This is a genomic window from Klebsiella sp. JN_Kp122 (assembly GCF_040062085.1).
Taxonomy (GTDB): Bacteria; Pseudomonadota; Gammaproteobacteria; order Enterobacterales; family Enterobacteriaceae; genus Klebsiella; species Klebsiella aerogenes.
The window spans coordinates 1-57312 of the sequence record NZ_JBEAHW010000042.1 but is presented as its reverse complement, the minus strand read 5'-3'; the positions used below and the strand labels follow the sequence as shown (position 1 = coordinate 57312).

Genomic DNA, 57312 nt, shown 5'->3' with positions numbered 1-57312 from the left:
TGCAGCGACAGCTGGCAAAATTTAGTGCTCACTGGCCTGATATGACGCCGGAGTGGTTTGAGTCCCGAGCCTGGATCTGGCTGCATTATGCAGTGGTTAAGTTGGGAAGGGGCGAACTCTTTGAAGCGATTGGTATGCTGTCATTCTTCCGTGAGCAGGTGCTGGGGCCAATGCTGTACCGCCGTGCCAATATTCCGCAACGTGGGGTTCGCCGCATTGAATTCCACGGCATTGACCCTGATGGCCTGCTGACTTCCACGCTGGCAACGCACGATCATGACTCCGTCAGCATGGCCATCAGAATGGCTGTTGACGCTTATATCAATCTGCGAGCTGATGCTCTGCCTGAGAATATCGCAGATGATGCGGCTCGTCGGGCGGTTCTTGCGATGCTTAAAGCGTATTCTGACAGGGTTTAAATCTGTACTCCGGTCGCTTACACGGCCGGAGTAAAAGTACCAGCGATCTAAATCCCAGAATTGGCTGTCGTAGTTTAGTTACTACAATCCCATGCTAAAGCCAGGTTCAGGTGTCAAGAGTAAGGTCCGCTATCTAAAAAACGTGATCTGCCTGTATGCGATATTTACACCATCACCACCATCATAGAGAACGTAGCCCGCTTCTTTGGATTTGGCAGATTCGATTTCTTTAACTGAGAGAGGTTTGGTTTGTCTTGGCATTGCCGGGTTTCCATAGTTTTAGACACCTCAAAAACAATAAAGCTTTATGAGGTGCCTAAAAGGTTCGATTTAATTAGTTGGCATCAGACTTCGCGGGACAAATTGCAGGCACAAAAAAGCCCGTAGGGCTTGCGCCATGCGGGCTCTTAGGACTTCATCGGATGACTCTGGTAATCACCGATGGAGAATTTTGGGCTGGCGTCCTTGTAATTGGTGGACGAGGTGGTTGAGTTTGTTAGGGATTTTGATTTTTTGCGTGAAGGGGAAGGCGCAAAAAGAGCGGCGATGATGTTGATATGGAAGGGTTTTTGTATCTTCTTGATTTTTAAGTTGATTGTTGGGAGCGGGATTTTCCGTGCTAGTTTAGGCTCTGGTGGACGCTATAGGCTTGTCGTTCGTTTCCGAAAGTGAGCGTTTCTGTCGGATAATTCACTCTCTTGAATTTTCCAGACTGTAGACCATGCTCACCTAATACACACTAACAACCGAAGGCGATACAGGTAGTTTGCCTTTGATATATCTAATGATGCCCCTTTAACAATAAGAGAGCACCATGCTTGAACTCCGTCCTAATTGCGAATGCTGTGATAAAGATCTGCCACCTGAATCAAAAGAGGCATTCATCTGTTCATTTGAATGCACATTCTGCGTCGATTGCGTGACTCAACGACTTAATGGCCGGTGTCCGAACTGCGGAGGGGAGCTGGTGCGACGTCCAATACGCCCCGAAGCATCCCTCCTGCGACACCCTGCATCCAGTCAGCGTCGCTATAAACAGTAGAGATGAAAACTATGTTCGCTCCTTGCTTATAACGCTCTTCATGATCTTGCTAGCCGTCCGTTGAATGCCACACGCGAACGTTGCTAACTTTGGCCCTTATTTATCAATGGGGGCAGATCAGTCAATCTATATGCTATTTGTTTTGCTCTTAAGTTCTGAACTATAGTGCCGATAGGGAAATTAAGTACTTTTGTCCTAAGGAAGCAAGGTTGTGAAAGATTTTTCAAAATACTCGAAAGCGTTAGGGATGGCTAAGTTCTATGTTTATGCATTTTATGACACTGAAGATGTATCAAAAAAACCGTTTTATATAGGCAAAGGCAAGTCAGAACGCTGTCTTGATCATATAAAGTGTAATGATGGCTCTCCGAAATCAGAACGAATTAATCATCTGTTAAAAACAGGAAATCTGGGAATCGACATACTACGCCATGGCATGGATGAGGCAACCGCGAAGCTTGTTGAAGCAACATGTATTGATCTCTTAGGTGTTGGAGAACTGACCAACAAAGTACGAGGAAGCAGCTCACTTATGGGGCGAATCACGCTGGATGAGCTCAACCATCTCCTTCTTAAGCAAGAGACGGAAATTGCACCTGAACATGCAGGGCTCGCTTTTTTGCTAAACAGCACCTACAAGTCTGGCATGAGTGCACTTGCATTATATGAAGCTACGCGTGGCGTCTGGGCAAAAGTACCAAAAGATGAAAACCTGCAATTTGCATACGCAACCTACGGCGGTTTGGTGATGGAAGTCTACGAGATACAGTGCTGGCTAAAGGCAGGCTCTCAACAGTACTTTACTCGGGAACTGATTATCCCCCCCGAAACCAACCGTTCAGAGTTTGTTGGGCGAATTGCATCACCAGAAGTCAGAGAATTATACGTAGGCAAGCTAATCAAAAAATCGCGCAGTCACGGTAGCCCTTTCGTAAAAGTTGGGCTGGCACAATAAACCGACTTGCTTTCCATCCATTGGTTAATACACCTTAATGCTTCTCATGTTGTTGAGGCTGCCAATGTCCGCTTCGTGCCAAAAGCGGAAGTTGGAGTGTCAGTAACTCTTTTAGAGTAAATGACTAGGTTATGTTAGATACTTACACTTGGATCGCAGTGAATCATTGTGTGCTCGAAGAGAACGTCTTAGAAATCTATGGAATGAAGGCTTGGCCACTTAACAAATTGATTAAAGCCTTAAAAAAAGATGGTTAGCACATTTTTCGATTTCCATATTTGTTAAATTAGTTAATGTTTTTATTAAATTTAAGGATGTTTTTGCTATGTCAGAAAACGAAAAGAAAAGAAAACGCCAGACTAGTGCTCAAAAAAAAGAACGTGCTGATTTTGCTGAGAAAGAAGCGAGGACAAAAGAATGGATATCAAACCAAGCCTCGCGTGCAAATAAATTACGCTCACAGGATAAGGAGTTTCATGGTCTGGAACGTGAGTTCATGTATTTACAAAATAAAATGCTTAAAGATTTTGAAATATCTAAAGATATTAAACATCCTAGAGATGTTGGTACGGTTAGAGAAGAATTGCTAAGAGCTTTCTTTATAGATAATAAGCTTTTGCCGCTTAGTTATGCAATCTCAAAATCGAGCGTCCGTGTTGCATCAACAACCGGACACATTAGTAATGAAATTGATATTCTTTTTTATGATGCATTAAATGCATTTACGCTTATGCAGCGACAAGATATCTACGAGGTTTTACCTGTTGAGTACTGCTATGGTGCTATTCAGGTAAAATCAAAACTTACAAAAAAAGAGTTAGGAAGTGCATTCAAAAATATTGCCTCATTCAAAAAATTAAAGAGAATGGTTAGTAATCAGGGTATTATTGTTCATTCAGACACTAAAATTCAGAAGGATGGATTCGGTGTTATTTTTTCTTATGATACTGACATGGAGTGGAGCGATATCGTTTCAGAGTTAGAAAAGCATGCGCAAAGTTATGATAAAAGTTTACTCCCTAATGCGGTCTTCATACTTTCGAAAGGCTTTTTCATATATGGCGATGAACGCTTTGGAAGTGTCTATAATTCTGACATGAAGAACTTTGGAGACATTATTGTATATGGTAATCCTGATTATCAAGGGTGTTGCCTTTATCAACTTTATGATATTATTTTTAATTTACTTAATAACACAAAAACTAAAAATGCATTTCCAAACCAGTATTTTAGACTCCCATTAACTGCGGGGGATTACTCTTACGAATATAAATTAGGCTACTTTGCAGAATATGGTCATTGTGAAACACATGGAGACTTTGCAAGAACATATACTCCAGAGAAACTTGAACGCCTAATTAGTTGGTGCCAGACAGCAGAACTAATTAATTGGGTGAAAGCCACGGATATAGCTTATGGTAATGCAGGTGACAACTATGAGGCTTATGAAAGGCAGCCAGGCGATGTAATAATTTACAATCCAGAACATTTACCTCTTAGTGATATTTTAGTCAGCGATAGAAAAATAATTGTTAAAGGCAAGGAAATGCTAACCAAAGTACTTGCTTATGATGCGATAAAATGTGGCGGAATGAATATTTTAATTCCTTATTATTATCAAATCACCGAGGACTTAGTTCAAAGTTGTCCCAAGTGTAAAAAAAACGCTCTTAATAAAAATTCAGCTGATAAGAGCTAATACTACCATTTATAGAATGACAGACAGTTTTTTGAGGTCTAAATTATATTTAATATCACAGATTAATGCTCAGAGACCGTTTCAGAACAGTCTCTGACTGCATCATTAATTAACAAAGTAAATTTCCTTTTAACGATAGAAGGTAATAATGAAATTATCATCTTCTATTTACGTTCATCAAACTAAAGTAAGTCCGTTTTTCGCTCATAGCGGACATGTCCTACTGTTATTCTCTACGTACCAAGAGAATAAGCCCTGTATATTAAATGCATTAAATGATCATGTAAGTATGAGCCTAAATCATAGATTGAGGTTATTGAGAGTGCCGAGCCTCAAGGTGCACCGGTCTCGCATTTTCACCTCACTGCGTGTTGATGCCGAGTAGGTTAATTAACTGCTCGACAATCTTGTCCTCATCGAGAACCAGATTCACACTAGCCACCTGTAATTGTTCCTTGCCTGCTAGAATCCTATAGCCTGCATTCAGAGGTTGCGTTCCCAGACCTGCATGATGTGGATAGAGAAGCATAACTTGTGGGCATTGATAAATCCGTGCATAGGCCATCATTTGGTAGACATCAGCCTGCGATATGCCATGCCTGGCATCTTCGGGATGACGCCCAATACGCTTCCATTTAGTGTCTATGATCATAACAATCTGATGGTCCCGCTCGATAAGCAGATCCGGTCGGGTCTGGAAGCGTGGTTTGCCTTCTTTTACGTCCTCGATCAGACAGTATAATCTGCCTGCCTGTGCACGAACCGTCCATTCCGTACCGCGTACAGCACGCTTCGCCAGCGCCGCTATATATGCCTCGAACAGGTCGTTCATTGGGAAAAGCAGTGTAATCCCGTTCTGCGCTCGTTTATCGTGGTGTGTAGCTTGCCAGTCGCGTCGCAGGAGAAGACGTGCCAGATTGTAGAGGGCTTCCCAGCGATGATTGGTTCGGTCGATCCGTACCTGTGACCACGGCAGATGACTGAAAGGGACGTCGCTAACACCCGCTAACAGGATGCGCAATTCATTCAGACGACGGAGAGTATCAGCAGCGCGGGCATAATGGTGAAGCAGAACTACACACGCCTTCATAATTCGAAGCAGGGCGGTATCAGCCGACAGTTCGTCGTAACGACAGGCGAGACGGTCGGGGCGGACGGCAAGCGTAGTGAATTGTCGTTTGATATTGAGCCTTCCGCGCAATGAGGGCAAATCGTCTTCCTGTGCCAAATAGGTGCGCGGTAATCCCCGATGTACTTCAGATAAGAGTCGCTCGGCGAACAAGCGGATGAGTATCTCAAGTAAGCTTTCAGCTTGTCTCGCCATTGTTGCAGCCTGTCCATTGCCGAGTTTAAGGCCGAGGGCGACATCAAGCATACGTATCAGGCGACTGCGTATTGTGGCGTCCGGTTCTATCGTCTCGTCGTCGAATTTGGGCAGGATCTCAAGGCTACATCCCGGAGCGGCAATGACCCCAACCATTTGCCCGGCAATAATTTTGTTATGGCGATCGATTAAGATATTAGTACCGTGCTGATTTGCCAGCGGATGCTCGCGCGCCGCCGTAAGCAGCGCGTTAGCCTGAGGGCGGGTAAAAGCATGAGGAGCGTTTATGCTGCTTTCAGTGTTCACACAAACACCACCCCATTCGCGAACCGTGAGGTGCGTCATTCTTTCGATTCACCAGCCACCTCAAGATCGGTGACATTTAACGTTCTGGTTTTGCCTATCAGTCGATCAAAGGCGTCATTTCTGAACGGTGCACGTACCGACCAGCTTGATAATGGTTCCCCCTCTATTCCGGGTGGCGGTAAAATCAGCGCTTCCTGCATAAAACCATCGCCCAGCACTGCCGCGATTCGGCTCCAGTCCTCGAAGAAATACTCTTGTAACAGCGGTATGACCTTATTGCGCACTGCATCTTCAACTTGTGCCCTGGATTCACAATTGATAAAGAAGGCGTGTCCAATGCGATATTCCCGACCTATAAGATATTCAATACGCTGGTTGATGGTGGTAAGAACGGCTTTGAGATCGATCCCCTCTACTTCACTTAGCAGGGTTGCGTCGGGAGCCATTTCCCGGAAGTTGAATCGCCGCCTTAATGCTGTGTCGAGCAATGCGATGGATCGATCGGCGGTATTCATGGTGCCTATGATATGAAGGTTGGCGGGGATGCCAAAATCTTTCTTTTTCGAATAAGGCAGAGTTACGGTGAGTGCATCAGGCATTCCAAGACGTTTATCCGGCTCAATTAACGTAATCAGTTCACCGAACACTTTCGAGATATTTGCCCGGTTGATCTCATCAATAATGAGGACGAATTGTTCTGGTTGTCCTTTAACATCGGAACTATTATCCAGGTTCTCTGTACTCGAGAGCAGTCTGCCTAGCGCCGGGATATTCACACGACTGGTGGCAATGGAATAGAGCGTCCGCATGGTGAAGTTACCATCGATAATTGTATCGAGTGGCAGTGGTTCATCAAGGGTCAGTAGCCAGCGAACTGGGCGGCGGTGGGCATAGTAACCTTCGGCTTCAGGAACGAAATAGTAATCACCAGTTATTTCAGCGATAGCGCGAAACGCAGTGTTCCCGTAAGGGACAATCACGATATCACCAGGCTTCATTTCGCAACGGAAGGGATAGGTTTGCGTCCAGTTACTAGGCGTCAGATTCCCTGGATTTTGCTTGATCCATTCATCATGAATCGCGTTGAACGATGAGAATCTATCCGCGCTCCAGTCTATGGTCCCACCCCACCCCAGAGCGATATACCCATTGTCGCGGGCATCTTCATACACATCGTCTTCGGTGCCAATTGTCCCTTGCCCCATTTTCCAGAAGCGTTTCTGGGATAGTTGCAGTGCCGAGGCATCTGTCTGTGCACGGGGTTGTGTTCTGGCCTGATCGGCAAGGGCACAAATTTCTCTGAAGAGCCCCGGCGTAGGCATGAGTCTGAATCCAGCAGACGAAGACTCATCTTCACCGATTTCTGGACGAAGACCCTCAACGAAGGTTTCGTAGTCATAGCTCTGGTGGAATGTGACGAAAGAGATTCTCTTTTCTGCCATCAGTTCGTTATAGCGCGCCATCAGGGCCGCACGCCCATCTTTTGAGTTCGGATAGGCATCTTTGCCATCGCAGAGCGCTACGGCTTCCCTCGCCGTGTGATAGGTCTTTCCAGTACCTGGAGGACCGTAAAAAATAAGGTTAGTCGGAGTTGGTTTAGTCTGGGCCACCAGTTCGCTTCCTTCCGTAAGGATGAACGTATATTTCCGGGTTGTGCTCTTTTTAGGCCCTTCCGTCACCGGAGGGGGAACATCCGCTAGTTCCTGAAATTTTTGACCATCAAGAGCCTGACAGATGTTCGGCCATCCCTTGTCGAGACCCATTTCAGTATTCAGAGGACCAACTACCAGGGTGACACTTGTGTCACCTCGCTCTCTGGCTGGGGTGATGTAGTTTTCAAGGACATAATCCCGAATTTCGTCGGCCTGAGAGTCATCACCGCTCAGAAAACGTCCATATTGTCCGAGCCAGCTATTCCAGTTAGACAATCGGTTAAGCGGTTGCTCTGATTCAGGCATTAGTAACCGATAGTCATTGCCGTTGTCTTTGGCATCACGGCGAATCTCTTTGATCCGCTGCCGCAATTGTGCAAATCCATCCGCCTTGTAGGCTGCATCCAGATCTGCATGAGGAGAACCAAGTGCTGCGAGATTTTTTTCTATAGTTTTGACAGCATAAATACGGGAATTGAGGCCTGCTTGCGTTTTGGCGCCTTTGCTCTTCAACCATTCCTGAAATTCAACTTCGAGCATTTCCGATGCCCTCTCATTTTCGTTAACTTACTGATAGCTATCATTGTGGATGATGGAAGGGGCAGTACAGCAACTCTTCGCTACAGATTGCCAATACTATTAATCTTCCGTGCTGATTGTCTCGCTTGCGGGGCGAAGAGTTTGACCAACCTGACATAGCAGACAGGCATCATCCTCGAATGTCATGGTCCCTCAGGAGTGCAGCCCAAGCGCTGTGTCGCTTACCGTAAACATAGCACTATGGATGCCTCGGTCAAGGTATGTTTTTCCATAATTTATTGATAAGAAACAATAATAGTTATTATGTAATGAGTTGAACCTTTATGAGCCTTTTAATAAATCGCCATGCCCAAAGCTATGTAGCAGCTGAAGGTACAGGCATTGAGCATGGGCATTTTAGCTTCGTCTACCGGACGTTCTGAATGTAGGTATCGGTAGACCGTAAAGGGTGCTGCTGATGGATTTGATGGAATTGCCCATACAGATGACCAAATGTTCCTCCACCCCAAATCTCACAATTCTCTCCCTTACCCTTAAAGGCCTTTAAAGGCCCTTTAGCGAGCTTTTGCGGGCGTAGCATTATTCGAGCCAAAGTTGGCTAAAATCCGGCCATCCCAGCGTATTTAAATCCCGCCAGGTAAATGACTTCTCGGTCGCAAATTCCATCCAGTGATGCAGCAAAGGAATGACATATCGCTGGTGGGTAATCTCATGGAAAAAGTCGGCAATGCTGGCGAATGCCTGTTCATCGTCGCTGTTCAGAATGGTCGGCAGCAGGGCGTTCAGGTTTCGTCGCTGGGCTTCAGGCAAGCGCGTAAACAGCGCGGTGGAAGCCAGCCATTCCAGAAACGCCGGAACCGAAAGGGTATCGAGCATAAAGTTGCTAAGCCAGATATCCGCGGGAGGGCGCGGCTGGCTGTTAAAGCTGTCAAATGCGTCGATCCGTATCTCGGCGCGAATATGCCAGCGCTCAAGCAGGATGCGAATCGCCCCGGCAAGCTCCACCAGTTCCGGCTGCTGAAAGGTGCTGATGATCACCGGCTGACGCAGGTTAAACGGCGCGGTGACCCCGCCAAAATCCACCGGGCGGTGGTTCCACTGCGGCAGCATGCCCTGAGCCACGGAGAGGATGCGCGCGTATTCGTCGGGAAGCTGCGTCTGGCTGAGGAGTTCGACAGGCTGCAGCAGGTAATTGATAAACTGTCTTCCGGCCTCATCCGCAAAGGCACCGTCACCGTCGAGCAGTACAAAGCAGCATCCCTGCTCCAGACTACGCTCGTTGAGCGGGCGGTCATCCTGCGCCTCCTCGCCCCGTAGCAGGGGGATAAAGCTCATGCTGATATGCTCCGGAGCCCAGGTGAAAATGGTGATCTCATCCAGTCCGGGGCGCGCCTGATGCCAGTGTTGATTGCGCCGCAGAACCATAAAGTTGTCGCTGTGCTCCTGCAGGTGGAAAGCGCCGGTACAGCGGATGTGTCCATGCTGGTAATCAAACAGCATCGTTGGCTGGGTGGCGAGCAGGCAGTCGAGCCGTCTGACCGGATGGTGCGTTTCAATCACCAGATGCCAGGGGGCGTCAGCGGTGATGGTTTTGATTGGGCTGAAAAGTGGGGTGAACTGCGGGCTCTGGCTGGCGGCGAGCAGGCAGCGCTGAACGGCGCTGGCATCCAGTTCGCTGCCATCGGCAAAGCGGGCGGTGGATTTCAGCCAGAACTCCCAGCGGGTAAAGTCGTCGTTGTGGGTCCAGTAGTGTGCGATATCGGGGACGATCCTGCCCTGAACGGCATCATAGCGCGTCAGCCCGCTCAGGCACTGGCGCAGGAGGTGGCGTTCGGTCCGCCGCAGGGGAACGAGCGGGTTAAGCGGATCCAGATTGCGATAGTAGGGGATGCGCACCCGCGTTTCGCTGCTTTTATCCTGTACCCCAAAGCGCCACAGGCTCAGGCGATCCAGCAGATACTTGTCGTTGCCGATAAACCGCAGCACGTTGCCGTAATCCTGTTTCTCCAGCAGCTTAGTGACATTCTGGCTGAACAGCTTTTCCGGCGAGGTTAACAGGTGGAGCCGTGAGCGCTTACCGCGCCCGCACTGCGGCTGCCAGTCGAGCCATTTTTCCTGATGCATCTTTTTCAGCGCAATCCGGCAGTTACGCACCGAACAGCCGAAGATGGCGGCGATCTCCTGCATCTGTAATTCGTGTGTCTGACATGCGCCGTAGCGGGCGTGCAGCCTGCGAAAATGCGCCTCGAAGATACTCATATGATGACCTCCTGCCGAACGTGATTTCCTCTTTTATCCCTTTCTGACGGTTTCCGGCGTGATTACCCTCATAAATTTTCCGGTTTTAAGCGAAAACCGGAAATAACTTTCGTCTTTGATTGCTGTTTTTTTAATCACCTCCGGTTCGGATACTGAAGGTGTTCGGAGCAGAACCTGCTGTTGTGCGAATCCCTGTCATAAAGACGCGCTCAGGAGATCGAGATGAAAAGATTCAACCTTCTGCAAATGTTACAAAGCATCGGGCGATCGCTCATGATCCCCATTGCCATGCTGCCTGCCGCCGGTATTTTGCTGGCCTTCGGCGTCAGCTTTCAGGATCCCAATATTGTCGCCAGCCTGCCGTTTCTTGGCGCTGACTGGCTGGTTCACGTGCTGAAGCTGATGGCGGAAGCGGGCAGCGCGATTTTCGCTAACCTGCCGCTGCTGTTTGCGGTCGGCGTGGCGGTGGGACTCAGTGACGACCAGGGGATTGCCGGGTTGTCGGCGATCGCCGGGTTTCTGATTATGAACGTCACCATCGGCCAGTTTCTTGGGATCACGCCCGAATCAGTGGCGCAGGTGCGTGACTACACGATGGTGCTGGGCATCCCTTCGCTCCAGACCGGTGTGTTTGGCGGCATCATTATCGGGATTATCGCCGCCTGGCTGTATAAACGCTATTACCGCATCCAGCTTCCGTCCTGGCTGGAGTTCTTCTCCGGCAAGCGCTTTGTGCCGATAGTGACCTCCTTCGCCGCGCTGTTTGTCGGGCTGGTGATGGCGGTGGTCTGGCCGCCGATTCAGCATCTGATTAATGGCCTGTCGAATACCATGACGGTGCAGGGGCCGGGCGTGTCCGCCTTCCTGTTCGGTTTTGTCGAGCGGCTGCTGATCCCGTTTGGTCTTAACCATGTCTGGTGGCCGACGTTCTGGCTGCAGTTTGGCGAGTACGTGAACAACGCCGGGCAGGTGGTGCATGGCGACCAGCTTATCTTCTTTGCCCAGCTGAAAGATCAGGTGCCGATTACCGCCGGAACCTTTATGGCCGGGCTGACGCCGATCAAGATGTTCTGCATTCCGGCGATTGCGCTGGTGATCTACCGCTGCGCCAGCCCGGAAAACAGAGCGCGGGTGAAGGGCATTATGCTCTCTGGCGCGATCACCTCCATCGTCTGCGGCATTACCGAGCCGATTGAGTTCTCCTTCCTGTTTGTTGCGCCCGTGCTGTATGGCATTCACGCCGTCCTGGCGGGGCTGGTGTTCCTGCTGATGGAGTGGTTCAGCGTGCACATCGGGCTCTCTTTCTCTGGCGGGCTTATCGACTATCTCTTCTTTGGCGTCCTGCCGCGCGCGCCTCACTGGTACATGGTGTTCCCGGTCGGGCTGGTGATGGGGGCGCTGTACTACGTCCTGTTTACCTTTGCCATTCGCCGCTGGAATTTGCTGACGCCGGGGCGTGAAGTCGAAGAAAGCGCAGTGACTCAGGAAAGCGAACAGAACGACCTGGTGAGCGGCATCATTCTGGCCTATGGCGGGCTGGGAAATATGACCAGCATCGAAGCCTGCATGTCGCGTCTGCGCATTGACGTGACGGATAAGACGCTGGTGGACAAGGCGCTGCTGAAACAGCTTGGCGCGGCGGGCGTCGTCGAGGTCGGGAACAACATTCAGAGCGTCTTTGGCATGAAATCCGATCGGCTGAAAGAGGCGATCCGCGCAGCTAACGCGTATACACAGGAGGCAAAATGAAACAGCTACACCACAGCGGTCTGCCGCTGTATCTCGATGACGATGGCGTAATGGCGCTGAAACCCCCGCTGAACTATCTCGGCTTTGGCCGCAAAAGCGCCGGGCAGATGGCGGTGGTTTTACCGGAGTTCACCGAAGCGCAGCGTGATGAACCGGCTTACGATGTTTATCGCGGGCTCAGCTTTGCGGAGGATCAGGAACGGCTTGCTGCCGACCAATACCAATATGACATCACCATCATCATGCCGGGAACGATTGGCAAAGAGCGCAAGAAAACCAGCGGTCATTACCACGGTTATAACGACACGCGGCGCAACACCCACCCGGAAGTGTATGAAGTGATTAAGGGCTCGGCGGCATATATCCTGCAAAAGTCGCCGGATTTTGCCGTCGTGCCAAAAGATCTGCTGGTGGACGATCTTATCGTGGCGGTGGTGAAGGAGGGGCAGAGCATTATCGTACCGCCGAATTACGGCCACTGCTCCATTAATATCGGCGACGGGCCACTGGTATTCAGCAACCTGGCGTATAAACCCTGCGCGGTTCACTACGACACGGTGCAGTTTTACCACGGTATGGCCTGCTACATCGTGGAGGAGAACGGGCAACTCTGCGTGCGCAAGAATCACTACTACCCGCATATTCCGCGCATCAAATTCGCCACCGTCAAAGAGAATCCGCATCTTGGAATCACCTTCGATACGCCGCTTTACCAGCGCTATCGCGCCGCGCCGGAACGTTTTCACTTTCTGGGGCATGTCGATAACTATGTCCGGGAAATCATGGGGATGCTCCAGTATGAGGATGATTTATTCCCGCTCAGTCAGGAGGACGCATGATGGAAACGCAATCTGTTGCAGGTGTCGCCTGTAGCGACCTGCATCAGGCGATGTCGCGGATTGACGGTGCTGCGCTGGCGCGTCTGGAGCAGGCCATCGCTGAAGCAAACGCGATATTTGTTTTTGGTGCAGGGCGTTCGCTGTTAATGCTGAAAGCTTTTGCGATGCGCCTGATGCATATCGGCCTGAAGGTGCATGTTGTCGGCGATGTGGTCACGCCTGCGCTGCAAAAAGGCGACCTGCTGCTGCTGGCCAGCGCATCGGGCGAAACGGCTTCGCTGGTGAATGTGGCTACGAAAGCGAAACAACTGGGCGGCACAGTGGCCCTGCTGACCATTTTCCCCGAGTCCACGCTGGGGAAACTGGCGGATGTGGTGGTCAGGATCCCTGCCTATACCGACAAACTGCCGGATGGACCCTATAACGTGAAAGGCATTCTGCCCGGCGGTAGCCTGTTTGAAGAGGCTGTCATGGTGTTGGGCGACGCCATGATTGTGAATCTGGCCCAGTCGACGGGATATCGCTTAACCAAAGGTTTTGCGCTGCACGCCAACCTCGAATAGTCATTCGATACAAGGAAACCAACATGAAATTACAGCTTGCCCTGGACGAGTTAACCCTGCCTGAAGCGCTGGTATTTATTGAGAAGGTGGTTGATGAAGTTGATATTATTGAAGTGGGAACACCCTTTCTTATTCGGGAAGGCGTGAACGCGATTAAAGCCATTAAAGAAAAATACCCGCATAAGGAAGTGCTGGCGGATGCGAAAATTATGGATGGCGGCCATTTTGAGTCGCAGCTGCTATTCGATGCTGGGGCAGACTATGTCACGGTATTAGGCGTGACTGATGTGCTGACGATCCAGTCATGCATCCGCGCGGCGAAAGAGGCCGGAAAGCAGGTGGTGGTGGATATGATCTGCGTCGACGATCTGCCCGCGCGGGTCCGCCTGCTGGAAGAGGCGGGCGCGGATATGCTGGCGGTTCACACCGGCACCGACCAGCAGGCGGCGGGGCGCAAGCCGATAGATGATTTGATAACGATGCTTAAGGCGTGCCGGAAAGCCCGGATTGCCGTGGCAGGCGGCATCAGCAGCCAGACGGTGAAGGACTATGCGCTGTTAGGCCCGGATGTGGTGATTGTGGGGTCGGCGATCACACATTCGGTAGATCCGGCAGGTGAAGCGAGGAAGATTTCGCAGGTGTTGTTGCAGCATCACTGAGGTTAGACGAACAGAGTGGCATCTGGCGCGATTGTGTGCCAGATGCCGGATTAACCATAAGATTATGCCTTCAGTCTGATTCATAGATTCACTTCCTTCGCGCAAGTGGCTCGATTATTCATGCGGATTTGATAAATACTCCGATATGGATTTTATCATTGTCGTAAACCCTATCTACTATGACGAAATCATTGCGCAGCGTAGGGGGCTTGGCGGAACCCCAGGCCATCTGCTGCATGTTTTTAGCAGGGAACATGTCAGAGAGACGGTCGCTTACATGGTCGGAGTAAAAGTATCACGAGAGATACTGTCATTATCCAAAACTCGCGATGGACATCTCAATTTAGTTACTGCAATTCATGCTGGTGGCTAGGTTCAGATGTCCGGGAAAGGGAAGAGTTCAAATGTCTGATTAGTGCCAGGAGCGGACATTAAGTGACCAGATTCAGTAAAACACTACAATAGGACGTAAAGTAGTTGATGGTAGCGATAAGTTAAAAATGTAGTGTTTGTTTCAGTGATCCTACACGCAATGCTTTCCTCGTAACATCTGCCAGCTTTATGAGGTGGTATTAATGCATAGCATGCTGCTACGACGACGTCATCTAAAGCAGAGCATTTTTCTCCCCCCTCCCATCCACAATTTATATTAAACGACAACGTAAATTTAATCGTGATCATTGCATCAAAGTAATAACGATAAGGTCCACCATAAAATGGCTAAAAATCATAATCTCTTGCTTCTATTTGTCTTATGGCTTCATTTCTAAGAGTTGGAAACTGATTTGCTATCTTTCTGTTTATAAGACAAAACATAGCATCATGAATATCTGACCCCTCAACATATAACCAACTGATAACATAATTTACAGCGTTATGTCTTATGGTATTAACTGTTAGCCTATCCTTAGTTTTTTTATCAAGTTTGGTTAGATTGCCGAGTTTTTCATTATTATTATTAATCCACCATTGAGTAACCGACTTCCAGAAGGTTAGGTCAGATGAAACAAAATGTATTTCAGCCATGTTTTTCTTCGCGTGTTCTTCAGGTGTTAAATTGTTCTCTGAATCATATTGGAGGTTGTTCTCCATAACATTTAAATTTATCCAATGATCAACACGAACACCTTTCTTTGAAAAAAGCACCCCTAACATAAACCACTTTGTCGCAGAAATCTTTTCGGCTTTCAATAAAAAAAGTTCGCTCACCTTCACCCCTTGAACAGTAAGAAAATGAAGGTTCTTCATGAATGCACTAGCATCCGATTCAGTGTAGTTATAATGAGAAATTAGGTTTTTTTTGTTAATTTTCACGAAATCATCATTGATGATGACACATCGCGAAACTTTTTTATGGTTTTCCTGAGAGCTTCCAGTTATGGTTTCTTTCATTCTTTCGAAGATTACAGGTAGTTTATTTTTTTTACTTATTCCTTTTGATATCAATTTAATAATATTATATAAATTAACATCACCGGGCTCTCCTTTTTTTTCCATTCCCATATCAATAACCTCTCTAAAAGATAGACTGGTGGGAAATGAATACTCTAAGTTAACAGTAGTATTGCTATCTACTATACATTGGCAATGCAAAATTGGTCTTAAAAGCAAATCTAGTACAGGTTCTGACAATGACATACCACGTTCCAACATGAGATTAGCAATATCACCAGTAGAATCTCCATCATTTGATTCTTTATCGCTATCCTTTCTAATTAAACTAATTACTTTGGGGTGTGATAAGTTACTCTGGTTCATTTTTTGTCCTTGTTTTTATTTGGTTTTTTCTTGAAGGATTTTTTATATTTGTATTTTAGTCACTGACTGTTAATTTTAGTATAGCGTAAAAGTTTACGATTCCCACTCTACTCCCCGTATTGCGTGATACTATTTGAAGGTGAAGAATAGATGATTTCCTAATTTTACTCAAGCAGTTTGACTTGTTTTTTAAATGTCCAAGCATAATATCACCGCACCTTTAAATAGTATTTAAAGATCATGGGAGAAACTATTCATAAAATTTTCAAGCATTTTAGATGTATGTCTTGGATTAGGTTGATATTGTAATCCAATTGTTTTAAATATATAGGAATCTATCCAAGAAAAGCTTTCTGAAATCAAGTCGGTAATATTACTTTTAGATGGGTATGTGGAATTATCAAACTTGCCCTCATGTATTAATTTATTTCTTAGTTTCACAGCGTCAAAGGTTAGTTTTTGGATTCCTACTCGATCTGCAGCTCCAGCTAAATAATCATAAAAACCAACCTGGGATCCTCTTTGCATTGCGTGTAATTGGGCAAATTGTCTTCCAGATGTTTTTTCAGTATCCCCAATGATTTGTAGTATAGTTGTGAGAAGGGTATATTGGTTTTCTAAAGACCATGCAGCAATTGAATCAAGATAATAATGCATTATAAGTAACATCTTTTCCGTGCTAAAAACGTTATTGTTGTTACAGAAGGACTCAACAAAATCTATATAATAACTTAAAGTGTTCAAGCAAGACTCAGGAGAGTGTATTGAATGATCTCTTGGGAATTTATCTCCTGGTTGAATTAAACCAACTTTGGAGAAAGGCGTTGAACAGGTTGGTCGAACAGATGTTCCAGTAATAAAAGAAAATGCAAGGCATGCCTTCAAAAGATTATCCATGATTTTATCGAAATAGCTATCTTCAATTAATCCAGACACCCTCAATTGGTTACTTGGTATATTTGTTGATATAGAATATGTATTGGCGCACGCACCATTTTTAATCTCATTAATAACATTATTGAAATCAGGGTGTTGTATTTTTTCTAAATTCCAAAGGATGCCATTAGTGGTAATTGAGAATTTATTTGGCATATCAGGTGGAAGTAAATTAGTTAAGTAAAAACCTTGCATTTTATAATCCTTTTTTAAGAGCTATATAAATTAAGATTTTTTTATAAACGCTACCATTTGTCAACAAAATTGTGAGGGTTAATTTTCTGTCCACATTCGCCACTTGTAGCATGACCTCGAAAGCATTTCACTTTAGTAGTGTTACATAAACCTAACCTCTATACAGAACGCTTGATATTAAAGCCATTAGCCCCCGAAGATGCCTTACAAATTCAGATGCTTTATCCACGTTGGGAGATAGTTCGCTACATGGTCTCTTCAGTACCATGGCCCTATCCTGATAATAATGCCGGGAATTACGTTAATAACGTTGCCCTGCCTGATATGGCAAATGGAATAGCTTGGTTCTGGACTATCAGACATCGTGAAACGCCTGACAAACTGATGGGCTTAATCTGTCTGTATGACATTGAAGATAAAACCGTGTGTTTTGGTTAGTTCCGGAGTATTAGGGCCAGGGCTTTATACGTTAGGCCAGTATTGCAGCTACGGATTATTGGTTTAATTCGTTAAATAAAGCCGTGTTGCGAGCACCTAAAGCGACTTTCAATAGTCGTTCAAAACGTATTTCAGACAGCAGTGGTATGCGGCTCATAAGGACTGAAGAGAAAGAGTATGTCAGCGGTCTACTGGATTCCGAACTCTGGGAAATCACCCGTGACGAATGGAATGCTCGTCAGGTTGGTTGATTAAGTTATGGAATGTCTGTTCTTCGTTCAAAGCTGACCATGCTTTCTAATAATGCCTGCGCTTTGTCTGGCTTGCTGGGTCAAGTGCCTTACCAATCAAAGTTACAGCCCTTAAAGTTATGGCATTATGGGCGTTCAGGTTTGCCGCTCTCCAGGCTGCGATGTACCGCCTCGCAGATCCGGCTCACTGCCAGTCCGTCCTCTGCCGTCACCGGATACAACGATTTCGTTCTGACCGCGCGCACAAAGTCATTGATGGGGTCGATACCGAAACCGCTGGCAACGCCGTTGCGGTGGTTGATGAAATAGCTGTTGGGCGTGAGCGTCATGACCGGAGTGGTGATTTCCAGCCCGCGATGCTGTGAAGTGCTGCGGATATACGTTGCCTCGCAGAGAATATCGATGCGCCCGTCGTTGTCCTTCGGGAAGCCCTCCGGCAGCACCCACGAGTTTTCCACCACCCACGAACTGCCATCGGCCATGGTCAGCAGGCTCTGCACACTGTCAAAGGTGTCGAGGCCACATTCGACCATCAGCCGCTTCTGCCCGACGGCGTACACTGACACCACCTCCTGACCAGAAAGGTGGCGCACCAGGTCAAAACAGTGGGAGCCGAGAAACCACACCGGGGAGCTTGCGCCCGCCCAGTTCAGCCACTCCGTCGGCACGCTGATGACATCGTCCATGCTGATATGGCCGCGCAGGATGCGCCCGGCTTCCGGCTTCTCCAGTTCAGCCTTAATGCGCATGACCGCCGGGTCCCAGCGTTTGTGGAAATCGACGCCGACCAGCAGGTCCCGCTGCTGCGCCATCTCCACGATAAGCTCGCACTCGCGTACCGAGGTGGCGAGCGGTTTCTCTGCCAGTACATGTTTGCCGTGGCGCAGGGCGGTGAGGATGGATTCGGTGTGGTACGGGTCCGGTGTCGCCACCGAAACCACATCGACGGCTTCCTCCTGCAGCAGGACATCCAGCCGGGTATAGCCCATGATGCCGTATGCCATGGCAAGGTCGTCGCAGCGTTCTGTATCGGTGTCGCAGATGGCGACCAGTACCGTGTCCGGGTTATGGCGGTACGCGTTCATATGGTGTTTGCCGTAGATACCTGCACCTACCACGGCGGCTCTGATTTTGTTCATCGTTATGTCCTCAGAATAAGCCCAGGGAAAACAGCCAGCCGATGATGACGGCCAGCGGTCCGGTCAGTTGTCTCGACAGCAGAAAAGCGGGGACGCCCTTTGCAATGGTCTCCGGCTTTGCCTCCTGCATGGATAGGCCCACCGGCACGAAGTCGCAGCCGACCTGCACGTTGATGGCAAACAGCGCGGGCAGGGCGAAGGCCGGAGATATCGCCCCTGCGCCAATCTGTGTGCCTATCATCACGCCAATCACCTGCGAGATGGCGGCACCCGGTCCGAGCACCGGGGAGAGGAACGGAATGCCACAGATGAGCGACAGCAGCACCAGCCCCCCCAGAGAGTTCGCCAGCGGCGTCAGGGCATGGGCAATCAGGCTGCCGAGTGCGGTCTCCTGCACCAGGGCAATCAGCAGCGAGACAAAGGCCATAAACGGAATAACGTTGCGCAGGGACACATCCACCGCCTCGCGGCTGGCGGCGAACAGCAGGGCGATAACGTGGCCGACGGTGGTACCGGTCTGCTCGACCATGCGCACCAGTTTCTCCGCGCCATGGGGAGGTGGAGGTGCGGTGATAACCCATGGCGCAGGCTCCTGAGTCGTTTCAGGCTCGCCGTCCGGCGCTTCGGCAGTATCCACCAGAACCAGCTGTTCCATCGTGACACCGGAAACGTAGTTATCCTCGGTAATAAAGTGCGCCAGCGGTCCTGCCCGCCAGGTGGGGAGTACGTTGATGGTCGGGATGCCCTTCTGCGGATACAGGCCGCAGCGCAGGGACCCGGCACAGTTAATCACCACGCACAGGATGTCGTTATCCGGCGGAATGTCTGAGAAGCCGTTGACGATTTCCGATTCGGTGAGTGCGCCGATTTCTATCGCCACCGGATGAATTTCGCGCCCGGTCAGCGACAGCACCTTTTTGCCGCTGCCAACAGGCAGCCACAGCCCTTTACCGTAGCCGCCGGGGCCGGGCGGAATGAGCACCGTGTTCATGGGCGTCCCTCCTCAATCACCAGATTGCCGTGCAGGTCATGGAGTTTCGGCACCGGGCCGGAGAGATGAACCGCGCCGACGTGGCAGGGGTTCAGGTCGCCATTAAACACCAGCGTCAGATGGCCGAGTTCAAATAGCGACTGCTGTGCTTCTCTGCCCACAGCCGTTATGAGGTAGCTGTATCCGGCCAGTAACAGGGTATCGCCTGGCAGAATGAACAGATTTGCTTCCCGCATGGTCGGTTCCAGTGACAGGGAGTAGTCCAGACAGTCTTTCGGCCCGTTGCTGTCGAAGGTGATGAGCATTTTGTCGGTGAGGCCGTCGGCGACAAACAGCCCGATGGCAGTAATACGTGCGCAGTAAATCATCATGATGCATTCCCCCGCTTGCTGAGCCGCAGGAACAGGTACTCGGTGATAATCCCGCGGATTAAACCAATCAGCATGGCGGCAGCGATATAGCGCAGCGCCAGCGAGGTGACGGGCAGGCCGAGTGCCTTAACCCCGGCGGCGACGCCAAGCCAGACAAACAACTCCGACGGCACCACGTGGGGAAACAGGCTGGTGAGGGGGTGGGCAGTGGTGCCGAGTGCATCTTCATAGCCGGGTTTACTCTTCTCAGGTAAGAGCTTGCCGAGTGTCAGCGCGCCGGGGCTGCTCATAAAGAACCAGCCGAGTACCGGCAGCACGCCGTAGGTGAGAATGCGCGAGCGGCCGAGCAGGGCGGCGACTTTCTCCATTCTGACAGTGCCGACCAGCTTCATCAGGAAGTTGATGGCCAGCAGCAGGCAGATGAGCATCGGGATAAGTCCCGTCATCATGTCGAGGAAGATTTTGCCTGCGGTCTGGAATACATGAATAAACGCCTCAGCGAGGCTGACTGTCCACATAAGGAGGACTCCGGGTAAAAGGCCCGGAGCGCACAGACTTATCGGACAGAGGTTAAGGCATGACAGGCGTAAGCGTCTGGGGCTCCGGTAATGGCGATAAACAGCTATGGCTCATACTGCTTTCTTTGTTATCCCCGCTTGTGGCGTGTTTTTGTGAACTGAGCGGTTTTCAGGACGAGCGGATGCGTGGCAATTCAGCCCTGAGTATGCGATGCTCAGCAGTTGGGTTTGCAGAGGGTGATAGTCTGCAATTTGTACAGATAAGTTATCACATGATTTTGTGAATTTAAAGATCTGTTTTTCACAGCATACTGTGAATTTATTTTTATTGAATTCAACAAAATCAATTGATTACTGATTAGTGGCGTCTAATGTCTAAAAAAGATAATCAATTTTTTGATCAAGATAACAATTTTCAGTTTGGCACTCGCCTTGCCGAAGCGATGTCGTTATCTGAAGACACAGTCAGTTCTCTGGTAGATAAAACCGGTATTCCCAATTCAACCATTCGAAGCTATCTGAAGGGAGAATCCGTCCCCGGAATCATGCAACTTCGGAAGATAGCTGCTGGTATGGGCATCAAAGCGGGATGGTTTTTAGGTGATGATGAAGAGTTTGCCTGTCCAAAGGACGGGATATCAGAAATTGAAAAGGATCTTGAGCTACTCAATAACCTGTTCAAATACATGGCCCCTGTACAGCGAGGGCGGGTACTGAAACGCGTTCTGGCAAGTGTGGCGCGTCAGATCGACCATAATGTTGACGGTGACAATAATACTGAGCAATAGAACTAACGATCACTATCAGTCTGTATCTCTCATGGCTTTTGCCCTTTAAGGGCAGGCCCGTTCCCCTTATTCTCCCTTCCTTTCAGCCTTTGCTTTTGCCGTCCCTTTCCGCCATTTTCAGTTCTTCTGTTTTTGAGGTGGTACAGGTGGGACAAGTGGTACAACCGCGCCAGCCGTGGCTTTGCGATGTACCACCTGAAAAATGCCAGTCTGAAAAGTGGGACAGATTCAGCAGCGGCTGTCCCACCCTGTACCACTTATTTTAAACCAAATTCTCTAAGGTGGGACGCTGTAACCAGCGCCAGCCCTGCGTGTACCACTTGTCCCACTCTGTACCACCTTGTTTTAAGACACGCGAGACTGCACTCAGATACTGAGAATGCGGGAGGTGAGCCGGTAGACCCTGGCTTTGCCGATCTCCGGCAGGCGAACCTGCGACTGGTATTTCCCGTCGCTGCCGGACAGCAGGCATTCTGCTTCCAGACATAATTTGGCCGCTCTGGCGGGACTGAAGCCCCGGCACATTTCCCGCCAGCCCTCAGGCAGGATGAAGAACAGTGTGTGTTCCTCACCTGTCAGCGGATCTTTTTCCACCCGGCGAAAGCCTGCCATATTCAGCGGGCGGTCCGGGCCATCCCACGAGGCAAAGCGGCAGTACTGGTGCGCGGTGATGAACCGTTTGATCTGCGCCAGCACGCCTTCATCCTCCTGGTTGGCAATATGGCCGCGCTCGTTCAGCCAGGCGTGCAGGCAGATCTGCACCGCCTCATACGCCGTGCCTTCCTGCCAGCCCGTGATGCCGTGCAGCGTCGCCATCTCTCCGGCCACCGCCAGCAGGGCAAAACGGGCCACGATGCGCTGCACCTGGTTTCCGGCATGCTCCGGCATCAGGGCGGTCTGGTAGCGGCGAAGTAATTCTCTTGCCAGCGTGGTGCTGGCGTCCAGGTCGCTGGTGAGGAAGGCCAGCCAGGCACGAAAGGCGGTGCCGTGGAAACGGGCCACCCGGTCGCAGAGGGTATCGGCGAACTGCTGGCCGCTGGCAAAGCCGTGTAGCTGCTCAAACGCGCCATGCTGCCCGGTATCGCTGGGGATTTGTACCATGCGCACGTCCATTCCGGCGTAGAGGCGCTCCCCGGCGCGTTCGGTGTGTTCCGCCAGCGACAGTTCCCCGGTGGAGAACAGCAGCAGCGTCCAGTGCCTGCGGTTACGTACCTCGCCGTCGGTACGGGCGCGCCCCTTGCCCTGGCCGTTCGCCAGCATATAGGCAATCATCCCGGCTTCACGCGGGTCCACTTCGCGCAGTTCATCGAGCGGCAGCAGGGCATCGTTGTGGCGGCTGGCAATTCCTTCCAGCGCATTCCCGGTGGTCCGCCAGGAGTGCCAGTAATCCGTGCCGCCACAGACGGAAGCGGCCACCTTCATTACCGTGGTTTTGCCGTCGGTGGACTCACCGCGCAGATGAAAGCCTCCGCCGCCCGTTCCGGTCAGGCGCAGCAACGGGGCGGCCAGTGCACAGCAGACGGCAAAGATCAGCCGTGAATTACCCGCACAGAGTGCGGCGACCTGCTCCTGCCATTCCGCCAGCGTACCGGATTGTGCAAAGCCGCCAGTCAGGTAGTGGCTGCCCTGAAGAATGACATTGCTGCCACCGGGACCGATAACTTCATCCGGCAGCACATACACGCCGTTGTGCCAGCCGGTTTTCTCCACGCAGGTGACCCTGCGTCCGGGGAGTGACCGCGAGATGTATTCGCATAACAGGCTGCGCAGGGCGGGGCGGGTGGAGATGTAGGTCAGGCCGTTTTCCAGTAGAATGCGCCGCAGCTCCTCGCCGTTGCCGCTGAGCATTGCCATCGGCATGGCCCAGCGCCGCAACTGCCCGGTGGTGGTATGCCATTCCAGCAGTCGGCCATAGCTGCCGTCATGGCTGTCGCAGGTGATGGCGGTGACGTGCAGCGGGGAACAGATGCGCTGGGGCTGGACGTCGCTTTCCCCGTCGCGGCGTTCGGTGAGCTTGTCAAACCACAGCGCTTCTTCATCGAGGCGGAAGTGATCCGGCAGGATATCGGAAGGCCTTTCCTGTCGCAGGCGTTCAAGCTGCCCGGTCCAGTTCTCCAGTAACTCACCGTCAGGGCTCATCAGCCGGGCCATCTGCACACCCGCGTGCGCCAGTTTTACGGCGATTTTCAGCAACTCCTCTTCGCGGATATCGCCGGTGCGAAGTACCCGGACGTAAAGCGTGTCGGGCCTGATTATGGTCAGGTTGTCCAGATCGGCCAGTTCATCCGGGCCGAGTACCACCGGAGGAATATCATCTTCCCGGTCAGGATCTTTTCGCCAGTCGCGTGAGGTCTCCCATGCCAGGCTTCCGGCAAGGATCACCACTTCGAGCGTGCGGTCCGGAGACTGCTTACAGAGAAAAGGGGCGCGTTTCATGATGGGGTATCAGTCGGCTCATCCCTGAGCGTGGATTAACGGATGGCGGTGCGGCGCTGTTGCCACTGGCGGATTTCAGCGGCATCGAAGACCACCAGTCGGGAAGAGAGGTGGACGGGGCGGGGAAAGTCGGTGTCTTTAATCAGGCGGTAAACCGAAGATTCGCTCATCGCCAGAAACTGGACCACCTGCCGCATACGCACGTTACCGCTTTCGGGAAAAGCATCGTTACTGTCAACACGGGTTTTCATGATTGCACCTCACGGGAACAGAGTGTCGGAGCGGTTATAGCGCGGAACGGGAAGGGGAGGTATAGGTCCGGGTGAAAAAGTTAAGTCCGGATAGAAAATAGAGAGTCCGAGAAGAAAAATCTCTGCTATCAGAACTAGTAGAGATTTAATTAATCTCTTGAAATTAAATGGATTTATTATATATGTTTTTTGTCGGGAGTATGTATGTTCAGGTTAACGGATGGCAACGCACGACTACAAATACTTATAGTTGTTCACACTATTCTGTCCCCTGGGCAGCAAATGGCGAGCACCTGATACTTTATATTTGACTCTCCCTTGTTGCTTTTCTGAAGAGGAACGATATTTTCGCTCCAGATGACGTAAGGTATGTGCCTCGAGGCAGGGGCTAATGCTAAGGCTTCACGCTAAGACACCCATAGCATAGAGATAGCTATGTGAATTCGGCTAACAATGACAGTTTAGAGAAGTGCTAGAATATTGTTTTGGCAAGAATACTTAGAAAATGTTATAAAATTTAGCATAAAAAATTTATAACAAAAATGTGATCTAAGTCAAAAATATTGTGCTGCTTTATTAAGAAAGATGTAACGGACTCACACATATCTAAAAGCTGTGGAGATAGTAAATGGGCGTAGAAGTTCCAGATTCAATAGTCTCTATGTTACGAGATTGTCAAAATGATAGTATTAAGACTATATCAAATTATTTAGACGAATCATCAAAAGGCGCTTGCCTTATTAGTTTACCTACTGGTTCAGGTAAGAGTGGTGTTATATGCTGTGTGGCTCATTATAGTAAAATTGATAAAATCCTAGTCGTAAGTCATAGACGTGCTGTATGTAATCAATTATACAGACAACTAAAGGGAGGTTTTTTTGAGAAAATCTTGCAAGATGAATATGAACCATCATTAGTAAAAAAGAATGTTATTAATGGTATCTCGTTAGATGTTCTTGATGGTGTTTATTGTACTACATTCCAAAAGCTTACAAGTTTATCGGAAGAGGATGTAAATCAACTTAAAAATTCTTTTCAATTAATACTTATAGATGAAGGTCATGCTGAACCATCACCGCAATGGGGTTCTGTTATTAGAAAGTTTGAATCAAAGAAAATAATCATAACAGCAACTCCTTATAGAAACGATCTTTTCAGTTTTGACATAGATGTGAAACATACCTTTATATATACATATAAGAAGGCTATAAATGATAAGGTTATAGTTAAACCAACATTTGAGGAGATTACTTCTGAGCAATTGATACATAAAATATTAGACTTTAGGGCAAAATATCCAGATATTGTTTGTATTGTAAAGTGCCGAAACTTCGATGATATTTGTAAATATTATTCCCTTCTTAAGGACACATTTAAAACACTTGCAATCCACGACCGTTTTAAAGATGAACCTCTAGATGATAACTTGAACTATGTCCCAGCTAAAATTGACGAACTTGAGTATGAAGTTTACATCCATCAACGTAAACTTGACGAGGGAATAGATCTCCCGCAGGCGAAGATACTAATTCTTACTTATTCTGTCGGTAGTGGTAAGGAGCTAGTTCAAACAATTGGTCGGGTCGTGAGAGTATTTCGTGATTATAATCCAATTGTATTTGAGTTAGGAAATAGTAAAAATATAAGACTCTGGGATAACTATATTGAGTTTGATGACTATATATCAGATAAATCTTCAGCTGAAAAATTCTTAAATACACTAAATACAGCTTCTTTGCTAGAAAGTTATTTGGATGCTTTCCCTGAACATAGTTATTTTGAATCTTCGTATAAAAAGAAATTCAATTTCTCGGAGTTCGAACCTGCAAGATCCCTAGTTATACCTTTAGCATCGGTGTGCTTTATAAATAAACTTCCAAATTTTGATTTGGCAGACTTTATAGATAAAATTTATTGGGAATTTACTAGAGAGGGGGCTTTGTCGAAATATGATAAAGAGACTGGAGTGATAACTTCTGTTTGTTTTAATAATTCTAAATTTTTAATTGATAGATTGTTCTTTGAACCTTCCTTAGAAATTGTTATAGTAAAAGATCTTGGGAATTTAGTTGCTATATTTGATAGTAGTGGTCGTCGATTTAATCATAGGACTGACCTCAATTTAGGTAGAGCGGTCAATTCCGATATTCTTTATAAGGTATTTGCTCAAACGGAAAAATCCAGAACAACACAGGCAACATCTCGTGCATTATTGGGAAGTTCATTAAAAGCTGAAGGGATCGCCTACATTGGTGAGAACCTAGAGAGTACAAATCATCCACAATCAAATTCAAGTTATGCTGTGACTACAGCAAAGGGTTCTAATTTAAATATAGATGATAAAATTGCATCCTCATATTATTTAGGAATCGGTTCTGGTAGGATTAGTGATCAAAAGTTTCGAAATTTTGACTACGATAGTTTTTGTGCATGGATTGATGAGATTAAATTTACATTCGATAGCAATAATAAACTGAGAAGTAATTTTTTGAGTTCTTTCTCTCAACCTATTGACGGAGCTCCGGAGGAGGAACCTATATCCTGTGTAATTGACTTTAGTGGTATACATGGTGTCATTGAGTTGGAACATTCTAATTGTAGGGTTTTGGTTCAGAATACGTTTTTATTTAAAATGTATAATAGAGGCGTTTCTTTTTTTAGATTTGAAGATATCAACATGAGGATTCTTAAACAAATATCCTCGCCATTTATATTTAGATTGTCTGATTATAAACAGTATGTTTCATCATGTTTAAACAATAAAATAGTTTTTAATTTTAAAGATGATGAATTTAAAGTTAATGTCAATGGGGTTAATATATACTTAAATGGAACCATTATATCACCTGAAAATGTTTTTAACGCCAATACAGTTAAATTGTTATTTAACAAAGGTGTGACTTTTTTGAATGGGATGTTTTATAAGTTTCAACTACCTTCTGAAAGCGGAGAGATAAGTCAAGCCATGCTTGATAAGATTTACCCATTAAAATGTCTTTCTAAAGATACATTAAATGAAAAGGATATTCCGAATTTAACAAAAACTGCATTTGGGGTAAATTCAATATTTAGTCTGATTGATAATCTATCAAATGTGAAAAATCATAATCCGACGATCTCTCAACTTGGGGAGTTTTATGAACATATCCCTGACGTCGATATGATCTTATGTACAGACATGGATACTGAACCTGCAGATTTTGTAATTTCTTCGAAAAGTAAATTAGTATATGTTCATGTAAAATGCGGTAAAACCATAAATCCAGAATCCTCTGCTGGGGCTATAACAGAAGTTGGAAGTCAAGCATTAAAGAATATACATTTCTTGATCTCTCAAAATTCATCCCTTGAGTTTGCAAATCTTTCAAGATTGAAAAAAAGTTGGCCAAGTGATAGCGGAAATGACAATGGTATAAAACTTAATAGCCGCATTCGGTTATACAATAAAACATTTGATATTAATCATTCATTAGAAGATGTTCTTGACTTAATTAAACATCGCCGCTCCATGATATCTGTTAGAAAAGAAATATGGATTGTTATCGGTAATGCTTTTTCGAAAAAACATTTCGAAAGCCAATTTTCTGGGCTAGGGAAAATATCCCCTGAATCATTGCAAGCATATCAACTTATAGATACATGGCTTTTGCAGGCATCAAGTTATGATGTCGATGTTAAATTTTTTGTTTCGGATTAAATGAAAATCTAGTAGGATATTAAAATTAACCCACTTAAAGTTATACCAAGTGGGTTAATTTGATATAATATGATGGTGTTTAAAGTAAATTATTATAGTTTGTTATTTAAGCAGAATATACGGTTGATATTAACTGCCCAAGATTAGTTATTAGCGTTGTATGTTAAATGGATTTTTAAGTTTATGCGTCTATGAGTTAATGCTAATTGGGGAATTTTTGAGTTGACTGTATTCTTGTGTTGATTTTAATGAATTTATCCAAGTATCACTCGGTATATCATAATACTCATACCAAACAGATAATAAATATTGATAATTTAAATGGTTAATTACGCTACCTATTTTAACTCTTATACAAACAACGGCCACCTACGTTTCCTTCTCCCTTCCCATCTTCAACACCTCATAAAAGGTTCCTCGTCCAAGCCCATCCGACGGCACTTCCCGCTCCTGTGCCAGCGTTTTCAGCTTACGAAGTATCCGATCCGAAGCCGGTTTATCAGATGTACCATAACGCCCGTCAGTCTCCTCAACCAGAAGCTGAACAAGCAGCCAGCAGAGTCGGGCAGTATTCTCCCGAGCCTTGTCGCGTTTATGCATTCCCCGCAGAGAAGGTTGTGCTGAAGCCGTGAGATCCGGCAACGCATCGTCACCAAGCGTCTTCAGCCACTTACGGCCACGACTGTTACGCGACAGTTTCATCACCGCCTTTAGGCTGCGGGCCTTAATTTCTGGTGGCGTAAGTTCGTCATCAATAAGTCGCCAGGCCAGGGCAAACATTTCATCGGCATAGAACATGCGTTTGTTTGCCGGGGCGCTGACCATTCCGGTTGCTTTTATGGTGCGGCTGATGGCGTCGTGCAGGATACGGTAATTTTCCTGATGTTCTTCCGGCAGGGCGTTTGCAGATTGGGAAGCATCGAGGCCGAGAAGCAGAAGGGCGAGATGCCGCGCTTCCAGCAGCGGCATATCACATTCTCGTTCAAACAGATTCTGACGAATGGGGCTGGTCACATTATTCTCCTTCGACGATCCGTAGCGGTTCTTCTTCACCGAGCAATGCCTGCCGTCTGGCGGCATCAACGTAGTTTCCCCACCATTGCATGAGCGGCCGCCTTTGTTCCAGATAGTCACTGCGGTTGTAGGCCGCTTCGATCTCGTCTTCTTTCTGGTGTGCCAGCGCAGACTCCAGGACTTCACGGGGGAAATGACCTGCGCCCGCCGTTCTGGCGATGCTGCGCATGCCGTGGGCGACCAGCTCACCACCAAACCCCATACGGATAAGCGCGGCGTTAGCGGTCTGCTGGTGCATGTGCTCCAGTGGCTTACGAATACTGGGGAAGACCCACGGGCGATGGCGGCTGACGGGCTCCATGATCTGAAGAACGCGCAGTGCCTGTTTGCTGAGCGGCACCGTGTGCGAACGGTTCATCTTCATAAAGGTGTCAGGGATGCGCCATTCCGCTTTTTTCATATCGATGTCGCACCAGCGGGCGCTGACGGCTTCGCCGGGGCGAACCCAGGTCAGTAGCTCCCATTCTATAAGACAGCGGGTTTCCTTGCGGATAGAGGCGTTCTGTAGCGCCAGCATCAGCCTGCCCAACTCGCTGGGGTGGAGGGCGGGCATGTTCTGCTTTTTCGGTTTCTTGAAGCGGGCGACCAGGTTGTCAGCCGGATTGAACTCGATGAGCTCTTCGGAGATAGCGAAGCGGAAGATTTCATTGAGCCGTGAGATAACCCGCCGCAGCGTTTCGAGGATACCCTGTTCTTCCAGCGGCGTGAGGTGTTCCTTGAGCATCTTCGGGCGGATCTCAGTGACGGGCGTGTTACCCAGAGAAGGGAAGACGTGCATCTCCAGCGAACGCCAGACATCTTTGGCGTGGTCTTCGCTAAGATCGCTGGTCCGTTTCTTCTCTTTGAGCCACTGTTCCGCAACTTTTTCCAGCGTGCATTCATTCTGGAGTCGTTGCTCCTCTGCAACCTGCTCCAGATGGGCCTGCGGGTCGATGCCCTGCACGAGTAAACGCCGGTATTGCAACCTGAAATCTCGCGCCATGGCGAGGGTGACTACCGGATAGGGGCCAATGCTGATTTTGGTCCGTTTTTTCAGCGCCGGGGGAGCGTATTCGAAGTACCAGATCTTTCTGCCGGATGGCTTAATCAACAACGCCAGTCCGTCGCCATCGCGCAGCATATACTCGGTCTTCTGCGGCTTGGCGGCAGCGATCTCGGTATTGGTTAGGGATTTCAATACCTTAGGCATGTTTTTGCACCTTGTTTTTTTAGCGTTCAGGCAACGCGGTACAAAACAAGATACATAATGCTTAAGATTCATACAGAGATCATGACCACACATGCAACAAAAAAGCCTGCAACTCGTTGAAGTTACAGGCTTTTTTAAGGTTCATGATGCATCATGAATGAATGTTTGGTGGAGCTGGCGGGAGTTGAACCCGCGTCCGAAATTCCTACATCCTCGGTACTACATGCTTAGTTTGTCTTTACATTCGCACGCCAGCTGCGGACAGACACGCCACTAACGAACTAGCCTGATTAGTTTTAGCACTTCAACCCCAGGCAGGGCATCCGCGCGATCTCTTTTGGGTTTGACCTCTCTTGATCCCCGTCCTAAGAGCGGAGGCTAGGGAGAGAGGGCTCTAAGCAGGTTATTAAGCTGCTAAAGCGTAGTTTTCGTCGTTTGCGACTATTTTTTTGCGGCTTTTTACGAGGCCAACCGCCCCTCGGCATGCACCTTGGGTTTCGCGAATCCCGTCGAATCCAGAATCAGCCCCAATGTGTACTTGAAGTATAACAGATTTATGAAGGTGGTTACCAGCCCCCGAAGCGAGGATTCTGGCGGCATATCGAGTGAAAAAGCAGCGACAACAGCAATATAGCGTAGGGCCAGAGGGAGCTGGCCCGCAGAGAGGGGGGATTACCGCCCGGCATTCTTCATGATGCGCGCCTTATCGACCGCCCATTCACGATCTTTCACGTCGGTGCGCTTATCGTGCTGTTTCTTACCTTTCGCTACGCCGATTTTCACTTTGCACCAGGCGTTCTTCCAGTACAACGACAGGGCGACGACGGTATAACCTTCGCGGTTAATGCGGCCGTATAGCGCATCTAGCTCGCGCTGATTGAGCAGCAGCTTGCGGGTACGGGTCGGATCGCAAACGTAATGCGTGGAGGCGACCGCCATTGGCGTAAAGTTGGCGCCGAAAAGATAGGCTTCGCCATCTCTCAGAATGACATAGCTATCGCCGATGTTGGCTTTGCCGGCACGCAGAGATTTCACTTCCCAACCCTGCAGCGCGAGGCCTGCCTCGTATTCATCTTCGATAAAGTATTCGTGACGGGCGCGTTTATTCAGCGCAATGGTGGCTGATCCAGGTTTGTGGGCTTTTTTCTTAGTCATAATGTCCTGAAGTCATCGCTAGTTCTAAACATTGTTACCTCAATCCTTCCTGCGAGGCGTAATGGGCTATCTTAGCACGAGTTATGGTACAGCGTTTTTTTTAGCAGCAGATAAATGATATTATTTGTCCCGTGTTTAAATGTGGAACCTGCTATGCCTCAGATTAGCCGTACTGCGCTGGTGCCTTTCAGCGTGGAACAGATGTATCAACTCGTAAATGATGTGAAGTCCTATCCCGATTTCCTGCCTGGCTGCACCGGTAGCCGAGTACTGGAGGCCGGGCCGACGCAAATGACGGCGGCGGTTGATGTGTCCAAGGCCGGCATCAGCAAGACTTTCACGACGCGTAATACACTGACCGATAACCAGAGTATCCTGATGAGCCTGGTCGATGGGCCGTTCAAAAAGCTGATTGGCGGCTGGAAGTTTATTCCGCTCAGCCCGGATGCGTGCAAAATTGAGTTTCATCTCGATTTTGAGTTCACCAACAAGCTGATTGAAATGGCTTTTGGTCGCATCTTTAAAGAGCTGGCTGCCAATATGGTGCAGGCGTTCACCACGCGCGCCAAAGAGGTGTATCGTGTCGGCTAATATTGTGGTTGAAGTCGCCTATGCGTTGCCGGAAAAACAGTACCTGCAGCGCGTGAAGCTGCAGGCTGGGGCAACGGTCGAGCAGGCGATTATCTCCAGCGGTATTCTGGCGCTGCGCGAAGATATCGATCTGGCGAAAAATAAAGTCGGCATCTACAGCCGTCCGGTCAAGCTGCATGACGAAGTCCATGATGGCGACCGCGTAGAGATTTATCGCCCGCTGATTGCTGACCCGAAAGAGCTGCGTCGGCAGCGGGCTGAAAAGCACGCTGAGAAATAAGCGGGAATGCACAATTAAAAAAAGCGCTCATTGAGCGCTTTTTGCATTTCTACTGGCCTGAGATTACTTGGTCAGCGCCGGTTTGTTATCAATGTTGGTTAACACACCGCTGCTGTCGAAGGTCAGCGTCAGTGTCTGCTGGGTCACTTTCTCATGGCCCGGCTGCTGGCGGAAAACGTAAAACCAGGTGTTGCTACCAAATGGATCTGACATCATCGGCGTACCCAGCGCATAAGCAACCTGCTGTTGCGTCATGCCGACACGGATTTTTGCTACATCATTAGGTGCCAGATAGTTACCCTGGTTGATATCAGGACGGTAAACCACTCGTTCCAGAGTGGAACAGCCTGCGGTCAACATAAGGAGAACCGCTGCGGCAGCAGTCAGCGTTTTACAGCGCATAGTGATTTGATTCCTTTTTGGGCCCGAGCAATACGTGGCTCATCTGTAATATGCCGATAATAATAGACCTTTGCCCGGTTGGGAACCTTCGACTGCAGGTCTATTGGCAATTTGCTGTTCACTATGACTCTGTGAAAATCAAAAAGTTTACGCCGCAAGCAACTCTTTCGCGTTCGCCAGGGTGTTGCGGGTCACCTCGCTACCGCCCAGCAGACGGGCCAGTTCCTGCAGTCTGGCGCGTTTATCCAGCGCATGCATGTGCGTCTCGGTCATCTCGCCATCGGTCTCTTTGCAAACGAAGAAATGATGGTGACCACAGCCAGCAACCTGCGGCAGGTGAGTCACGCACATGACCTGCGTGGATTCTCCCAACTGGCGGAGCAGTTTGCCGACCACCGCCGCCGTCGGGCCGCTAATGCCGACATCGACCTCATCGAAAATCAGCGCCGGGGTCTCCATTTTACGAGCGGTAATAACCTGAATAGCCAGTGCGATACGCGATAACTCGCCGCCGGAGGCCACTTTAGCGATCGGCTGCAGCGGTTGCCCCGGGTTGGTGGTAACGCGGAACTCAATATGGTCGGCGCCTTCGGCGGTCAGATGGCGTTCATCAAAGGCGACATCAATGGCAAACACGCCGTGAGGCATAGAAAGTGAGTGCATACTTTCAGTAATCAACTGGGTGAGTTCGTCGGCGCTGCGCTGACGCAGGGCGTGCAGTTCTTGCGCCGTTTCCAGCGCCAGGCGGTGATGCTCAACGACCAACTGGCTCAGCGACTCCAGCGAACCGGCGCTGTCGTCCAGCAGACGCTGCTCATCCAGCATGGCCTGATAGAACGCCGGCAGCTCTTCCGGCGCAATCTGATGCTTACGCGCCAGCGCAATCTGCCGGGAAATGCGCTGCTCCAGTTCGAACAGACGGTTAGGGTCGAGATCGAGACGGTCATTGTAGTGGCGCAGTTCATCGGTCGCCTCGCTGAGCTGAATAGAGGCTTCTTCCAGCATATCGAGCACGCCGGAGAGTTTGCTATCCATACCGACCAGCTCGCTAACCAGCTGTTTAGCGGTATAAAGCTGGCTTTGCAAATTGGCCTCTTCACCGTCGGCCAGTACCGTTAACGCATGCTGACAGGTACTGAGCAGCTGGCCGCTGTTGGCCAGACGTTTGTACTCTTCGTCAATCTGTTCGAACTCGCCCTGCAGAGGATTAAATTCGTTCAGCTCTTTGAGCTGGTATTGCAGCAGGTCTGCGCGGGCGGCGCGCTCCTGGCTCTGCTGCTGATGCTGCGCCAGCTCCCGGCAGCTCTGGTGCCACTGGCGGTAGCGCTCCGCCATGCGTTGAGTAAGCGCATACTCACCGGTATAACCATCAAGCAGGGTTTTCTGATGTTCGGCTTTGGTGAGTAACTGATGGGCATGCTGGCCGTGGATCTGGATAAGCAACTGGCCCAGCTCGCGAAGCTGAGAAAGAGGCACGGCGGTGCCGTTGATGAAACCGCGGGAGCGGCCGTCAGCGCTGATCACGCGGCGAAGTAAACACTCACGCCCGCTCTCCAGTTGGTTCTCTTCCAGCCAGCGCTGGGCGGCAGGGGTATCTTTCAGCGCGAAGCGCGCGCACAGGTCGGCACGACTGGCGCCACGGCGCACCATGTCAGCTTCGGCTCGGCCGCCGAGGCACAGCCCCAGCGCGTCGATGGCAATGGATTTCCCGGCGCCGGTTTCCCCGGTGATGGCGGTCATGCCGCTGTGAAAATCAATTTCCAGTTCACGAACGATAGCGAAATTGCTGATGGTGAGTTGCGCCAACATAGCTGCCTTCCTGTATGAAAAACCATTACTGTGTTTTCGTACAGTATAGACTGGTTTTTTATCCAGTAAAGAGGCAGCTTGTAAAATCAGAACAATTTTTTCGACCAGCCAAGCTTGGTGCTTAATGTATTGAAATAACTATAGTCTTTCGGGTGAATCAGATTGAGGTGATAATCACAGCGGCGGATGAGCACATCTTCGCCGTCCTGGATGGGCAGCGCAATCTGGCTGTCGCAGCTGATTTCCAGATCGTTGCAGCGCTGCGAGAAGCGCAGGCGAATGGTGCTATCGCCGTTAATCACCAGTGGACGCGCTGACAGCGTATGCGGGAACATCGGCACCAGGGTGATGGCGTCCAGAGAAGGGGTGAGAATAGGGCCGCCGGCAGAGAGCGAATAGGCCGTCGAACCGGTAGGCGTGGAGATGATCAGGCCGTCGGAGCGCTGGGAGAAGGCGAACACTTCATCGATATAGACCTCGAACTCAATCATGTGCGCGACTTTACCCGGATGCAGCACTACTTCATTGATAGCAGTGCTGATGCGCTTCTGGCAGTCATGCTGGCACACCTGGGCTTCCAGCAGAAAACGTTTTTCGGCGATATAGTGGCCTTCAAGTACGTCGGCCAACTGCTGGAGCGCGTTATCCGGGTCAAGGTCGGTAAGAAAACCAAGATTGCCGCGGTTAATGCCGATGACGTTGATGTCATAGCGCGCCAGGGTACGCGCCGCGCCGAGCATATTGCCGTCACCGCCGACCACCACCGCCAGATCCGCCTGCTGGCCGATTTCCGCCAGCGTGCCGGTTTTAACATTGCTAAGCTGGAGTTCATGGGCGATTTGCTGCTCGACCAGCACCTCATAGCCTTTGCCGCATAGCCAGCGCCAGAGCATTTCATGTGTGGTCAGGGCGGTTGGGTGACGAGGGTGTCCCACAATGCCGATACACTTGAAATGGTTCTTCATGATCTGGATGTCCTTGGGTTAAATGAATGATGACAATCTGTCTGCTTCCCTTGAATCCCGGAAACTGATCCCCATAATAAGCGAAGTTAGCGAGATGAATGCGAAAAAAACGCGGAGAAATTCATGAGTAGTAAAGAACAGAAAACGCCTGAGGGGCAAGCCCCGGAAGAAATTATCACGGAGCAGCACGACAACGTAGAGGCGGTAGAGCCTGAGGTTTCTGCTGAGCAGGTGGATCCGCGCGATGAAAAAATTGCGAATCTGGAAGCACAGCTGGCCGAAGCGCAAAAGCGTGAACGTGATGTGATGCTGCGCGCAAAAGCGGAAGAAGATAACCTGCGTCGTCGCACCGAACAGGATATCGAGAAAGCGCATAAATTCGCCCTGGAGAAGTTCGTCAACGAACTGCTGCCGGTTATCGATAGCCTGGATCGCGCGCTGGAAGTGGCTGATAAAGCTAACCCGGATATGGCGCCGATGGTTGAAGGGATCGAACTGACCCTGAAATCGATGCTGGACGTCGTGCGTAAGTTTGGCGTGGAAGTGGTAGCCGATACCAACGTACCGCTGGATCCTAACGTGCATCAGGCTATCGCCATGGTCGAGTCTGACGATGTGGCTGCCGGTAACGTACTGGGTGTTATGCAGAAGGGATATACCCTGAACGGTCGTACTATTCGCGCCGCAATGGTAACCGTCGCGAAAGCGAAGTAATTCGCTAGTTCGCCAGTAACGGCTGCCTGCGGGTGGCCGTTTTTATTGGCTTAATAAAAAAACGGCGAACCGAAGTTCGCCGTTGTTCTTTGCTGGCTGCGCTATTCGGCCACGCTTTCGCGTAATGATTTCACCGGCATCACCTTCACCTGCTTAATCATATTGTCCTGTACGTCGAGAATATCGATATCATACTGTTCGATACGTACGCGGGTTCCAGGGACCGGGATTTCTTCCAGCGCTTCCAGAATGATGCCGTTAACGGTGCGAGCGTCGTCTTCCGGCAGGTGCCAGTTAAACGCTTTGTTGATTTCCCGCACGTTGGCGCCGCCGTCAATAATCACCGAGCCGTCATTAAGCGGCGTCACTTCTTCGGCAAGGGTCGGCGACATCGAGGTGGTGAAGTCCCCCACAATCTCTTCAAGAATATCTTCAACGGTGACCAGCCCCTGAATATCACCATATTCATCAACCACCAGGCCGACTTTCTTTTTATTACGCTGGAATTTCACCAATTGCGTGCTGAGCGGCGTACCTTCCGGCACAAAGTAAATCTCATCTGCCGCTCGTAACATGATCTCTTTTGTGAACTCTTTCTTTTCCGTCATCAGCCGATAGGCTTCACGGACGCGCAGCATGCTGATGGCATCGTCCAGCGAATCACGATACAGCACGATACGGCCATGCGGCGAGTGGGTTAACTGGCGGACGATAGATTTCCAGTCATCATTGATATCAATACCGACGATCTCATTGCGCGGCACCATGATGTCATTAACGCTGACCTTTTCCAGATCCAGGACCGACAGCAGCATGTCCTGATTCCGCCGTGAGATTTGTGAACGGGATTCATTCACAATCGTTCGCAGTTCATCTTTACTCAATGCGCCGCTAATAACGTGATCGGTCTTAATGCCCATCATGCGCATCAGTACGCGGGTAATGGTGTTCAACAGCCACACCAGCGGCATCATCAATACCTGTAGCGGCGCCAACAGGAAACTGCTGGGGTAGGCGACCTTTTCCGGGTACAGGGCGGCAATGGTTTTAGGTAAGACTTCGGCAAACACCAGCACGACAAAGGTGAGCACGCCGGTGGCGATAGCCACGCCGGCGTCGCCGTACAGACGCATGCCGACGATGGTTCCCAGCGCCGAGGCCAGGATATTGACGAGGTTGTTGCCGATGAGCACCAGGCTAATGAGGCGATCCGGCTTACGCAGCAGCTTTTCCACCCGCTTAGCCGGGCGGTTGCCTTGTTTCGCCATATGGCGCAGCCGATAGCGGTTCAGCGTCATCATGCCGGTTTCGGAACCGGAGAAATAGGCGGAGATAATCACCATGATGATCAGCGTGACGATCAGCGTGGTGGTAGAAATGTGTTCCAGGAGAGACTCCTTAGTCTTTAACTAACAAACTGCTGCAGGACGCGGCTGCCAAAATAAGCCAGGGTCAGCAGCCCGGCTCCGGCGACGTTAAACCAGACCACCCGGCGGCCGCGCCAGCCTTCGTGGTAGTGCCCCCACAGCAGTACGATATAGACAAACCAGGCCACGATAGACAGCACCGCTTTATCAATATTTTCGGTATTAAACAGGTTGTGCATATAGAACAACCCGGTGCACAGCGTCAGGGTCAGCAGCACGACGCCAACCTGGGTGATATGAAACATTTTACGCTCAATACTCATCAGCGGCGGCATTTCGCTACTGAAAGCCAGCTTTTTATTTTTAAGCTGGTAGTCAATCCACGCCAGCTGCAGCGCGTACAGCGCGGCGATGATAAGCGTGGCGTAGGCAAAGAGCGACAGGCCGATATGCACCAACATCCCCGGGGTGGTTTCGAGGTGGGTGATGTACTCGTTAGGCACGAAGGTGGCGAAGGCGAGGTTGATCAGCGCGAAAGCGTATACGATCGGTAGCAATAACCAGCCGCGATTACGCGAGGCGACGATGGTCATCACCGTACAGATCATCAGGCTGACCAGCGAGCCGACGTTAAGTAAGCTGAGATTTTGCCCACCTTCGCCGCCGGGGAAAATACGTGACTCCAGCGCGAAGGCGTGGCAAATCAGCGCTATCGTCGCGGAGAGAATCGCCATCCGCCGCCAGCTGCTGTTTTTTTGCAGCAGGCCAGGGATGATCAGCGCAAGGCTGATGGAGTAGGCGACAAGGGCAAGTAGAGCAAACACAGGCATAGGAGCGTCGACTGTTGACTAAATAAGAAAGAGAAGCAGTATAGCGTCACGCGACGTCTGCTCCAACCGTTGCAGCACATTCAGGTTTATGTCGTGTTATACTGCGCCAAATTCGTATTTTTGTGTCGCTGCGGCGACCGACCGTTTCCACCTCAGGCGAGAGACAATGTTTGATAATTTAACCGATCGTTTGTCGCGTACGCTGCGCAACATTAGCGGCCGCGGACGCCTTACCGAAGACAATATTAAAGACACCCTGCGCGAAGTGCGCATGGCGCTGCTGGAGGCCGACGTCGCGCTTCCGGTGGTGCGTGATTTCATCAGCCGCGTCAAAGAGAGCGCGGTAGGCCATGAAGTCAATAAAAGCCTGACGCCAGGTCAGGAGTTCGTCAAGATTGTCCGCAACGAGCTGGTTGCGGCGATGGGCGAAGAAAACCAGACGCTGGATTTAGCCGCGCAGCCGCCGGCCGTCGTCCTGATGGCGGGCCTGCAGGGTGCGGGTAAAACGACCAGCGTCGGTAAGCTGGGTAAATTCCTGCGCGAGAAGCACAAGAAAAAAGTGCTGGTCGTTTCCGCGGACGTATACCGCCCGGCGGCGATTAAACAGCTGGAAACGCTGGCAGAGCAGGTCGGCGTGGATTTCTTCCCGTCCGACGTTGGCCAGAAGCCGGTTGATATCGTCAACGCGGCGCTGAAAGAAGCGAAGCTTAAATTCTACGACGTGCTGCTGGTGGATACCGCCGGCCGTCTGCACGTCGATGAAGCGATGATGGACGAAATCAAACAGGTCCACGCCGCGATTAATCCGGTTGAGACGCTGTTTGTCGTCGATGCGATGACCGGTCAGGATGCGGCGAATACCGCGAAGGCCTTTAACGAAGCGCTGCCTTTGACCGGCGTGGTGCTGACCAAAGTAGACGGCGACGCCCGCGGCGGCGCGGCGCTGTCGATTCGTCATATCACCGGCAAGCCGATTAAATTCCTCGGCGTCGGCGAGAAAACCGAAGCGCTGGAGCCGTTCCACCCGGACCGTATCGCTTCCCGTATTCTCGGCATGGGTGATGTGCTGTCGCTTATCGAAGATATCGAGAGCAAAGTTGACCGCGCGCAGGCCGAGAAACTGGCATCCAAGCTGAAGAAAGGCGACGGTTTCGACCTGACCGACTTCCTTGAGCAACTGCGCCAGATGAAAAACATGGGCGGCATGGCCAGCCTGATGGGCAAACTGCCGGGCATGGGGCAAATTCCCGATAACGTGAAAGCGCAGATGGACGACAAAGTGCTGGTGCGTATGGAAGCGATCATCAACTCGATGACGATGAAAGAGCGCGCCAAGCCGGAAATCATCAAAGGTTCGCGTAAACGCCGTATCGCCGCCGGTTGCGGGATGCAGGTGCAGGACGTGAACCGCTTGCTGAAGCAGTTCGACGACATGCAGCGCATGATGAAGAAGATGAAGTCGAAAGGCGGCATGATGAAGATGATGCGCGGGATGAAAGGGATGATGCCGCCAGGATTCCCAGGCCGCTAATACGCGTCATAATTCAAGCCGCAGATGCGTTGGCTGCGTTCGTTCACCCCGGTCACGTACTTGTGTACGCTCCCGGGGATTTACTCACTTGCCGCCTTCCTGCAACTCGAATTATTTAGCGTATGTAGTTTTGAATTGATTTTTGCACAGAAATCAGTAAAATTTTCGGGCTTTTAATATGACACCGGGCTCCGTTCCTCGATGGGGCCCGGTTGTTTTATTCACACAAGAGGATGTTATGGTAACTATTCGTTTAGCACGTCACGGCGCTAAAAAGCGTCCGTTCTACCAGGTTGTTGTCACCGACAGCCGTAATGCACGCAACGGTCGCTTCATCGAGCGCGTTGGCTTCTTCAACCCGATCGCTACCGAGAAAGAAGAAGGCACCCGCCTGGATCTGGATCGTATCGCTCACTGGGTTGGCCAGGGCGCTACTGTTTCCGATCGCGTTGCCGCGCTGATCAAAGCCGCTAACAAAGCAGCTTAATCTGTCACGGTGGTCATGATGAGCAAGCAACACACCGCACAAGCACCTGTTGATCCGATTGTATTGGGGAAAATGGGTTCTTCCTACGGTATCCGTGGTTGGCTCAGAGTGTTTTCCTCCACCGAAGACGCTGAAAGCATTTTTGACTATCAGCCCTGGTTAATCCAGAAGGCGGGTCAGTGGCAGGTTGTTGAGCTGGAAAGCTGGCGCCACCACAATCAGGACATCATCATCAAGCTGAAAGGCATTGACGATCGTGATGCGGCGAATCTCCTGACTAATTGCGAAATTATCGTTGATTCATCGCAGCTGCCGGCGCTGGAAGAGGGCGACTATTACTGGAAAGACCTGATGGGTTGCCAGGTAGTTACCACCGAAGGCTATAGCCTGGGTAAAGTCATTGATATGATGGAAACCGGGTCGAATGACGTTCTCGTCATCAAGGCAAACCTGAAAGATGCATTTGGCATCAAGGAGCGGTTGGTTCCGTTCCTCGATGGGCAGGTTATCAAGAAAGTCGATCTCGCTACTCGTACTATCGAAGTAGATTGGGATCCTGGTTTTTAAATTCTCCGGATAAACGGTAAAAGACGGCGCTATGTGGATTGGCATAATTAGCCTGTTTCCTGAAATGTTCCGCGCAATTACCGATTACGGGGTAACTGGCCGGGCAGTAAAAAATGGCCTGCTGAGCATCGAAAGCTGGAGTCCTCGCGACTTCGCTCATGACCGGCACCGTACCGTGGACGATCGTCCTTACGGCGGCGGACCGGGGATGCTAATGATGGTTCAACCCTTACGGGATGCCATTCATGCAGCAAAAGCCGCGGCAGGTGAAGGCGCAAAGGTGATTTATCTGTCACCTCAGGGACGCAAGCTTGATCAAGCGGGCGTCAGCGAACTGGCAACGAATCAGAAACTGATTCTGGTGTGTGGTCGCTACGAAGGGATAGACGAGCGCGTAATCCAAACCGAAATTGACGAAGAATGGTCAATCGGCGATTACGTTCTTAGCGGTGGTGAGTTACCGGCAATGACGCTGATTGACTCCGTTTCCCGGTTCATTCCGGGAGTACTGGGACATGAAGCATCAGCAACGGAAGATTCCTTTGCTGATGGGTTGCTGGATTGCCCGCACTATACCCGTCCTGAAGTGTTAGAAGAGATGGAAGTACCGCCAGTATTGCTGTCGGGGAACCATGCTGAGATACGTCGCTGGCGTCTGAAGCAGTCGCTGGGCCGCACCTGGCTTAGAAGACCTGAACTTCTGGAAAACCTGGCTCTGACTGAAGAGCAAGCAAAGTTGCTGGCGCAGTTCAAAAGCGAACACGCGCAACAGCAGCATAAACATGATGGGCAGGCGTGAGCCCCCAATATCAGTTTACCCAGGATAAGAGATTAAATTATGAGCAACATTATTAAGCAACTTGAACAAGAACAGATGAAGCAGGACGTACCTTCCTTCCGTCCGGGTGATACCGTGGAAGTGAAAGTATGGGTTGTTGAAGGTTCCAAAAAACGTCTGCAGGCATTCGAGGGCGTGGTTATCGCTATTCGTAACCGCGGTCTGCACTCTGCATTCACTGTTCGTAAAATTTCCAACGGCGAAGGCGTTGAGCGTGTCTTCCAGACTCACTCTCCGGTAGTTGACAGCATTGCTGTTAAACGTCGTGGTGCTGTACGTAAAGCTAAACTGTACTACCTGCGTGAGCGTACCGGTAAGTCTGCTCGTATCAAAGAGCGTCTTAACTAAGATTCGCTTTCGCGACATCCTGATAGAAAGGGCTGGCCAGATGGCTGGCCCTTTTTTTATCTAAATTTTAACTATTTTGATGTAAATCAATTACAATATCGCCCGGATTTCGGAGGGGCGGTGAACGGCACTATTTTCTCACAATCAGCATTGCAACGGCGGGCCGCCTGGCTGGCGCTGTTTGCGATCCTGCTGATCGTGGTGGCGCCGCTGATCTCCGTTTCGCTGCAGAAAGATCCCATGAGCGCAATGCCGGGCATGCATCATGCTATGCCGATGGGCGCGTCTCATGATGGGATGTCCGGACATGAGATGGTAATGATGCACGGCGCTGACAGCGCGTCGCAGCCGGCGCATAGCATGCCGGTCGATCACGCCGAAGCTTGCGGCTATTGCGTGCTATTAGCGCACGTACCGGGGCTGCTGTTCGCGCTGGCGCTGTTCTTCGCCATGATCCTGCGGCGCATTCGGCTGCCGGCTTCTCGCCCGGTATTAAAACACTGGCACTACTTCCCCTGGCTCTATCCTGAAACCCGCGCGCCGCCGCGGCTGTCTGCTTTTTCCCTTTAATAAAAATGAATCTGCGTACTGCGCAACGACCTCTTTTGCTTTAAAAAAGGAAGAGTATGACAACCTGCACCTCGCGCGCGGCATGGTTAAACCTGCTGCGGCGCCTCCATTTCTATATTGGTCTGTTTATTGGACCATTTATCTTTGTCGCGGCCTTGACCGGCACGCTGTATGTCGCCACGCCGCAACTGGAAAACTGGCTGTACCATGAGGCCTTACAGGGCTCGCTCAACGGCGAAAGACAGCCGCTTAGCGCGCAAATTGCCGTCGCCAAAGAGGCTACGCAAAACAACCTCCGCCTGCAGGCCGTGCGCCCGGGTATTACCGCCGGCGAAACGACGCGGGTGATGTTTGCCGACCCGCGGCTGGGGGAATCAGAAAACCGGGCTATTTTTGTTGACCCGGTGACGCTACGAGTCAAAGGCGATCTGACGGTTTACGGTACCAGCGGTATTTTACCGCTGCGCCAGTGGATTGATTACGCGCATAAATCCTTGCTGTTGGGCGACGGTGGCAGACTGTACAGCGAACTGGCGGCCTCCTGGATGTGGGTTGCAGCGTTGGGCGGTATTGCGCTATGGGCGATGACCCGTCCGAAGCGGCGGATACACAATCGGCTGCAAAATACCCGACGTCTGCACGTGACGCTGGGCTGGATGTTACTGGTCGGCATGTTACTGTTTTCCGCCACCGGCTTAACCTGGTCGCAGTGGGCGGGCGGTAACGTCGATAAGATGCGCGCCGCGTTTGGCTGGCTAACGCCGCAGGTCAATACGCAGCTTCATGGCGGGGAGGCGATGCCGCCCGATCCGCACGCCGGGCACCACATGGCGCATATGGCAATGGATGAGCCACAGATGAAAGTGACTGCGGATCGGTTCGATAGCGTATTACAGGTGGCGCAGGCCGCAGGGCTGACGGCCAGCAAGCTGGAGATCCGGCCGCCAAAAAGCGCGGGGATGGCGTGGACGGTGAATGAAATTGACCGTAGTTGGCCGACGCGGGTCGATGCTGTGGCCATCGATGGCGAGACGTTACAAGTCGTGGATCGTACCCGCTTTAGCGATTTCCCGCTGATGGCAAAGCTGACCCGTTGGGGCGTCGATTTTCATATGGGAATACTGTTCGGGTTGGCGAACCAGTTGCTGTTGGTGGCATTCGGGTTGGCCCTGTGCGTCATGATCATCGTCGGCTATCGCCTGTGGTGGATCCGCCGTCCGGCGCAGAGTGCGTTTAATCCTGCACAAACGTTGGTGCAAGCGTGGCTGGGACTAAGTGTCGCTGCCCGGGCGCTTGCGCTGTTAATAGCGCTCCTGCTCGGGCTGGCGGTGCCGCTGATGGGCGTCAGCCTCGCGGCGTGCCTCGTGGTTGATTACCTGCGCTGGCGCGCGGCTTCAGCGATGAGGCTGGTTAAGTCGGTAGACTAACGCGCTTAAGGCGTGCTGATCACCACGGTAACACGGCGGTTTTCAGCACGGCCTGCCGCGGTATTGTTGCTGGCGATGGGGTACTTTTTACCTAATCCGCGGGTGGTTAAATTACTGCGCGGAATTTTCGCGCCTTCAGCCCAGGCATCCGCCACGCTGTTGGCGCGCTTTAATGACAGCGCTTCGTTGTAGCTGTCTTCGCCGTAGTTATCGGTATGACCTTCAAGACGGCTATGGGTAATACCGGTTTCAGCTAACCGTGCGGCCATACTGTGGATTTGCTGCTGGCTGTCGGGACGCAGGCGATAGTCGTTTTTGTCAAACAGAATGCTGTCAGACAAACCTAAGGACCAATCACCGGCGGCTTCGGTAAAGCCGTAAGACTTCATTGCTGCGACCTGTTCTTTCGAGAACTTACCTGGCGCCTGGCACCCAGTGAGGAGAAAAGCAGCCAGAAGAGTGGGCGCAATAAATTGCCTGAGCATAGTCATTCCTTCTTATTTTTGTGTGTGATGAAAACGCTGGTTTTTCATCCGATACATATTCTGATCGGCCAGTTCCTGCAGCTCCTCCACCGAGGTGTGTTCCCAGGTCAAAGCATAGCCAATACTCAAAGAGAGCGTTGCCGTGTGGCCATTGTGGAGGTTGAATGGCTGAAGAAACTGTTCGGACAGCGTTGCGCAAAGCGCCTGGACTTCGGTTTCGGTATGCACATCGTGCAGTAAAATGGCGAATTCATCGCCGCCCAGACGCCATGCCTGATGTTGGTCGCCAACGAATGCCATCAGGCGGCTGGCGACCTCAATAAGGACTTTATCGCCGGCAGCGTGCCCCCAGTTATCGTTAATGAGTTTGAAATTATCGCCGTCAAGAAACAGCAGCGCCGAACTATGACGTGCCGCGTCATCGTCCATTAGCTTACCGATGACGTTGCGAAACGCCGCGCGATTCGCCAATCCCGTTAGTGGATCATGCAACGAGCTGCGCAGCAGTTGCGCATTTTTCGCCTGCAGTTGACGCTGCCAATCCTCCATTTCTCCCAGCAGGCTATTGAAGTCCTGGGCAAAGAGATGGAATTCCTCAATACGTTCTTCAGGTACACGGCGCGAGAAATGGCGGTTTTCGCGGATATCATGTACCACTTCGGTAATACTTTGCAGCGCGGCGACAATACCGCGATGCAGAGAATGGGTAAGCATCAGGGCGATAACGGACGCCAGCAGAATACTGCCGGTCAAAACGATCAGCGAAGTACCGAGAAAATGACTGATTAACCGATCGAGCGCCTTCAGACGAAGCTCACCGATTATTTTCCCCTGATGCCAGATTGGCTGGACAGTCGGTTCAGGAAACAGCCATTTACTAATATAACCACTGAATTTTTCGTTTTTAACTAAGGCGTCATTACGCCAGTCGGCGAAATGACGCTGATGGCTGTCCAGAAGCGTGGCTTCGGAAAATTGCCCCTGTCTGCCAAGCGTCGCCAGCGTATCTTCTGCGGCGGTGGCATCGCCAAAAACCAGTGCCGCTTCGAGGCTGCGGCCCATGGTTGCCGCGGTGAGCTCAAGATTTTTTTGCGCGTACTGTTTTAACGTAATGACGGAGGCGGCGCTGAGCAAAAGCCAGACCAGCGTCATCGAAATCACTACGCTTATCATACTGATTCGGCGTAACGCGTTTTTGAAAGTGGGGCGCGGGGCCTGAGAAAAATCCTTATTCATGTGATTTCTTCCGGGCAAGCATCAGTACGTCCGGATTGACCCGTACACCGCTATGCGTCAGGACATCCAGATTAACGGAAAACCTCACCCTATCGTCATTTATGAGCAAGCAAAAAGCGCTGCCAAAAGAGCAATCGGTATTTTGTTCCGCTATGAGTAATAGAGGACGGGAGCCATATTTTTTTGTTAATGCAGACTGCTGATCCGGGGTTTCACTGCCGAAATACAAACCGTCGCAGCTGGCCTTTAGGGCTTCCTGTGAATTTCGAACTATCACCGGTTGATAAGGTAAATTTTCCGGCGCTTCCTGAGCCAAACTGCGGATATATCGGGAGGTGGAAAAAACGCATAACTTCGGCGGGCCGGATAAATTTGGCCAGCGCGTATAAGTCACAATCCCCGAAACTATGGCGCGAACGTTCTCAGATGTCTCAGCGGCAAAAGCGGGAACTCCCGCGATGAGCAAAAAGAAAAGCAAAAATAGACGGTAAAACTCTTTCATTAACGGGTCCGTCAAATCGTTATTGCACGGGAAACGCAGTTCGCAGTTGCCTGAGCGGAGAATAGCATTATTGGCAAAAAGCGTCATTAGCTGCCCCGGCCGCTTTGAGATAATCCTTACCAGGAATTTTAGTAAAGGAATGAGTAAAACGCGGCGGCAAAAAAGAGTCTTCGCCATGTGTACATTTATATGAACACTTTTCTGGCAATGCGATGCCAATTATTTTGCTGTTGTAAAGTAAGGTTTACGTAATATGGATTGATATCTTTACTTTATATGGTATGGTTACGTCATGCCCGCTGAGGCAACGACTATCGCAAACGAGCTATACAGGATCGCCATCATGCAAAAAGACGCGCTGAATAACGTACATATTACCGATGAACAAGTTCTGATTACCCCGGATCAGCTGAAAGCCGAATTCCCGTTAACCGTGGAGCAGGAAGCGCAGATCGCGCACTCCCGTCAGACTATTTCCAACATTATTGCCGGCCGCGATCCGCGTCTGTTGGTGGTCTGTGGTCCTTGCTCAATCCACGATCCGGAAGCTGCTATCGAATATGCTCGTCGATTTAAAGCCCTTGCCGCAGAGGTCAGCGATAGCCTCTACCTGGTGATGCGCGTCTATTTTGAAAAGCCACGTACCACTGTTGGCTGGAAAGGGCTGATTAACGATCCGCACATGGATGGCTCGTTTGATGTGGAAGGCGGTCTCAAGATAGCGCGTCGCCTGCTGGTTGATTTAGTCAATATGGGCCTGCCGCTGGCGACAGAAGCGCTCGATCCAAATAGCCCACAGTACCTTGGCGATCTGTTCAGCTGGTCCGCCATCGGCGCGCGTACCACTGAATCGCAGACTCACCGTGAAATGGCATCCGGTCTGTCGATGCCGGTTGGTTTTAAAAACGGTACCGATGGCAGCCTGGCGACGGCGATCAACGCCATGCGCGCCGCCGCGATGCCGCACCGCTTCGTTGGCATCAACCAGGCCGGCCAGGTTTGCCTGCTGCAGACCCAGGGGAATCCGGATGGTCACGTCATTCTGCGCGGCGGTAAAGCGCCAAACTACGGCCCGGAAGACGTTGAGAAGTGCGAAAAAGAGATGGCGCAGGCGGGACTGAAACCGTCGCTGATGATAGATTGCAGTCATGGTAATTCCAATAAAGACTACCGTCGTCAGCCGGCGGTTGCGGAATCCGTCGTCGCGCAGATCAAAGATGGCAACCGTTCCATCATTGGCCTGATGATTGAGAGCAATATCCACGAAGGCAATCAGTCTTCTGAGCAGCCCCGTTGCGATATGAAGTACGGCGTATCCGTCACCGATGCCTGCATCAGCTGGGAAACTACCGATGCACTGCTGCGCGAGCTCGATAGCGATTTGCGCGGACATCTGGCGGCACGTCTGGGTTAAGAGGATTGTATGGTTGCTGAACTGACCGCATTGCGCGATCAAATTGATGAAGTGGATAAGGCGCTGCTTGATTTGCTGGCAAAGCGCCTGGAGCTGGTGGCGGAAGTTGGCGAGGTTAAGAGTAAATATGGCCTGCCGATTTACGTACCGGAACGCGAAGCCGCGATGCTGGCTTCCCGCCGGGAAGAGGCGGCGGCGCTCGGTGTGCCGCCGGATCTTATCGAGGATGTCCTGCGTCGGGTGATGCGCGAATCGTATTCAAGTGAAAACGACAAAGGCTTCAAAACGCTGCACCCGAACCTGCGCCCGGTGGTTATTGTTGGCGGCGGCGGGCAGATGGGGCGTCTGTTTGAGAAGATGCTGACGCTGTCAGGCTATCAGGTGCGGGTGCTGGAAAAAGACGACTGGCCGCGGGCGACAGAGATTGTCGCCGATGCCGGGATGGTTATCGTCAGCGTTCCGATCCATACCACAGCAGAGACGATTTCGCGTCTGCCGCCGCTGCCAGCGGATTGCATTCTGGTCGATCTGGCTTCCATCAAAGCCGAGCCGCTGCAGGCGATGCTGGCGGCGCATAACGGCCCGGTATTGGGATTGCACCCGATGTTTGGCCCGGATAGCGGCAGCCTGGCGAAACAGGTGGTGGTTTACTGCGACGGGCGTCAGCCGGAAGCGTACCAGTGGTTCCTTGAACAGATTCAGGTCTGGGGCGCGCGGCTGCACCGCATCAGCGCCGTTGAGCACGATCAGAACATGGCGTTTATTCAGGCGTTGCGTCACTTTGCCACTTTCGCCTATGGCCTGCATCTGGCTGAAGAAAACGTCCGCCTTGAGCAGCTGTTGGCGCTTTCTTCGCCGATTTATCGACTGGAGCTGGCGATGGTGGGGCGTCTGTTTGCCCAGGATCCGCAGCTGTATGCCGACATCATTATGTCGTCAGAAAATAATCTGGCGTTGATTAAGCGCTACTACCAGCGTTTCGGCGAAGCGATTGGCCTGCTGGAGCAGGGCGATAAACAGGCGTTTATCGACAGCTTCCGTAAAGTCGAACACTGGTTTGGCGATTACGCCCAGCGCTTCCAGAGCGAAAGCCGCACGCTGCTGCGTCAGGCGAATGATAATCGACAGTAAGTCCGTTAAACGTGTATACAATAAAGCCAGAGGGGTAACCCGCTGGCTTTTTTTATAGGGATGAAAAGATGGCTCAACCGCAACCGCTGTTTGATTACGTCGGGCACCTGCCGGAATGCCCAACCTGGAGCGATGCCGAGCAGGCACTGTACTGGGCGGATATTCTGGAGTGCGAAATTCACCGCTACGATACACGCAGTAAAGAACACCAGGTTCTGCAATTTCCCGAAGAAGTGGGATGCTTTGCTCTGCGCGAGAAGGGCGGTTTTATCGTCGCCTTACGTAGCGGTATCTGGCTTTGTGATGCCCGCGGTCTGCTGCAACGCAAAATCTGTGATAACCCAAGTAACCCGGATCTGGCGCGTTTTAACGACGGCGGCACCGACCGGGATGGCCGTTTTTACGCAGGGACCTTCTGGGGGCCGGGGGATTACAATGGCGCGCTGCTGGTACGGATTGATAATGACCTGACGCCAAAGGTGGTGCAGTGCGATATTCATGGTGCTAATGGTCTGGCGTTTAGCGACGATAAGCGCTGGATGTATACCTCCGATACGCCGAACGCGGTGATTTACCGCACGCCGCTGGATGAGCAGGGCGAGCCGGGCAAACGGGAAGTACTTCGTCGTTTCCATCCTGGAGAGGGGATCCCTGACGGTGCGGCGGTTGATGAAGAAGGCTGTTACTGGAGCGCGATGTTTGACGGCTGGCGGATTGCCCGCTTTTCGCCGAACGGAGAACAACTGGAAGAGTATCGCGTGCCGGTGCGTTGCCCCACGATGGTGTGTTTCGGCGGCGCGGATATGAAAACGCTCTACATCACTACCACCCGGGAAAATATGGACGCCGACGAAGTGGCGCAATATCCGCTTTCCGGCGCCATCTTCACCCTGCCGGTTGCGGTGGCAGGGATGAAGAAACGGCAATTTATTGAACGTTAAGCCGGGTCGACCGGCACGACGTTTTCGCTCGGGTAACAGCCCAGTACTTTCATCGAACGGGTAATTTCGGCCAGCTCTTTTAAGGCTTTACGTAGCGGAAGGGATTCCAGGTTGGCCTGAATATCCAGATAAAACATCTCTTCCCACGGGTTACCGTGGATGGGGCGCGATTCCAGCTTGCTCATGATCAGGTTGTGGTTACGCAGCACCAGAAGCGCTTCAACCAGCGCGCCCGCCTGTTGGCCGGTGGCGATTAACAACGTCGTTTTCGCCGGCACCTGATCGGATACGTTCACCGCTTTACGCGCCAGTACCAGGAAACGAGTGATGTTTTGCGTCTGGTTAGCCTGGCAGTGCTCCAGCACCTGCAGCCCGTACAGCGCGCCGCCGGCCTCGCTACCCAGCGCGGCAACGGTGGGGGATTTTGCCTGCGCGACTTTTTCCATTGCCGCTGAGGTGCTCTCGGTGTACTCGATTTTCCAGTGCGGATAGCGGCTTAAATATTGGCTGCATTGCTGGAACGGCTGCGGATGGCTATAAACGGTCTCGATCTTATCAGCGTCCGTTGAGGATGAAACGAGCACACAGTGATCGATTGGTAGCGTCAGTTCGCCGACGATCGACAGACTGGTATGCTGCAGCAGATCGTACACATCGTTGATCCCGCCGGAGCTGGTGTTTTCAATCGGCACGACGGCGTAATCGGCCTGACCGGTTTCGACCTGCTCAAAGATATCGGCGAATTTCGCGCAGCCGCTTTCGATAAATTGCTCAAAATGACGCGCGGCGTACTGGCGCGCGGCAAGATGTGAATACGAGCCTTTAGGCCCAAGGAAGGCGATACGCGCGGAGCGGGGGTTAATCTTATTAAGATGCTGCTGCAGTAGCGCCTGCTGGGTAAGAACGGAGTCTTCAATAATCAGCTGGAACAGGCGGGTAATGTAGTGGGCGTCCAGATGATGCTTTTTGCCAAGCGTCATTAAACGCTCCAGCAGGTCGCGTTCGCGGTCGATATCGCGTACTGGACGGTGCGATTCCAGCTTCGCTTTCCCGACTTCTACCGCCAGGCCGCGGCGTTCGGCCAGCAGCGCGAGCAGTTTTTCATCCAGGGCGCTTATTTTGTCGCGCAGGGCCAGTAATGGGTTTTCCTCGGTCATAATTGTGTTGCCTTTCTTGTTATCAATAAAAAAGGCCTCCCGCGTGGGAGGCCTTGTTATTCGTCTTCGCATTCTTTCTTATACGACGAACCGCCTCCCAGTCAGGGGAAGGTAAAAAAGAATGCGAAGAAGAACGGGAGTCGTTTCACGATGAATTCCTTAGGTTAGTGTGGATTACAGTACCTGTACTGTTTTCATCCTGTCAATTAAAAAACGAAAAACGCGCCCGAAGGCGCGTGGCATGACACAACTTAAGTTAAGGATTACTCTTCTTCTTCCACAAAGCCTGCCTCTTTCACCGATGTGGCGGCGCGGCGGGCTTCCCCTTTGTGTTGCACTTTATTCAGCTGCCGTTCCAGCTTGTTGATCAATTCGTTAATGGCGGCGTACATGTCTTCATGACGCGCGCTGGCAACCAGATGGCCGTTCGGTGTATTGATGGTTGCGTCAGCAATAAAACCCTGCGGCTCCTTAGAGAGAATGATGTGCGGGTTGATTAAATGAGTTTGCCACTTATCCAGTTTGGCGAGACGGTCTGCGACATGCTGGCGGATTGCCGGAGTAATTTCCATTTGTTTACTGGTAATGTTCATTGTCATAAATTTTACCTCTTGTCTTTCCCGTCTTGGTGAACCCAGCATACCTCGCCTAATGTCAAAATGTGTGATCTAAATCACATTTAAATGTCACTTTTTGTCAACGAATTCATTTTGTGAGACAGGACAGGAACGGATGAGATTTTACTTGTCGAAATGAAGAAAGGGGGCCATATTTGATGAGTTAACTCGGCGCTAAACCGCTTCAGCGCTGGTGTTCATCGAATAAAAAAACGGCAGCCCAGGGGCTGCCGTTTTGCTTTCAGTTATCACCCTCAGGTGTTTTTGCCGTTGGCGGCGATGATTTTGGCGACTTTGTCAGCTTGCGCGTTCATTTGCATCTGACGATAGGCGTTTTCCATCTTCGGCAGCGCATCGCGAGTGGCCTGCGTATCCGGGTAGTTACGCAGCATACCGTCAACGCGGTTCACGACGGCAACCCAGGCGCCGCGATCGGTGTAATAATCCACCACCGACAGCTCATACTTCGCCAGACGGTCTTTCAGGAACACCAGACGTTTGTAGGCGTCTGTAGCGTACTGGCTGTTCGGATAACCGCGAACCAGCTTCGAGAAATCATTGAATGCGTCGCGAGCGTGCTGCGGGTCGCGGTCGGAACGATCGACGCCGAAGAAGCCCTGCAGAGCGCTGTCATCAAGGGCCATGTTAGTCAGGCCACGCATATAGATGACATAGTCAATGTTTGGATGCGTAGGATTCAGACGAGCGAAACGATCGATTGCGGCCTGGGCCAGCGGCAAATCGGCATTTTTGTAATACGCATAAATCAGGTCCAACTGTACCTGTTGGGAGTAAGGACCAAATGGATAGCGATTATCCAACGCTTCCAGTTGCGTTATTGCCTGTTTCCAGTTACCGTCCTGCAACTTTTGCTGGGCGGTCGCGTAAATTTCATTCGGCGGATTATCAGGCACCTCCTCCTTTGAGCCAGAGCAACCCACCAAAGCCAGGCTCAGTGTGGCTGCTGCCACCAGGTATTTCATGCGCGTCATGACGTTTTGACTTCCTCAAAATGTTTATGCGGGAGAATCTCTGTTCCTGCTCCCGATTAAGACCAGCTACAATAGCACACTATATTAAACGGCAAAGCCGTAAAACCCAACGTTAAACGAAGAAGCTGTATATGGCACAACGAGTACAACTCACCGCAACGGTGTCCGAAAACCAACTCGGTCAACGCTTAGATCAGGCTTTGGCCGAATTGTTCCCGGATTATTCACGTTCGCGGATAAAAGAATGGATCCTTGACCAGCGCGTGCTGGTAAACGGCAACGTCATCGACAAGCCGAAAGAAAAAGTTTTTGGCGGCGAAGCCGTCTCTATCGATGTTGAGATCGAGGAAGACGTGCGTTTTGAACCGCAGGATATTCCGCTCAATATCGTCTATGAAGATGACGACATCCTGGTCATCAACAAACCACGTGATTTGGTTGTGCACCCTGGTGCGGGCAACCCTGACGGTACTGTGCTGAATGCGCTGCTGCATTACTATCCGCCCATTGCCGATGTCCCTCGCGCGGGTATTGTTCACCGTCTGGATAAAGATACCACCGGCCTGATGGTCGTGGCGAAGACCATTCCGGCGCAAACGCGTCTGGTCGAGTCACTGCAGCTGCGCGAAATTACCCGTGAGTATGAGGCGGTGGCTATCGGCCACATGACCGCTGGCGGTACGGTTGAAGAACCCATCAGCCGTCACCCGACCAAGCGCACGCATATGGCGGTTCACCCGATGGGGAAACCGGCGGTGACCCATTACCGCATTATGGAACATTTCCGTATCCACACCCGTTTGCGCCTGCGCCTGGAAACCGGCCGTACCCACCAAATCCGCGTCCATATGGCGCATATTACCCATCCGCTGGTGGGCGATCAGGTTTACGGCGGCCGCCCGCGTCCGCCGAAAGGGGCATCGGACGAGTTCATCAGCGCGCTGCGCAAATTCGATCGCCAGGCATTACATGCGACCATGCTGCGTCTGTATCACCCAGTTACCGGTATTGAGATGGAATGGCATGCGCCGATCCCGCAGGATATGGTGGAACTGATCGACGCCATGCGCGCCGATTTTGAAGCCCATAAGGACGATATTGACTGGTTATGACAAAGCTGATTGTTCCGCAGTGGCCTATGCCGAAAGGCGTGGCGGCCTGTAGTTCTACCCGTGTGGGCGGCGTGAGCCTGCCTCCGTATGACTCGTTGAACCTTGGCGCCCATTGCGGCGACGATCTCCTGCATGTCGAAGAAAACCGCCGGCGGATGTTTGCCGCTGGCGGATTACCCTGTTATCCGGTGTGGCTGGAGCAGGTGCATGGCACGACGGTACTAAAATTGGATGGCGGGCCGTACGTGTCAAAACGCGCCGATGCGTCATACTGTAATACGCCGGGTACCGTTTGTGCGGTGATGACCGCGGACTGCCTGCCGGTGCTGTTCTGTAACCGCGCCGGAACCGAGGTGGCGGCAGCGCACGCCGGATGGCGCGGCTTATGTGAAGGCGTACTGGAAGAAACGGTCGCCTGCTTTAATGATAAACCGGAAAATATTCTGGCCTGGCTTGGTCCGGCAATTGGCCCTGAGGCGTTTGAAGTCGGTGCGGAAGTGCGAGAGGCTTTCATCGCCAAAGATGCCCAAGCGGAGAGCGCCTTCCGTCCTGCCGGTGAAAAATATTTTGCTAATATTTATCAATTGGCTCGTCAGCGCCTGGCTAACGTCGGCGTGGAGCAGATTTTCGGCGGCGATCGTTGCACTCTAAGTGAAAAAGATGATTTTTTCTCTTATCGTCGCGACAAGACCACAGGTCGTATGGCAAGTTTCATTTGGCTGATATAACCTAGAGAATCAAGACGATCCAGAAGGCAAACTTATTTTTCACATAGTTCAGGTCTTTAACCTTGAATAATTGAGGGATGACCTCATTTAATCTCCAGTAGCAAATTTGACCTGTTTATGGGAGGAGTTATGCGTCTGGATCGTCTTACTAATAAATTCCAGCTTGCTCTTGCCGATGCCCAGTCGCTAGCACTCGGGCACGACAACCAATTCATCGAACCACTTCATCTAATGAGCGCCTTGCTGAATCAGGAAGGGGGATCGGTGCATCCTTTATTAACCTCGGCGGGTGTTAACGCCGTGGCGTTACGCAGCCAAATCGAACAGGCGCTGAGCCGTTTACCGCAGGTAGAAGGTACCGGCGGCGACGTCCAGCCGTCTCAGGATCTGGTGCGTATTCTCAATCTTTGCGACAAGCTGGCGCAAAAGAGAAAGGATAACTTTATTTCGTCAGAACTGTTCGTTCTGGCGGCGCTTGAATCACGCGGTACGCTGACCGACCTGCTGAAATCTGCCGGAGCAACAACCGCCAATGTGACTCAGGCGATTGAACAAATGCGCGGAGGTGAAAGCGTGAACGATCAGGGTGCCGAAGACCAACGTCAGGCATTGAAAAAATTTACCGTCGATCTGACCGAGCGTGCCGAACAAGGCAAACTGGACCCGGTGATCGGCCGTGATGAAGAGATCCGTCGTACCATCCAGGTACTTCAGCGCCGTACTAAAAACAACCCGGTGCTGATTGGTGAACCCGGGGTGGGTAAAACGGCAATCGTCGAAGGACTGGCGCAGCGTATCGTCAACGGCGAAGTACCTGAAGGGCTGAAAGGCCGTCGGGTATTGGCGCTGGATATGGGCGCGCTGGTGGCCGGGGCGAAATATCGCGGTGAATTCGAAGAGCGTCTGAAAGGTGTGCTGAACGATCTGGCGAAACAGGAAGGCAACGTTATCCTGTTTATCGATGAGCTGCACACCATGGTCGGCGCGGGTAAAGCCGACGGCGCGATGGATGCCGGCAACATGCTGAAACCGGCCCTGGCGCGCGGTGAACTGCACTGCGTCGGCGCCACCACCCTTGACGAATACCGCCAGTACATTGAAAAAGACGCCGCGCTGGAACGTCGTTTCCAGAAAGTGTTCGTTGCCGAGCCGACGGTAGAAGATACCATCGCCATACTGCGCGGTCTGAAAGAACGTTATGAACTGCACCACCACGTGCAGATCACTGACCCGGCCATCGTGGCGGCGGCGACCCTGTCGCATCGCTATATTGCCGACCGTCAGTTGCCGGATAAAGCTATCGACCTTATCGATGAAGCAGCATCCAGCATCCGTATGCAGATCGACTCGAAGCCGGAAGAGCTGGACCGTCTCGATCGCCGTATCATCCAGTTGAAGCTGGAACAGCAGGCGCTGAAGAAAGAGGCGGATGAAGCGAGCCTGAAACGTCTTGATATGCTTAATGAAGAGCTGGCGGACAAAGAAAGCCAGTATTCGGTGCTGGAAGAAGAGTGGAAAGCGGAAAAAGCATCGCTCTCTGGTACGCAGACTATTAAAGCTGAGCTGGAACAAGCCAAAATTGCCATCGAACAAGCACGACGTCTTGGCGACCTCGCGCGGATGTCCGAACTGCAATACGGTAAAATTCCCGAGCTGGAAAAACAGCTGGCGGCAGCTACCCAGTCTGAAGGCAAAACGATGCGCCTGTTACGTAACAAAGTAACCGATGCCGAGATTGCCGAAGTGCTGGCGCGCTGGACCGGTATTCCGGTGGCGCGCATGATGGAAAGCGAGCGCGAAAAACTGTTGCGTATGGAGCAGGATCTGCATCACCGCGTCATTGGCCAGGATGAAGCGGTTGAAGCGGTATCCAACGCCATTCGCCGTAGCCGCGCCGGATTGTCTGACCCGAACCGGCCTATTGGTTCGTTCCTGTTCCTCGGCCCGACCGGGGTGGGTAAAACCGAGCTTTGCAAAACGCTGGCTAACTTCATGTTCGACAGCGACGACGCGATGGTGCGTATCGATATGTCCGAATTTATGGAGAAACACTCCGTCTCGCGTCTGGTCGGTGCGCCTCCGGGATACGTGGGTTACGAAGAGGGCGGGTATCTGACCGAAGCGGTTCGTCGTCGTCCTTATTCCGTCATCCTGTTGGATGAAGTGGAAAAAGCGCATCCGGATGTATTTAACATTCTGCTGCAGGTGCTTGACGATGGTCGCCTGACCGACGGGCAGGGGAGAACGGTCGACTTCCGTAATACGGTTGTCATCATGACCTCTAACCTCGGTTCCGATCTGATTCAGGAACGTTTCGGCGAGCTGGACTACGGTCATATGAAGGATCTGGTGCTTGGCGTGGTTAGCCAGCGCTTCCGTCCGGAGTTTATCAACCGTATCGATGAAGTGGTGGTCTTCCATCCGTTGGGTGAAAAACATATTGCTTCTATTGCGCAGATCCAACTGCAGCGTTTGTATAAACGTCTGGAAGAGCGCGGCTATGAAGTGCATATGTCCGATGAGGCGTTGAAGCTGTTGAGCGAAAATGGCTACGACCCGGTATACGGCGCGCGTCCATTGAAACGTGCCATCCAGCAACAGATAGAGAACCCGTTAGCTCAGCAAATCCTGTCTGGCGAGCTGGTTCCGGGGAAAACCGTCGAGCTGGTGGTAAAAGACGACCGCATCGTAGCAGTGCAGTAAGTCACAAAACGACAAAAACGGGCCCTTTGGGCTCGTTTTTGTTTAAAAACCAGGCAAGAATTAAAGTTCAAACGTTAATTTGGTTGAAAAGTGAGCGCTTGAATTGTTTTTTTGAATTTATGCTTGTCACTTCAGAATTACTCCCTATAATGCGCCTCCACTGACACGGAACAACGGCAAACAAGCCGCCGGGTCAGCAGGGTTTCAGCAGCGAAATGTGACGCTGAAAACCGACAGAGAAAAGTGAAATAAGCGCTTGACTCTGAATGAGGAAAACGTATTATACGGGACCTCGCAACGGTGAGCGAAAGCCGCGTTGCACTGCTCTTTAACAATTTATCAGACAATCTGTGTGGGCACTCAAAGTGACATGGA

General features: G+C 50.9%; 52 protein-coding genes, 1 other RNA gene, 3 pseudogenes and 1 other annotated feature (1 of these 57 only partly in view). Of the genes and pseudogenes, 28 read left to right on the top strand and 28 right to left on the bottom strand.

The genetic code is table 11. The features are described from left to right. Positions 1–419, top strand: the 3' portion of a protein-coding gene (locus ABLU78_RS17595) for a nucleotidyltransferase domain-containing protein (protein ID WP_048229335.1). It extends 382 nt beyond the left edge of the window; 419 of the gene's 801 nt are visible here — the last part of the coding sequence; the start codon falls outside the window, past its left edge; the stop codon is at positions 417–419. Positions 420–578: 159 nt separating this feature from the next. On the opposite strand, the pseudogene ABLU78_RS17590 reads toward ABLU78_RS17595, so the two are convergent. Further along, positions 579–680 (bottom strand): annotated as a pseudogene (locus ABLU78_RS17590) (preprotein translocase); the annotation flags it as partial. 553 nt (positions 681–1233) lie between these two features. Between ABLU78_RS17590 and ABLU78_RS17585 the strand changes: the two are divergent. The 3 genes from ABLU78_RS17585 (at position 1234) to ABLU78_RS17575 (ending at position 4115) form a co-directional block, all read left to right on the top strand. Next, a complete protein-coding gene (locus ABLU78_RS17585) occupies positions 1234–1461 on the top strand; it encodes a DUF1272 domain-containing protein (protein WP_072051147.1) in 228 nt (75 codons plus the stop codon). A 211-nt stretch (positions 1462–1672) separates the two neighbouring features. Beyond that, the gene (locus ABLU78_RS17580; protein ID WP_039274301.1) at positions 1673–2416 is read left to right on the top strand and encodes a hypothetical protein; all 744 of its coding nucleotides are present in this window, start codon (positions 1673–1675) and stop codon (positions 2414–2416) included. Between the two features lie 325 nt (positions 2417–2741). Further along, complete coding sequence (locus ABLU78_RS17575) at positions 2742–4115, top strand: DUF6602 domain-containing protein (protein WP_251996644.1); 1374 nt, start codon at positions 2742–2744, stop codon at positions 4113–4115. A gap of 361 nt (positions 4116–4476) precedes the next feature. Here the strand turns inward: ABLU78_RS17575 and ABLU78_RS17570 are convergent, their stop codons facing one another. The 3 genes from ABLU78_RS17570 to ABLU78_RS17560 form a co-directional block, all read right to left on the bottom strand. Then, positions 4477–5784, bottom strand: a complete 1308-nt coding sequence (locus ABLU78_RS17570) for a calmodulin-binding protein (RefSeq protein WP_265780662.1) — start codon at positions 5782–5784, stop codon at positions 4477–4479. Continuing rightward, positions 5781–7937, bottom strand: coding sequence for an AAA family ATPase (locus ABLU78_RS17565; RefSeq protein ID WP_265780663.1), 2157 nt, complete (start codon positions 7935–7937; stop codon positions 5781–5783). Before ABLU78_RS17565 ends, ABLU78_RS17570 begins: the two co-directional genes overlap by 4 nt. A 579-nt stretch (positions 7938–8516) precedes the next feature. Continuing rightward, positions 8517–10196: an SgrR family transcriptional regulator gene (locus ABLU78_RS17560; RefSeq protein WP_323806282.1), complete on the bottom strand. Its 1680-nt coding sequence runs from the start codon at positions 10194–10196 to the stop codon at positions 8517–8519. 222 nt (positions 10197–10418) lie between these two features. Between ABLU78_RS17560 and ptsG the strand changes: the two genes are divergently transcribed. The 5 genes and pseudogenes from ptsG to ABLU78_RS17535 all read left to right on the top strand — a co-directional run. Further along, entirely contained in the window at positions 10419–11945 is a 1527-nt protein-coding gene (ptsG, locus tag ABLU78_RS17555) for a glucose-specific PTS transporter subunit IIBC (protein WP_323806283.1), read from the top strand. Beyond that, the gene (locus ABLU78_RS17550) at positions 11942–12784 is read left to right on the top strand and encodes a glucose-6-phosphate isomerase family protein (RefSeq protein ID WP_323806284.1); all 843 of its coding nucleotides are present in this window, start codon (positions 11942–11944) and stop codon (positions 12782–12784) included. The genes ptsG and ABLU78_RS17550 overlap by 4 nt, the downstream gene beginning before the upstream one ends. Further along, complete coding sequence (hxlB, locus tag ABLU78_RS17545; RefSeq protein ID WP_265780677.1) at positions 12784–13347, top strand: 6-phospho-3-hexuloisomerase; 564 nt, start codon at positions 12784–12786, stop codon at positions 13345–13347. Before ABLU78_RS17550 ends, hxlB begins: the two co-directional genes overlap by 1 nt. Positions 13348–13370: 23 nt before the next feature. Next, positions 13371–14006, top strand: coding sequence for a 3-hexulose-6-phosphate synthase (gene hxlA, locus ABLU78_RS17540; protein ID WP_323806285.1), 636 nt, complete (start codon positions 13371–13373; stop codon positions 14004–14006). Between the two features lie 20 nt (positions 14007–14026). After that, a pseudogene (locus ABLU78_RS17535) lies at positions 14027–14271 on the top strand (hypothetical protein); the annotation flags it as partial. 455 nt (positions 14272–14726) lie between these two features. Here ABLU78_RS17535 and ABLU78_RS17530 read toward each other — a convergent pair. Further along, entirely contained in the window at positions 14727–15764 is a 1038-nt protein-coding gene (locus ABLU78_RS17530; protein WP_323806286.1) for a hypothetical protein, read from the bottom strand. Between the two features lie 231 nt (positions 15765–15995). Next, positions 15996–16895 carry a hypothetical protein gene (locus tag ABLU78_RS17525; RefSeq protein WP_265780669.1) on the bottom strand — a complete coding sequence of 300 codons (900 nt, stop codon included), beginning with the start codon at positions 16893–16895 and terminating at the stop codon, positions 15996–15998. 138 nt (positions 16896–17033) lie between these two features. Here ABLU78_RS17525 and ABLU78_RS17520 point away from each other — a divergent pair. Then, positions 17034–17584: pseudogene (locus ABLU78_RS17520) on the top strand (GNAT family N-acetyltransferase). Between the two features lie 125 nt (positions 17585–17709). Here ABLU78_RS17520 and ABLU78_RS17515 read toward each other — a convergent pair. Genes ABLU78_RS17515 through ABLU78_RS17500 form a run of 4 tightly spaced genes read right to left on the bottom strand, consistent with a single transcriptional unit; the run spans position 17710 to position 20603 of the window. Further along, positions 17710–18723: a Gfo/Idh/MocA family oxidoreductase gene (locus tag ABLU78_RS17515; RefSeq protein WP_265780670.1), complete on the bottom strand. Its 1014-nt coding sequence runs from the start codon at positions 18721–18723 to the stop codon at positions 17710–17712. 10 nt (positions 18724–18733) lie between these two features. Beyond that, positions 18734–19714: a PTS glucitol/sorbitol transporter subunit IIB gene (locus ABLU78_RS17510; protein ID WP_348820610.1), complete on the bottom strand. Its 981-nt coding sequence runs from the start codon at positions 19712–19714 to the stop codon at positions 18734–18736. After that, complete coding sequence (locus ABLU78_RS17505; protein ID WP_323806287.1) at positions 19711–20085, bottom strand: PTS glucitol/sorbitol transporter subunit IIA; 375 nt, start codon at positions 20083–20085, stop codon at positions 19711–19713. Before ABLU78_RS17505 ends, ABLU78_RS17510 begins: the two co-directional genes overlap by 4 nt. Continuing rightward, complete coding sequence (locus tag ABLU78_RS17500) at positions 20082–20603, bottom strand: PTS glucitol/sorbitol transporter subunit IIC (protein WP_097497836.1); 522 nt, start codon at positions 20601–20603, stop codon at positions 20082–20084. Before ABLU78_RS17500 ends, ABLU78_RS17505 begins: the two co-directional genes overlap by 4 nt. A 371-nt stretch (positions 20604–20974) precedes the next feature. On the opposite strand from ABLU78_RS17500, the gene ABLU78_RS17495 reads away from it, so the two are divergent. Continuing rightward, a complete protein-coding gene (locus ABLU78_RS17495; RefSeq protein WP_045324751.1) occupies positions 20975–21391 on the top strand; it encodes a helix-turn-helix transcriptional regulator in 417 nt (138 codons plus the stop codon). 366 nt (positions 21392–21757) lie between these two features. Here ABLU78_RS17495 and ABLU78_RS17490 read toward each other — a convergent pair whose 3' ends face one another. Next, on the bottom strand, positions 21758–23827 hold the full coding sequence (locus ABLU78_RS17490) for a DUF927 domain-containing protein (RefSeq protein ID WP_323806288.1): 2070 nt from the start codon (positions 23825–23827) through the stop codon (positions 21758–21760). A 35-nt stretch (positions 23828–23862) separates the two neighbouring features. Then, positions 23863–24078, bottom strand: coding sequence for an AlpA family transcriptional regulator (locus tag ABLU78_RS17485; RefSeq protein ID WP_032453753.1), 216 nt, complete (start codon positions 24076–24078; stop codon positions 23863–23865). A 628-nt stretch (positions 24079–24706) separates the two neighbouring features. Between ABLU78_RS17485 and ABLU78_RS17480 the strand changes: the two genes are divergently transcribed. Continuing rightward, a complete protein-coding gene (locus ABLU78_RS17480) occupies positions 24707–27775 on the top strand; it encodes a DEAD/DEAH box helicase family protein (protein ID WP_045378363.1) in 3069 nt (1022 codons plus the stop codon). A gap of 369 nt (positions 27776–28144) precedes the next feature. Here the strand turns inward: ABLU78_RS17480 and ABLU78_RS17475 are convergent, their stop codons facing one another. The 4 genes from ABLU78_RS17475 to smpB form a co-directional block, all read right to left on the bottom strand. After that, a complete protein-coding gene (locus ABLU78_RS17475; protein WP_323806289.1) occupies positions 28145–28789 on the bottom strand; it encodes a hypothetical protein in 645 nt (214 codons plus the stop codon). A 1-nt stretch (position 28790) separates the two neighbouring features. After that, positions 28791–30038 carry an integrase domain-containing protein gene (locus ABLU78_RS17470; RefSeq protein WP_323806290.1) on the bottom strand — a complete coding sequence of 416 codons (1248 nt, stop codon included), beginning with the start codon at positions 30036–30038 and terminating at the stop codon, positions 28791–28793. A gap of 166 nt (positions 30039–30204) precedes the next feature. Continuing rightward, positions 30205–30567, bottom strand: a transfer-messenger RNA (tmRNA) gene (gene ssrA, locus ABLU78_RS17465). 143 nt (positions 30568–30710) lie between these two features. Further along, the gene (gene smpB, locus ABLU78_RS17460; RefSeq protein WP_015370247.1) at positions 30711–31193 is read right to left on the bottom strand and encodes an SsrA-binding protein SmpB; all 483 of its coding nucleotides are present in this window, start codon (positions 31191–31193) and stop codon (positions 30711–30713) included. A gap of 153 nt (positions 31194–31346) precedes the next feature. Between smpB and ABLU78_RS17455 the strand changes: the two genes are divergently transcribed. Both ABLU78_RS17455 and ABLU78_RS17450 read left to right on the top strand, forming a co-directional pair. Further along, positions 31347–31784: a type II toxin-antitoxin system RatA family toxin gene (locus ABLU78_RS17455; RefSeq protein ID WP_015370248.1), complete on the top strand. Its 438-nt coding sequence runs from the start codon at positions 31347–31349 to the stop codon at positions 31782–31784. After that, on the top strand, positions 31774–32064 hold the full coding sequence (locus ABLU78_RS17450) for an RnfH family protein (RefSeq protein WP_015370249.1): 291 nt from the start codon (positions 31774–31776) through the stop codon (positions 32062–32064). Before ABLU78_RS17455 ends, ABLU78_RS17450 begins: the two co-directional genes overlap by 11 nt. 63 nt (positions 32065–32127) lie before the next feature. On the opposite strand, the gene bamE is transcribed toward ABLU78_RS17450, so the two are convergent. The 3 genes from bamE to nadK form a co-directional block, all read right to left on the bottom strand. Then, complete coding sequence (gene bamE / locus ABLU78_RS17445) at positions 32128–32466, bottom strand: outer membrane protein assembly factor BamE (protein ID WP_015703201.1); 339 nt, start codon at positions 32464–32466, stop codon at positions 32128–32130. Between the two features lie 147 nt (positions 32467–32613). Continuing rightward, positions 32614–34275, bottom strand: coding sequence for a DNA repair protein RecN (gene recN, locus ABLU78_RS17440; RefSeq protein ID WP_047064167.1), 1662 nt, complete (start codon positions 34273–34275; stop codon positions 32614–32616). An 86-nt stretch (positions 34276–34361) separates the two neighbouring features. Next, complete coding sequence (nadK, locus tag ABLU78_RS17435; protein ID WP_015370252.1) at positions 34362–35240, bottom strand: NAD(+) kinase; 879 nt, start codon at positions 35238–35240, stop codon at positions 34362–34364. 123 nt (positions 35241–35363) lie between these two features. On the opposite strand from nadK, the gene grpE reads away from it, so the two are divergent. After that, on the top strand, positions 35364–35954 hold the full coding sequence (gene grpE / locus ABLU78_RS17430) for a nucleotide exchange factor GrpE (RefSeq protein ID WP_015370253.1): 591 nt from the start codon (positions 35364–35366) through the stop codon (positions 35952–35954). A gap of 101 nt (positions 35955–36055) precedes the next feature. Here the strand turns inward: grpE and ABLU78_RS17425 are convergent, their stop codons facing one another. Further along, the gene (locus ABLU78_RS17425) at positions 36056–37342 is read right to left on the bottom strand and encodes an HlyC/CorC family transporter (protein WP_026612238.1); all 1287 of its coding nucleotides are present in this window, start codon (positions 37340–37342) and stop codon (positions 36056–36058) included. A 17-nt stretch (positions 37343–37359) separates the two neighbouring features. Beyond that, positions 37360–38151 (bottom strand): inner membrane protein YpjD, encoded by a 792-nt coding sequence (locus tag ABLU78_RS17420; protein ID WP_015703199.1) that lies wholly within the window; start codon positions 38149–38151, stop codon positions 37360–37362. Positions 38152–38317: 166 nt separating this feature from the next. Between ABLU78_RS17420 and ffh the strand changes: the two genes are divergently transcribed. From ffh to ABLU78_RS17385, 7 genes are all read left to right on the top strand, one after another. Then, complete coding sequence (ffh, locus tag ABLU78_RS17415; RefSeq protein ID WP_020078159.1) at positions 38318–39682, top strand: signal recognition particle protein; 1365 nt, start codon at positions 38318–38320, stop codon at positions 39680–39682. A gap of 238 nt (positions 39683–39920) precedes the next feature. After that, complete coding sequence (rpsP, locus tag ABLU78_RS17410) at positions 39921–40169, top strand: 30S ribosomal protein S16 (RefSeq protein ID WP_015370257.1); 249 nt, start codon at positions 39921–39923, stop codon at positions 40167–40169. Between the two features lie 18 nt (positions 40170–40187). Next, positions 40188–40736 carry a ribosome maturation factor RimM gene (rimM, locus tag ABLU78_RS17405; RefSeq protein ID WP_015703198.1) on the top strand — a complete coding sequence of 183 codons (549 nt, stop codon included), beginning with the start codon at positions 40188–40190 and terminating at the stop codon, positions 40734–40736. 31 nt (positions 40737–40767) lie between these two features. Then, positions 40768–41535: a tRNA (guanosine(37)-N1)-methyltransferase TrmD gene (gene trmD / locus ABLU78_RS17400; protein WP_008806092.1), complete on the top strand. Its 768-nt coding sequence runs from the start codon at positions 40768–40770 to the stop codon at positions 41533–41535. A 39-nt stretch (positions 41536–41574) separates the two neighbouring features. Continuing rightward, positions 41575–41922 (top strand): 50S ribosomal protein L19, encoded by a 348-nt coding sequence (rplS, locus tag ABLU78_RS17395; RefSeq protein WP_002914145.1) that lies wholly within the window; start codon positions 41575–41577, stop codon positions 41920–41922. 120 nt (positions 41923–42042) lie between these two features. After that, the gene (locus tag ABLU78_RS17390; RefSeq protein WP_045366814.1) at positions 42043–42492 is read left to right on the top strand and encodes a DUF2946 domain-containing protein; all 450 of its coding nucleotides are present in this window, start codon (positions 42043–42045) and stop codon (positions 42490–42492) included. 56 nt (positions 42493–42548) lie between these two features. Then, the gene (locus tag ABLU78_RS17385; protein WP_015703197.1) at positions 42549–43919 is read left to right on the top strand and encodes a PepSY-associated TM helix domain-containing protein; all 1371 of its coding nucleotides are present in this window, start codon (positions 42549–42551) and stop codon (positions 43917–43919) included. Between the two features lie 5 nt (positions 43920–43924). Here the strand turns inward: ABLU78_RS17385 and ABLU78_RS17380 are convergent, their stop codons facing one another. Genes ABLU78_RS17380 through ABLU78_RS17370 form a run of 3 tightly spaced genes read right to left on the bottom strand, consistent with a single transcriptional unit; the run spans position 43925 to position 46142 of the window. Beyond that, positions 43925–44404 (bottom strand): OmpA family protein, encoded by a 480-nt coding sequence (locus ABLU78_RS17380; protein ID WP_015370261.1) that lies wholly within the window; start codon positions 44402–44404, stop codon positions 43925–43927. A 12-nt stretch (positions 44405–44416) separates the two neighbouring features. Next, entirely contained in the window at positions 44417–45640 is a 1224-nt protein-coding gene (gene dgcN, locus ABLU78_RS17375) for a diguanylate cyclase DgcN (protein WP_015370262.1), read from the bottom strand. After that, positions 45633–46142: a YfiR family protein gene (locus ABLU78_RS17370; protein ID WP_026612240.1), complete on the bottom strand. Its 510-nt coding sequence runs from the start codon at positions 46140–46142 to the stop codon at positions 45633–45635. Before ABLU78_RS17370 ends, dgcN begins: the two co-directional genes overlap by 8 nt. A gap of 343 nt (positions 46143–46485) precedes the next feature. On the opposite strand from ABLU78_RS17370, the gene aroF reads away from it, so the two are divergent. From aroF to ABLU78_RS17355, 3 genes are all read left to right on the top strand, one after another. After that, positions 46486–47556 carry a 3-deoxy-7-phosphoheptulonate synthase AroF gene (gene aroF / locus ABLU78_RS17365; protein WP_015370264.1) on the top strand — a complete coding sequence of 357 codons (1071 nt, stop codon included), beginning with the start codon at positions 46486–46488 and terminating at the stop codon, positions 47554–47556. Between the two features lie 9 nt (positions 47557–47565). Beyond that, entirely contained in the window at positions 47566–48687 is a 1122-nt protein-coding gene (gene tyrA, locus ABLU78_RS17360; protein WP_047040660.1) for a bifunctional chorismate mutase/prephenate dehydrogenase, read from the top strand. Positions 48688–48755: 68 nt separating this feature from the next. After that, a complete protein-coding gene (locus ABLU78_RS17355; protein ID WP_015370266.1) occupies positions 48756–49628 on the top strand; it encodes an SMP-30/gluconolactonase/LRE family protein in 873 nt (290 codons plus the stop codon). Here the strand turns inward: ABLU78_RS17355 and pheA are convergent. From pheA to bamD, 4 genes are all read right to left on the bottom strand, one after another. Continuing rightward, positions 49625–50785 (bottom strand): bifunctional chorismate mutase/prephenate dehydratase, encoded by a 1161-nt coding sequence (gene pheA / locus ABLU78_RS17350; RefSeq protein ID WP_015370267.1) that lies wholly within the window; start codon positions 50783–50785, stop codon positions 49625–49627. The genes ABLU78_RS17355 and pheA overlap by 4 nt on opposite strands. 25 nt (positions 50786–50810) lie before the next feature. Continuing rightward, positions 50811–50935: a sequence feature (Phe leader region), on the bottom strand. Then, positions 50887–50934: a pheA operon leader peptide PheL gene (pheL, locus tag ABLU78_RS17345; RefSeq protein ID WP_100279143.1), complete on the bottom strand. Its 48-nt coding sequence runs from the start codon at positions 50932–50934 to the stop codon at positions 50887–50889. Its footprint overlaps the feature before it by 48 nt. A gap of 113 nt (positions 50936–51048) precedes the next feature. Beyond that, positions 51049–51384, bottom strand: a complete 336-nt coding sequence (gene raiA / locus ABLU78_RS17340; RefSeq protein ID WP_002914111.1) for a ribosome-associated translation inhibitor RaiA — start codon at positions 51382–51384, stop codon at positions 51049–51051. 272 nt (positions 51385–51656) lie between these two features. Next, a complete protein-coding gene (gene bamD, locus ABLU78_RS17335; protein WP_015370268.1) occupies positions 51657–52394 on the bottom strand; it encodes an outer membrane protein assembly factor BamD in 738 nt (245 codons plus the stop codon). A 131-nt stretch (positions 52395–52525) separates the two neighbouring features. On the opposite strand from bamD, the gene rluD reads away from it, so the two are divergent. The 3 genes from rluD (at position 52526) to clpB (ending at position 56937) form a co-directional block, all read left to right on the top strand. Further along, positions 52526–53506: a 23S rRNA pseudouridine(1911/1915/1917) synthase RluD gene (gene rluD, locus ABLU78_RS17330; protein ID WP_045413352.1), complete on the top strand. Its 981-nt coding sequence runs from the start codon at positions 52526–52528 to the stop codon at positions 53504–53506. Further along, entirely contained in the window at positions 53503–54234 is a 732-nt protein-coding gene (yfiH, locus tag ABLU78_RS17325) for a purine nucleoside phosphorylase YfiH (RefSeq protein ID WP_032712308.1), read from the top strand. Before rluD ends, yfiH begins: the two co-directional genes overlap by 4 nt. 129 nt (positions 54235–54363) lie before the next feature. After that, positions 54364–56937: an ATP-dependent chaperone ClpB gene (gene clpB / locus ABLU78_RS17320; RefSeq protein ID WP_015703191.1), complete on the top strand. Its 2574-nt coding sequence runs from the start codon at positions 54364–54366 to the stop codon at positions 56935–56937. Positions 56938–57312: the final 375 nt, after the last annotated feature.

Excerpts from the sequence above, each read along its gene's own strand:
- ABLU78_RS17585 (WP_072051147.1), top strand. The coding sequence starts at position 1,234 with ATGCTTGAACTCCGTCCTAATTGCGAATGCTGTGATAAAGATCTGCCA.
- ABLU78_RS17575 (WP_251996644.1), top strand. The coding sequence starts at position 2,742 with ATGTCAGAAAACGAAAAGAAAAGAAAACGCCAGACTAGTGCTCAAAAA.
- ABLU78_RS17570 (WP_265780662.1), bottom strand. The coding sequence starts at position 5,784 with ATGACGCACCTCACGGTTCGCGAATGGGGTGGTGTTTGTGTGAACACT.
- ABLU78_RS17565 (WP_265780663.1), bottom strand. The coding sequence starts at position 7,937 with ATGCTCGAAGTTGAATTTCAGGAATGGTTGAAGAGCAAAGGCGCCAAA.
- ABLU78_RS17560 (WP_323806282.1), bottom strand. The coding sequence starts at position 10,196 with ATGAGTATCTTCGAGGCGCATTTTCGCAGGCTGCACGCCCGCTACGGC.
- ptsG (WP_323806283.1), top strand. The coding sequence starts at position 10,419 with ATGAAAAGATTCAACCTTCTGCAAATGTTACAAAGCATCGGGCGATCG.
- ABLU78_RS17550 (WP_323806284.1), top strand. The coding sequence starts at position 11,942 with ATGAAACAGCTACACCACAGCGGTCTGCCGCTGTATCTCGATGACGAT.
- hxlB (WP_265780677.1), top strand. The coding sequence starts at position 12,784 with ATGGAAACGCAATCTGTTGCAGGTGTCGCCTGTAGCGACCTGCATCAG.
- hxlA (WP_323806285.1), top strand. The coding sequence starts at position 13,371 with ATGAAATTACAGCTTGCCCTGGACGAGTTAACCCTGCCTGAAGCGCTG.
- ABLU78_RS17530 (WP_323806286.1), bottom strand. The coding sequence starts at position 15,764 with ATGAACCAGAGTAACTTATCACACCCCAAAGTAATTAGTTTAATTAGA.
- ABLU78_RS17525 (WP_265780669.1), bottom strand. The coding sequence starts at position 16,895 with ATGCAAGGTTTTTACTTAACTAATTTACTTCCACCTGATATGCCAAAT.
- ABLU78_RS17515 (WP_265780670.1), bottom strand. The coding sequence starts at position 18,723 with ATGAACAAAATCAGAGCCGCCGTGGTAGGTGCAGGTATCTACGGCAAA.
- ABLU78_RS17510 (WP_348820610.1), bottom strand. The coding sequence starts at position 19,714 with ATGAACACGGTGCTCATTCCGCCCGGCCCCGGCGGCTACGGTAAAGGG.
- ABLU78_RS17505 (WP_323806287.1), bottom strand. The coding sequence starts at position 20,085 with ATGATGATTTACTGCGCACGTATTACTGCCATCGGGCTGTTTGTCGCC.
- ABLU78_RS17500 (WP_097497836.1), bottom strand. The coding sequence starts at position 20,603 with ATGTGGACAGTCAGCCTCGCTGAGGCGTTTATTCATGTATTCCAGACC.
- ABLU78_RS17495 (WP_045324751.1), top strand. The coding sequence starts at position 20,975 with ATGTCTAAAAAAGATAATCAATTTTTTGATCAAGATAACAATTTTCAG.
- ABLU78_RS17490 (WP_323806288.1), bottom strand. The coding sequence starts at position 23,827 with ATGAAACGCGCCCCTTTTCTCTGTAAGCAGTCTCCGGACCGCACGCTC.
- ABLU78_RS17485 (WP_032453753.1), bottom strand. The coding sequence starts at position 24,078 with ATGAAAACCCGTGTTGACAGTAACGATGCTTTTCCCGAAAGCGGTAAC.
- ABLU78_RS17480 (WP_045378363.1), top strand. The coding sequence starts at position 24,707 with ATGGGCGTAGAAGTTCCAGATTCAATAGTCTCTATGTTACGAGATTGT.
- ABLU78_RS17470 (WP_323806290.1), bottom strand. The coding sequence starts at position 30,038 with ATGCCTAAGGTATTGAAATCCCTAACCAATACCGAGATCGCTGCCGCC.
- smpB (WP_015370247.1), bottom strand. The coding sequence starts at position 31,193 with ATGACTAAGAAAAAAGCCCACAAACCTGGATCAGCCACCATTGCGCTG.
- ABLU78_RS17455 (WP_015370248.1), top strand. The coding sequence starts at position 31,347 with ATGCCTCAGATTAGCCGTACTGCGCTGGTGCCTTTCAGCGTGGAACAG.
- bamE (WP_015703201.1), bottom strand. The coding sequence starts at position 32,466 with ATGCGCTGTAAAACGCTGACTGCTGCCGCAGCGGTTCTCCTTATGTTG.
- recN (WP_047064167.1), bottom strand. The coding sequence starts at position 34,275 with ATGTTGGCGCAACTCACCATCAGCAATTTCGCTATCGTTCGTGAACTG.
- nadK (WP_015370252.1), bottom strand. The coding sequence starts at position 35,240 with ATGAAGAACCATTTCAAGTGTATCGGCATTGTGGGACACCCTCGTCAC.
- grpE (WP_015370253.1), top strand. The coding sequence starts at position 35,364 with ATGAGTAGTAAAGAACAGAAAACGCCTGAGGGGCAAGCCCCGGAAGAA.
- ABLU78_RS17420 (WP_015703199.1), bottom strand. The coding sequence starts at position 38,151 with ATGCCTGTGTTTGCTCTACTTGCCCTTGTCGCCTACTCCATCAGCCTT.
- ffh (WP_020078159.1), top strand. The coding sequence starts at position 38,318 with ATGTTTGATAATTTAACCGATCGTTTGTCGCGTACGCTGCGCAACATT.
- rpsP (WP_015370257.1), top strand. The coding sequence starts at position 39,921 with ATGGTAACTATTCGTTTAGCACGTCACGGCGCTAAAAAGCGTCCGTTC.
- rimM (WP_015703198.1), top strand. The coding sequence starts at position 40,188 with ATGAGCAAGCAACACACCGCACAAGCACCTGTTGATCCGATTGTATTG.
- trmD (WP_008806092.1), top strand. The coding sequence starts at position 40,768 with ATGTGGATTGGCATAATTAGCCTGTTTCCTGAAATGTTCCGCGCAATT.
- rplS (WP_002914145.1), top strand. The coding sequence starts at position 41,575 with ATGAGCAACATTATTAAGCAACTTGAACAAGAACAGATGAAGCAGGAC.
- ABLU78_RS17385 (WP_015703197.1), top strand. The coding sequence starts at position 42,549 with ATGACAACCTGCACCTCGCGCGCGGCATGGTTAAACCTGCTGCGGCGC.
- ABLU78_RS17380 (WP_015370261.1), bottom strand. The coding sequence starts at position 44,404 with ATGCTCAGGCAATTTATTGCGCCCACTCTTCTGGCTGCTTTTCTCCTC.
- dgcN (WP_015370262.1), bottom strand. The coding sequence starts at position 45,640 with ATGAATAAGGATTTTTCTCAGGCCCCGCGCCCCACTTTCAAAAACGCG.
- ABLU78_RS17370 (WP_026612240.1), bottom strand. The coding sequence starts at position 46,142 with ATGAAAGAGTTTTACCGTCTATTTTTGCTTTTCTTTTTGCTCATCGCG.
- aroF (WP_015370264.1), top strand. The coding sequence starts at position 46,486 with ATGCAAAAAGACGCGCTGAATAACGTACATATTACCGATGAACAAGTT.
- tyrA (WP_047040660.1), top strand. The coding sequence starts at position 47,566 with ATGGTTGCTGAACTGACCGCATTGCGCGATCAAATTGATGAAGTGGAT.
- ABLU78_RS17355 (WP_015370266.1), top strand. The coding sequence starts at position 48,756 with ATGGCTCAACCGCAACCGCTGTTTGATTACGTCGGGCACCTGCCGGAA.
- pheA (WP_015370267.1), bottom strand. The coding sequence starts at position 50,785 with ATGACCGAGGAAAACCCATTACTGGCCCTGCGCGACAAAATAAGCGCC.
- raiA (WP_002914111.1), bottom strand. The coding sequence starts at position 51,384 with ATGACAATGAACATTACCAGTAAACAAATGGAAATTACTCCGGCAATC.
- bamD (WP_015370268.1), bottom strand. The coding sequence starts at position 52,394 with ATGACGCGCATGAAATACCTGGTGGCAGCAGCCACACTGAGCCTGGCT.
- rluD (WP_045413352.1), top strand. The coding sequence starts at position 52,526 with ATGGCACAACGAGTACAACTCACCGCAACGGTGTCCGAAAACCAACTC.
- yfiH (WP_032712308.1), top strand. The coding sequence starts at position 53,503 with ATGACAAAGCTGATTGTTCCGCAGTGGCCTATGCCGAAAGGCGTGGCG.
- clpB (WP_015703191.1), top strand. The coding sequence starts at position 54,364 with ATGCGTCTGGATCGTCTTACTAATAAATTCCAGCTTGCTCTTGCCGAT.